The sequence below is a fragment of the Mesorhizobium sp. M8A.F.Ca.ET.161.01.1.1 genome (assembly GCF_004792105.1).
Taxonomy (GTDB): Bacteria; Pseudomonadota; Alphaproteobacteria; order Rhizobiales; family Rhizobiaceae; genus Mesorhizobium.
The window spans coordinates 1-56,837 of the sequence record NZ_SRTD01000023.1 but is presented as its reverse complement, the minus strand read 5'-3'; the positions used below and the strand labels follow the sequence as shown (position 1 = coordinate 56,837).

Genomic DNA, 56,837 nt, shown 5'->3' with positions numbered 1-56,837 from the left:
TGGGAGGTGCGGTAGTCGCCGTCAGGCCCAAGCCCGTCGACGCGCATAAGTTCTGTCAGCCGCCGCGCGGGTCCGCGCCCGGACAGAACGGCGATGAGATCAATGGTTTCCGCGATGAGGGCGCGCGGGACAGTGACGACGGCTTCCTGGATGAGTTGCTCGAGACGGAGCAATGCCCCGATGCCCGAGCCGGCGTGGATGGTGCCAATGCCGCCAGGATGTCCGGTGCCCCAGGCCTTCAGGAGGTCGAGGGCCTCTGCGCCGCGCACTTCGCCGATGGGAATGCGGTCCGGCCGCAAACGCAGCGAGGAGCGAACCAGGTCCGCGAGCGTGGCGACACCATCCTTGGTCCGCATGGCGACCAGATTCTGCGCGGCGCACTGCAACTCGCGTGTGTCCTCGATGATGACGACGCGATCGGCTCCCTTCGCGACCTCGGCGAGCAGGGCATTGGTGAGGGTCGTCTTGCCGGTGGATGTGCCGCCGGCGACAAGGATGTTTGCGCGAGCACTGACGGCGCTGCGAAGCGCGTCGGCCTGCTCGGCGGTCATGATGTCTGCAGTGACGTAATCTTCGAGCGTAAAGACCGCGACGGCGGGTTTGCGTATTGCGAAGGCCGGCGCGGCAACGACCGGCGGAAGAAGCCCTTCGAAGCGTTCGCCGGTATCCGGCAACTCGGCCGAAACGCGCGGCGAGCGCGCATGCACCTCCGCGCCGACATGATGGGCGACAAGGCGGACGATGCGCTCGCCATCGGCGGCCGACAGCACCTCTCCCGTATCGGCAAGACCTTCGGAGAGCCGGTCCACCCAGATGCGGCCATCCGGGTTCAGCATCACTTCGACGATGACGGCATCGTCCAGTAACCGGGTGATGGCGGTTCCGAGCGCTGTCCGGAGCATACGCGAGGTGCGCGCGCGTCCTTCCATATTGTGATGCGATGCCGCCATCGGTGTCCCCGGTTTTTCGGCAGGGACAACTCAGACGCCCCTGTCGGGGATGATTAAAAGAGCCGGATTCTGGATCGCTTCAACAAGTATGTTGAGCCGTAGTGGCGTGGCGTACAAATACAGGAGAACGGCGGCGCCGCTGGCGCCTGGCTTCGATGCGAGGACGCTCCGCGATCGATGCGCGAACTCGGAAGGCTGTTGGACCTGGCTTAACTGTGAACATCGTTGCCGGGCGTTCATACGCGATTGCGTATATCATTTTTTTATACGTGACCGCGTATATTCTAAAAATATACGTGACCGCGTATATTGACCGAATATACGCGAGCCCGTATGCTAACGCCTGGAGGCCGCCATGACCGATCAGATCGCCCGCAACGAAAAACAACTCGCAGCCATCCTGCGTCGTGCCCGCAAGCAGGCCGGCCTCACGCAAGGGGCGCTTGGCGATCAGATCCACTTGCGCCAGGGCACGGTATCGCGCCTTGAAGCCGGAGAGCCGGCTGTGCAGCTTCGTACAGTGATGGCGGCACTCTCCGCCCTCGGCCTTGAGCTCGTCATTCGCACGCGCAGCAAAGGCAGCTCCGCTGACGTCGAGGACCTGTTCTGATGGCGCGGCGATCGGCCCACACGCCACTGAATGTCTTGCTGAACGGGCGCCTGGTGGGCGTTTTGCGCAGAGCATCCACGGGCGCGATAGACTTCCAATACGCCCGCGAATGGCTGGACTGGCGCGGCACCTTCCCGGTCTCACTCTCGCTTCCTTTGCGGGAAGATCGCTATATCGGCGCGCCTGTGATCAACGTTTTCGACAACCTGCTTCCCGACAATGACGCCATCCGCAAGCGTGTTGCCGAACGCGTCGGCGCTGATGGCACGGACGCCTACAGCATGCTCGCCGCGGTCGGGCATGATTGCGTCGGCGCGCTACAGTTCCTGCCTGACGGCATCGATCCCGGCATTCCAGGCAGCATCAACGGCAAGCCAGTCTCCAACGAGGACATCGCCGGGATAATTAAAAACCTTGCCACTGCTCCTCTCGGTCTCGGCGAGGACGAGGATTTCCGCATCTCGATTGCGGGCGCCCAGGAAAAAACCGCGCTGCTGCGCAAGGATGGGGGCTGGTTCAAGCCGATCGGAACGGCTGCGACCACCCATATTCTGAAACCACAGATCGGCCAGTTGCCGAACGGTATCGACCTCTCCCATAGTGTTGAGAACGAGTATCTGTGCCTCAAGCTGCTCCAGGCCTTCGGCGTTCCCGCCGCTCAGGCAGAGATCGCTGATTTCGGGGGGCGCCCCACCCTGATCGTCGAGCGTTTCGACCGGCTGTGGGCTCGCGATGGCCGCCTTTTGCGCCTGCCGCAAGAGGACATCTGTCAGGCGCTGTCGGTGCCGCCCACACGCAAGTATCAATCCGAAGGCGGCCCCGGCATCCCTGAGATTGTCGCGCTTTTGAGGGGCAGTGACACGCCCGAGGAAGACATCACCGTCTTCATGCGCGCCAGCGTTTTGTTCTGGCTGATTGGCGCTACCGATGGCCACGCCAAGAATTTCAGTATCTTTCTGAGCCCTGGCGGGCGGTTCCGTATGACGCCCCTCTATGACGTACTGACGGCACAGCCCAGCTTTGATGCCGGACAGATCCCTCGAAGAAAATTCAAGTTGGCGATGTCGGTCGGCACGAGCCGGCATTATTCGGTCCATGAGATCATGCCCCGCCACTTCATGCAGACCGCCGACATTGCCGGCGTGGGTACACCTGTCATACGCGGAATTTTCGAGGACATTGCTGGAAACGTGGAGAAGCAGGCCGAGATCGTGATCTCCTCATTGCAGCCTGGCTTTCCCGAGCAGGTTGTCGAGTCAGTCAGATTGGCTATAGGCAAGCGCGCAAGTCTTCTCGCCGACGCAAATTGACCATGGTCTGCTGATCATCATCGTCATCGGCCCGCATCGCTATCGTCGCACTGCCAATCATCGCCATCACCATGGCGAAGATCGCCATCGGCCTTATCGTATTCCGCCCTCGTCGATCGGATTGATATCCTCCGAAATTTCCTGCCGTAGCTTCGGCCCCTTCGCCAGCCGCCGGCCCAGGGCGGTGACGAAGGCTTCGTAGCGTTCAGCCGCCTTGGCACGCGCCGCCTGTGCCGCTGGCTCCGGCAAGGCCGGTGTGGTCGCCAACCAGAAGCGGACGAACACGGCCAAGGTCTCAACCGCGATGCCTATATCGCGCTCCTGCCTGGCCAGACGCCGATCGACCTGATCCAGGCGCTTGGCGATCGCGGCCTCGCGACGCTCATCCGCATCGGGCGAGAGGAACGAAGCGATCGCGGCTTCGGCTATCATGGACTGGGATTGATCGCGTCGCGCCGCATAGTCCTGAAGCATCGTCATGACGGGCGGATCGAGATAGACGGAGATCTGCACTTTCTTCTTGCGGCCGGTCATGGCGGCTACAACTCCATGCCATCGTCGGGGTCCAGGGAAACCTGCCGCGCCACACCCTCTACAAGGCGGGCAAGGCGTCGATTGCCGACAGCGTCATCGTCGCCATCATCGATCTCGATCTCGATCTCGAACTCGTTCTCGATCGAGGCCGTCTTCTCGACTGGCGGCGCGCGATTGAGTTCGGGTTGTTGGCGCTGCTCTGATCCAGTCGGATCTTCATCGTCCTGTGGCGGCGAGCCTGGGGGAGCGGCGGCCTCGTGGCCGGCCAGGACCGGCAGCAGGCTCCAATCATCAAGTTGCCCCCCTTCTTGACGGACCAGTTCAGGTGGCGGCAGGACGCGCTCCTGGAAGCGAACATCCTCATAGTAGCGCGCCTTCTTCGCCCGGATCGGCGGCACACCCGCTACCATCACGATCTCGTCGCTTGGTGGAAGCTGCATGACCTCGCCAGGGGTGAGCAACTGACGAGCTGTCTCTTGCCGCGACACCATGAGATGTCCGAGCCAGGGCGACAGCCGGTGGCCGGCATAGTTCTTCATTGCCCGCATCTCGGTTGCCGTACCGAGCGCGTCGGACACACGTTTGGCAGTCCTTTCATCGTTTGAGGCAAAGCTCACGCGCACATGACAATTGTCGAGCATCGAATTGTTTGGCCCGTAAGCCTTTTCGATCTGGTTCAGCGACTGCGCGATCAGGAAGCTCTTTAGCCGATAGCCAGCCATGAAGGCCAAGGCGGACTCGAAGAAGTCGAGACGGCCGAGCGCTGGAAACTCATCCAGCATAAGCAGCAATCGGTGGCGGCTGGTCTTTGTGTGCAGGTCCTCGGTTAGCCGACGCCCGATCTGATTGAGGATAAGGCGAATGAGTGGTTTGGTCCGATTGATGTCGGACGGTGGCACGACCAGGTAGAGCGTCGCCGGCCGTTTGCCGCCGACGATGTCGGCGATCCGCCAGTCGCAGCGCCGCGTCACCTCGGCGACGACGGGATCGCGATAGAGGCCGAGGAAGGACATTGCGGTGGACAGCACGCCCGAGCGTTCGTTGTCGGATTTGTTGAGCAGTTCGCGCGCAGCACTGGCGATGACCGGGTGCGGGCCGGTTTCGCTGAGATGCGCGGTTTTCATCATTGCTGAAAGCGTCGACTCGATCGGCCGCCTTGGATCGGAGAGGAAGGCGGCAACGCCGGCCAGCGTCTTGTCCTTCTCGGCATAGAGGACGTGGAGGATCGCACCCACCAGCAGCGCGTGACTGGTCTTTTCCCAGTGATTGCGCTTTTCCAGGCTTCCTTCCGGGTCGACGAGAATGTCGGCGATGTTCTGGACGTCGCGAACCTCCCATTCGCCGCGACGGACTTCCAGCAGTGGATTGTACGCCGACGATCTTGAATTGGTCGGATCAAAGAGCAGCACGCGACCATGCAGAGCGCGAAAGCCGGCGGTGAGCTGCCAGTTCTCACCCTTGATGTCGTGGACGATCGCCGAGCCTGGCCAGGTTAGCAGCGAAGGCACCACCAGGCCGACCCCCTTGCCAGACCGGGTCGGAGCGAAGCACAGCACATGCTCGGGCCCGTCATGGCGCAGGTAGTGGCGATCGTGGCGCCCGAGCACGACACCTTCGGCGCCGAGCAACCCGGCAGCCTCCACCTCCCTCCTTTCGGCCCATCGCGCCGACCCATAGGTCTGGACGTTCTTGGCTTCGCGTGCACGCCACACAGACATGCCGATCGCAACAATGATCGACAGGAAGCCGCCGGACACCGCGATCAATCCGCCTTCCACGAAGATGTCCGGGGCGTAGGCGTCGTAAAAATACCACCACCAGAATAGCGCTGGCGGATAGTAGACGGGCAAGCCGGCGAGCTCAAACCAAGGCGGGCCTAACTGCGCCTGGAAGCCAAGGCGCCATGCCGTCCATTGCGTCGCCATCCAGATCGTCACCAGGACGATCAGGAAGATACTGAGTATCTGGCCCCAGAGTATCTTCGTCGCGGACATGGAGGTCCTCTCTCGTGTTGTCAGAGACCGAGCCCGCGTTTGCGAGCAAAGCTCCAGTCAATGCCGCCGTCACTGCGGGCGACACCGGAGACATGCCGGCCAAGATGGTTTTCGAGCGAGGGTGACCAAGGCACCAGCTGGAAGCCGAGGCCGTCGTCGAGCATGGCAAAGCGACCAGAGGCGAGCGCGAAGCGCTGGCGGTATATTCCGGCGACATGGTCGCCGCTGGCGGCACGGTTGAAGGGCCGCCCAGCCTCGGCCGCGAGCCTCTCACCAACCCGTTCGAGTTCGCGGCGCCGTAGCGTCTCGATCAGGTTGCTGGTGAAAACAACCCGCCCACCTATACGCTGCGCAAGGCCTTCGCTGATCAGATGATCGGCCCGCTGTTCCATAGCTTGACGAACCTCGGCACCGAAGCCACCGATGCTCAAGGCGGCAGGCGCGCGCGCGATGGCCTGCCGGTCGAGCCAGGTCGCTCCCGCTGCCGTGATCTGCTCATGCACACCAAGATCGGAGCGAACGGCGAGCGCGACACGACGCCGGCCGCCCGCATCTTCGAAGCGGCGCAATTCGACGACCGACCCTGGCGGGCCGTCGCCAGTTGCCTCGAGACCGCCCAGTCTGATGTGATGCGTGCGTCCGTCGACAGCGTCGACTACGGCATAGGCAGTGCCGGTCAGTTCGTCGTCGAGACCGCGATCAAGCAACCGCCCGACAATGGGCGTATCGAGGCTTTCGGCGGCCAAGACATAACTGCTCGAACCGCGCTCGATCCCTTGTTCGGTCAACGCGCGATGCATTCGCTTTATGATGTCGCCACGCTCGCCGAGCTCCCGCAGGGTAGGCTCGGCCCTATCGTCGATCACCCATTGGCCTGGAGCAACCTGATCGGCAAGACCGAGGGCTTCGAGCTTGCGCAGGCGACCGACCTTATGCACGTGATACTCGTCGGGCCGCCTATGGGCACTTGCGGCAAGATCGATGACGCCGGTGCGCGACATGTCACGGACCAGCTGACGGTCAAGCTGGGTCCAGCGTTCTGCTTCGATCTGCCGCTGCAGATTGCGGCGGACGTCGAGATCGGCGCGGGGCCCGAGTTCCTGGGTAACAAGATCGGCGGCTCGGGCTCGCATCCCTTCCTTGATGTAGTCGCGTGAGATGACGAGATCCTGCCCGTCATCTGTGCGTCCACGCAGGATGACGTGGATATGGGGGTTGTCGGTGTTCCAGTGGTCCGCCGCGACCCAATCGAGCTTCGTGCCGATATCTTTCTCCATCTGCCCCATGAGGTCGCGCGTGAAGGATCTGAGATCCGACATCTCCGGAGCGTCCTCTGGCGAGACGATGAAGCGGAAATGGTGTCGATCGCTCCCGCAGCGCTCGGCGAACACCTTGACGTCCGCATCGTCCGTTCCCGGGCCGAACATGCGGGCCTTTTGCCCTTCACGGGTGACACCCTCACGTTGCAGGTAGGAGAGGTGTGCGGTCAGCGGCACAGCACCCGCGGAGTGACGAACGACACGGGTTTTGATGACAGTGACGCGAGATCGGCTGGTCAGCAGGCGGTTGGCCCGGATGTTGGCGACCTGGCCCCGGCCGAAGCGCGATCGGTTACCGGGGCTGATTTGACCGGTGCGGGAGATGCTTCCGCCGGCTTTTTTCGCCGCCGCCAGTGCCTGTGCGATGAACGGCCGCAAAGCCTGATCGCGGTTGGAACGAATGCGCCCGGGTCGAAGGCGAAGCTCGTGCTCATCGGCCATGTTCCTATCCCGCAACGTGGAAAAGAAGATGCCGATACAATGTCTTGGGCGTGCGACGCACATTGCGCGGAATTGCTGCAATGTGCGCATGGCGCCTGAAAATCCTCAAAAACCAACCGACCGGCCGGCACACAATGTGCGGGCTTTTATCTAGCCATCCCTCGGTCGTGTTGCCTGCATCTCCCCCCTCCGTACGCCATGGCCCGCTGGAGCACGAAATGGTGCGAAGCGCGTTGATGACGCTCATGGAGCGGACCTTTCCCTCACTTGCGGTGCGAACAGACCGGTCGATGGCGGCGTAGCGTCGGCCAATCCTTCCGTCGGCATGGCCTTTGAAGGATCATCGCGGAAACGCCTCAACTGCATCGAACCATCCTCCGGCTTGCTTATTGCCTGCGCGGCGAAGAGCGAAGCGTACCTCCAGCCGTGCTGTGCTGGGGATGCCGGACTGAGAGCTTTCGGTGCACCGTCGTTGAGTATGGCGGATGCGACGACGGCGACGTAAGCGCTGGTCTCCCGAGGCAGCCGCCTGCCCTGCAGCGACGCCTCGTAGCGTCCCGGGCCGGCATTATAGGCAGCAATCCAGCCGGGCGATCCGTAGCGATCAACCAGCTCGCGGATATAGGCCGAGCCCGCGATGATATTGTCGTGCGGATCATAGGGATCGGGGCCAAGTCGATAACGCGCGCGCAGGTCGGACCAGGTATCGGGCACAATCTGCATCAGACCCATGGCACCCTTGCGCGATGTGGCCGGTTGTTCGCCGGCGCTCTCGGCGCCAAGGACGGCGCGGATCCAGCCCGGCGGAAGGCGGAAGCGGCGCGCCGCCTCCGCTATGTGGGTGTCGTAGAGACCGCGCGCCGTCGGCGTGCCTAATGGGCACTGCGCCGGTGCAGTCGCGGGAACGACGCATGTGAAGCAGAGCCCGGCAAGTACAAACACAGCTGAACGTCGTGTAGCGCGAGGCAACGCGGGCGTTCCCAACTGGCTCGTCGGCCGGCGGCGCGCCAACATCGCCTAGTCCTTCTCCACGCGGTCACGCAGACGCGACCACTGCAAAGACCAGGACTTTTTGTCGGCGCCGTTTTGGAACAGATAGGCGCGGATCGGCTGCGCGAAAGTCGGGTCGTCTATCTGCAGTGATACGAACTCTCCCGCCTTTTCGCTGGAGTGTTTCCAACCGGCGCCGATCGCGATGCAGTCTTCGCCGCCAGCTTGCACAAGGTAGTCGGGCGCATTGTCTGTCTCGTTCGCTTCGGCCGCGACGATCGCAATCTCGAGGTTGAGACTGAGCGTGCGGATTCGTCCCGAATACCCGGTCTGATGGCTTATGAACTCACCGATCTGTGGCATTTCCTGTCTCCTGTCTTTGATGTCTGCGGTGACGATCAGACGGCACGGAGGACGCCGCCGGTGGCGCGCTCACCGCGCTGTCGCACGCCATTGGAAGTGGCCGCCGCCCTGCTCGTCCGTCCACAGCGGAACGGCGCGGCCGATGATGTGATCTGTGGTAAGGAAGCCGAAGTAGCGTCCGTCGAAGCTGTCGCGGACGTGGCTGTTCATCAGGAAAACGGCGCCGGCGGGAATGCGCCGGCAGCCCTGCCAATCCGGCAGGTCGCGACCGTTGCGATCGTGTTTGAGCGCGGTACCGACGTCAGTGCCACTAACTGAAATGACCAGCTCTTTGCGGCACACGGTTTGGCCTGAAACCGCAAGGATGTGCTTGATGAGCGGCACGCGCTTTGGCAGATAGCCGCGGTCGGCAAGCAATGTTGCGAGCGGTTCGGGCGGCTCGACGGCAACGAGATCGTTCGCCGAAAACGGCACGCCGCCGTCGATCAGGTACAGGCCAATTGGCGTGCTGGCTGAAGCATTCCAGATGAACCTCGGCGACACCTCGGTGAACGCGGGACAGAGCATGGCCGTGATCGCCAGTGCCGTCGCGAGGACGATCGCGTGCCGCGTCATGGCTGGACCCGCCGCCGGAGCAAGTGGGCGCGGTGAATATCCAACGTATAGGCGCGTGGCTCCTGTCCCGCCGTCAATCGGTTGTGGACATGCCGCCAATGATCAGCCGAGACCGCTTCCGGATCGATGCCGAGTTGCTCGATCCGGTCGATCATCTGCAACACCCGCTCCACCTTGGGCCAGCCGTCAGACCTGAGCAGGATGTCGCCGCCGGGTCGCACGAAAGGCAGCGTCTGGTGTGCTTCGCCCTCAGCGACAACGCGCACGATATCGACGCGGGAAATGATCGTGCCGAAGTCGTTCGCGGCCCAGCGAACGAAGGCAAAGACAGTGCGTGGGCGAAACGAGACAACGCGCCGGTGGCGGTCGAGAATCTTCTCCTGGGCGACCGAACCGAAGCGGATCCAGTACTCGATCTTCTTTTCGACCCACGTCAATTCGACGTGGGTCAAGCCGTCATCGCCCATCGCGCCGATCACCGATCGGCCTGAACGGAAGTCAACGACAGTGCCCATTGCTTGTCTCCTGATTTCGCGGGGAAGCAACCGCGGTGATGGAGTTACTGAAGTGATGCCGGCGCGGTGGACCCGCTGCGCCTTCGCGCGGGGTCAGTTCAACGCCCATACCGTCCGGCCGGCGTTGGAGCCGCTGCTGGATGGCGCTTGGCCGGAAGGACTGAGCCGCGCGGGTCCGAAGTCGAGGTAACGGCGCCACGCTCTGCCCAAGCCTGGAGATCGTCCACGGCGTAGACGACACGGCCGCCGAGTTTGCGATAGCCAGGACCAGTGCCGTAGGTACGGTGTTTCTCGAGCGTGCGGGACGACAGGCTGAGGAACTCGGCAGCTTCCTTGGTGCGTAGAAAGCGCGGCGGCAAAACGGCTAGATCTGGTCGCATGTATCGAGCCTCCCAGGGGGTTTTGAGAACCGCTGATGCTCAGCGGCGGGCAGCGACCACTGTGGCGGAAATGGCTTCGCAGGGGATGAGGAAGATGGGGGGGTGCAATATTGCCACCCCGGAGCTAGGAGCGCTTCCGATGGCGCAGCAATTGCAGATAGCCGCCGGCGATCATCGCTGTTCCGCCCTTGGCGAGACCGATGACGGTGTTGCGAAGCGACGAGGTTTTCCAGGGATTGGAGACCACACGCCCCGCCCCATAGAAAGCGGTCGCGATTTCACGATAGCTGGCGCCGTTCGTGCGACCGTCGGCGGCCCGCATCATCAAGCGCAGGCGGCGCCTCTGCTGAACAGTCATTCGGGTATCGGGCGGCACGGGCCGACTGTTATGGCCGCGCCAGAAACGGACCAGAGCCTCGACCCGGCCTAAGGTCTCGGAATCCAGCGGTATCAAGGCCGCGCGGGAACAACTCGCGGCGCTACCCGGAAAGAGAAGGAGTTGCGTTGCGATCCCGCTGTCATGGATAGCGTGCGACCCCTGCGGACTGTCGTGGCGAGCACTGATCCCGGCGAGCGCCGTGGGAGGGTCGGATGACAGGAAATCGGGGGACGGCACGAGGGCCAGCACCGCGGGGTCGGCAAGAGGCGACCACAGAACGTCCTGCATCAACGCGGACAGGTCGGGACGGGCGGCGAAATCGCAACCCCCAACGTTTCTGCGCTTCCGTCGGAAAAGGTTGCGTCTCCGCTCCCGAACGGGCGAGCGCGGCGTAGAGGCGCTGATATGAATTCCAACGGCGCAGGCATTCCCAGGCCAATCCTTCGACTGGTAAGCTGTCGAAGAAGTCGTAGCTGGTGTTATCCCGCCAACGTGACGTATCCGGCTTCATCGTGCGTTCTCATCAGGCTGCAAGTGCGCCCGAATCGATTCCGGGTGATTGCGATTGGCGGAAGACCACGGATGGGCATCGGGTGATGCTTCTTCGGCATCACCGGGCGACAATGTTCGCTAGGTGTCGGTCTTGCGCAGGAGCTGACGGTAGCCAGTTCGTGTCATCCAGCGCGCCCGCGCCAGATGGCTGTCATGAACCTGTCGGGCCCGCCGCGGCTCCTCTTTCGGATCGATCCCGAAGAGGATCTTGGCTACCTCCCGCCAATCGGCGCCGTCGGCGTCGGCGTCAAACAAGCGCATGTAGAGCTTGATGTGGCGGCGATCATAGTCGGTGAGTTCTTCCCCCGTTGGCGCGGTGTCGTCAAAGGGCTCAATCATATTGTGTTCCCCACGGCGAGGCGAAAAAACAACTCTTACAGATGTCACGGTGGCCACGGAGGCCGCTTTGCGAGCATCACACGATGCTATCTCGGCATCGCCGCCTTGGGCCTCAGCAGCTTTCGTCAGGTGAGGTTCCGCCCGGATGGTCCGGGCGGAACTTCTGATCGGCGTCCCTATTCTGCGTTGCGGCGGCTCGGGCGGGACCAGATCAGGCTGTAGCCCTCACCGTCCTCGTCATTGAAGAGGTTGGCGAAGATCGGGGCGGTGAAGCTTGGATCGTCGAGCTTGAGCCCCAGATAGTCGCGGCCTTCGTTGGACTGCTTGGACCAGGCGGCGCCGATATCGGCGCGGCCGACAAAGACGCGGTGGCTGGGGGCGTTTTCGCCGTTGGCGCGGGTTTCGGGGACGATGCGGACGCCGCGGGCCTGGACGCTGAGGGTGACGATTTCTCCAGTGAACTCGTTGTTGCCGGACTTCTTGAAGGTGCCGATGGTAGCCATGGTAGTTCTCCTTGATCCTGTCTGCTTCGAGCCGCACCATTGCGGTCTCGATGGTGGTCGCAAGGCGGAAGGCGATCGCCGGCGCACCAGGGCCGAAGCGAAGCGGAGGACGGTACGGAAGCGACTTTGTTGTTGCGCGAGGAATGACGGCGCAGCCGGCAGGGGAAGAAAGTCGCGACGTGCCGTTGCGTCACAGGCGACCGAGGCGAAGCCGTTCTTCGGACCAGAAACACCAGTCGAAGAGACCGCTATCGGTGTGCTCGCCGCGACAGGACTTTATCCAGGAGAGTTGGCGGTCCTGGGCACCTACCCTATCCGGCCACAGACGTCACAGGTGGTCGAGGTCGTTTTGCCACGGCTTGAGCTTGTGCAGCACCAAACCTGTTCAACATGGCAAAGTCACGGGAGCGATTGATTTCGGCGACCTCCCAGACGTCGCGGGGCGGTCGCGGCTCTAACGACTATGCTAACTGGTGCCCGGCTTAGACATGCCGCTCGACGCCAACGCTCGTCTGCACTGAAACCGAGGCTTGGAGTTGATTGCCATCGCCCGAAAAACCGCGGCGAAATTGGAATGCCTCGCACGATGTTGCAGATGTGAGCACTCAAATCTAACGTTCTCACGCGAGTGCCTATTCATCTCGCCAGACCACGCGGCGCACGAATTTGATTCCAACCAAGCGCCGAAAGCGAACTTTGACCGCCTCCTCACCGACGAGGTGGAGCAATTCTGCGTCAATGCTTTCGCTCATGCGGCACTTCTGGCATGTCATCTTCCCTCGCAGCGCTTCGACCGGCACGTTGCCATAGATCTCTCTCAGCTCGGCGGGCTTGAAGTACCGCTTGATATTGCAGTGCCGACAGCGAATAAGCACAACCTGACCGGCGTTGTGAGCATGCATGAGGGTCCACGGCGCGCCTTTGTGCCATCGTTCGGGTTGCTCGGGCATATCGGGAAATGAGGAACATATTCCTCGCCAGTCAAGGGGCTCTTGACTCTTTGTTCTCATTTTGTTCACTGTTGGCCAAATAGGCACAGGAGGGGAGCTATGAAGCTCCGCTTGGAAATAAAAGGCGCCTCGCCGGCAGAACAGCAGCGCGGCATCAGCGCTGCGGACGCTTTTTTTGTCGCGACGGGAATTTCTGCCCAGCGGGCTGCCGATGGTATGTTTGCGCTGGAGGGTTGGGATGACGCCAGTTCCTGGAAAGCAGCGAGCCAACACCGCGGACGAGGACCGCGCAGCGAGCGTTTGGATGCAAACAAAGCCGAAATCGCCGCGTGCTGTGCCGACTGGCCAGCCGACGCCGTGCCGGAAAACTAGCTTTCCTTGAATTGGTAGATTGATGAGGGACGAACCAATCAGGCTTGCCGAAGGCGTGACGGTAGCGCCGCGGGATCGCGGGCATATCGAAAACCATGTTTGTGAGCACGCCGGCCAGGCAATGGCGCACCATTCGGGTTCGCCCGGCCGCGACAAACATCGCACTGGTTCTGCCTGGCCCACCGCGGCGATGGCGACCGGTACCTTTGAAGGAGAAAGACCATGCTAGATAAACCGCCGTACATGCCGACAGGCATTGGGATGGGCATATTGGTCGACGATGAAGCCAAGGTCGGTGTTCTGATATTTCATACGGCGCAAGGTACGTTCGACTTCGCCATCAATCTCCAGGCGGTGGACGTCCTAACCAAAGCGCTCAACAAGATCGAAATGCATCTCCATTCGGACAAGGCGCACTGAATGTCCGACCCCTCCCAGAAGAAGCCAAAGCTCATCGTTGTCGTCGCGTTCGACCGCGCCGAGGACGGAGAATTATTCACGGCCTATGGCCCGACTGACCAGCAGAGCGAGGATCGCGCTGTGAGAACGGCCAAGGCGCTAGCATGGCAACATGTAGGAGTCATCGCATGGAGCCGCGATGCAGACCCGGCGCTTGGCGATTATGGTCCACCTACGACACTATTCGTGAGCGGCGATGTTCCAGACATGGAGTAGACGCCACCACCGGACCGAGCATCACGAGCTTTCTGGACGCACGGTTTCCGCCGAGAGCGATCCCGCCGGAAGCGGCCGCAAAAGCTCCGCCTCCGGCTTCGTCAAATTAATCCAGGCCGCCCAATTCTCAGGCCGAAGCACCACGACCTGGCGATTGTGGTAAGGCGCGATATCCGGTCCGGGGTCGGTCGTCAGCATCGTGAACGTGGGCGGCTTATTGCGCCACAGCCCGGCAATGGCCATGAATCGCGAGCCGTTGAGCGTGAACCTATGCTTCGCCTTCGGATATTTCGTGCCAGTGAATTCGAAGAACGCTGACGCCGGAATCAGGCAGCGTTTGCTATTGCCGAATTGCCGCCCTTCAGAACGGAAATTGAACACAGGCCCGCCCTTTGGACCGCTCGGCGGAAATCCGAACGTCATCGAGGCCAATTCCATAGTGTCGCCTGCGGCGCGCACTACGGGTGCGGGATCATTGATGCGGATATCATCCGCCTGTGGCAAATCGAGGTCGGATTGACGTGTCGAGATTTTAAGCGCCAACGACGCCATCATCCGGCAATATTCAGCCCAAGCGACGTGTTGTTCATAATCATTGCACATGAAAGGCTCCGGACTGACGATCCTCACTCTAGGGCAAGCAGACCCGGGGTGAAAAGTGCCGGCACTCAACCGAAGGCGGCCCGTTCAACCAGGACGTCTGCGTCCCTCCCGGCGCTCTGGCCGTTAGCCCTGCGGCCAGTCGAATTCTACCCGGTGGGCTGTCGAGGCTCGCCGCCGCTGTCCTAGACTTCGTCTGTGCGAACTGCACCGGCCCTTCCGAGCAGTCGGTTCCTCGACAAGGTTGGCCGACCGACCGCTCACTTGACACTCTGCCTCGTCGTTGTCCTCTTCCTCACCTGCCCTCGCCCTTCCGGCGCGCGCAAGCTGCCAGCGTCCTCTTTTCAAACCAAACAAGGGCGTACAAAGCGGAAGGATCGAAATGCCCGCCAGTGGGACCGAGCCATTTCGGTGCTGGAGAAAGTTCGTGGCCCTGAGACCGGTTCAAAAGGGCGGCCGTAGGAGCATCAGTATAGCGCCGCCGCCAGGCGGGATGCGGGACCGACAGCCCCCGGCGAAGGGCGCCATATCGAGACTTATGTCACCCTGGCGAACTCTAACATCGTTCTTTGCGGTTGGCGGTGAGCCGCCATGGAGCGAGGCGGCATTGCTGCGAACAGCGATCCTGCAATATCAAAGTTGTTGAAAATATCGGCAGGCTGGACATGAGCAGAGAGCCGCAACCGCCACATTCCTAGCAAGTGGCATGGCTTCATCCCGCGTACGGGTCGATTTCACGGACGATCTCCGAGTCATCACCGTCGTATTCGGCAACTGGCATGACCGCGAGCGTGCCGTCGCCGGCGCGGAAGATGACGATGCTGACCATGAGGCTGGTGGCAAGGCTGAAGGCAAAGGCGTTGGCTTGTGCGAGAGACATCTTCCGGCTCCTGTTAGGAGGCGGGGATCGCTCCCCGCGTGACAGGCGCCCCATGTGTCCGGCCGAAGGCCGCAATCACCGTGGAGGCGAAGTCGAAACGGCGGCACGCTTTGCGTAGTCCGACCCTTTACGGGTTGATGGCATCAGGCCCTCGGCCCGGAGCAAGGAATCGCGCCATGAACGAGGAAAGCGATCCCCACTTCCAAACAGGAGCCGGCGAGACGAAATCCAAGCTCACGACCTTGCATTCGGGGCAGCCATACCGGGAAGGACCATCGCCGGACGTTGTCTAGGGCGACCGGTCGGAAAGGGACCGCTCCTTTGCCGTTGGCAGGAGGCGACGCCTCATGAGGCGCCCAATTTCATGACCGGGATGCCGAGCCCGCGCGCCTTGTCGACGAGGTTGTCCTGGATGCCCGTGCCTGGAAAATGGACGACACCGATTGGCATCGTGTCGAGGATGGCGTCATTGCGTCTGAAGGGGGCGGCCTTGGCGTGCCTTGTCCAGTCGGGTTTGAAGGCGATTTGTGGCACCTTGCGATTGTATGCCCATTTGGATGCGATCAACTCCGCACCGCGGGGCGATCCGCCATGGAGCAGAACCATATCCGGATGTTTGGCATGCACCTGGTCGAGTTTCGTCCAGATGAGGCGGTGGTCATTGAAATCGAGCCCGCCAGTAAGGGCGACCTTCGGGCCGGGAGGCAAGAGTGCCTGGCTGTCTGCGTGCTTCTTCGCGGCAAGAAAGTCACGACTGTCGATCATTGCCGCGGTGAGGTTCCGATGATTGACCCTGGAGCCCGAACGAGGCCGCCATATCGAAAGGGTATGGCGCTCGAAGTGTTCGGCGGCCTGGTCGCGCATCAGTTCAAATGCGCTACGGCGTTCGAGCAGCGTCTGACCTTGCGCGATCAGCCTTTCGAGTTCGACGGACTTGACCTCGGATCCATCTTGTTCCCGTTGCAGGCGCTGCTGAGCGAGTTCGTTGTCGTCGAGCTCGCGTTCGATCCGATGCGTTGCGCGGTGGAACAGGTTGACCGCGCCCCACAGGAGTTCCTCAAGGTCGGGTTCAAGCCGTGTGTCGGCCAGCGCTACCACCAGGGCGTCGAAGATGTCGGATATGCTGGCCGCGATAGCGTGGCCTTCGGGAAGCGGGCGTGGATCGGGTTCGTCGTCGAAGGGACGGTGACCGTAGAGCTGGAGTTCCTGGAGGACGTGGTCAGTCGGAGATGACGTATGCGATGGTTTGAAGGCGGTGTCATCGTGGTCGTCCATGGTGGTTTTCCTTCTCCGTAACGGCCGCGCCATCGCGGCCTTCATGGCGACGAAGGCGGCGGGCGGCCTGGACTTGCACCCGCAGCGCCAGCGCAGGGCCGCAACGGCAGTGGAGGATGGCGACAGCCTGGTTATTTTGTTTCGCGATGGAAAGGCCCGCTTCCTCACGCGGCTACCGCGTGGGGTGGAACGGGCCGCCGGAAAATAGCCGGAGCGCAGCCATTGTCAGTCCGGGCCGGTCGCGGCCCGATCGCCCTCTGGAAGGCCTTGGGGCGGTTTTTTGCGGGGAGGATCACCATGCACACATGGATCGCCCGACAGCGACCTGCCCGTCTCCTCCTCTTTCCGGTCACCCCGTCAGGGCCATGAAGCGGGCGACATCATGGGGGGCGATTTGAGGGCGCAAGATCGCTCTTAGGGCATCGAGACCAAGCAGCCGCAGGTCCTCGTTGAAGTCACCAAGTCGCGGCGTCAGCACCTTCGCCTCGATCCCCGCCGAGTTGGCGCGTATGACAAGGGTCGCCACGGCCCCATCTCCCGCCGGATCTTTGTCGCGGGCGATATAAAGTCGCCGCAGGGCGCAGGGGAACTGTATTGCTGACAGATGAGCCGCCGATAAGGCTGCGATCGCCGGCATTGTCGGCAGCGCCGAGCGTTGCGAGAGCATTGTCTCGATGCCTTCACCGGCCACCACCACATCGCAGCCGACACCGAAGCGGACCGCGTGCCCAAGTAGTTCGCCCATGGCCCGCCTGGGAGTATCTACCGGAGCGCGGCCGAGATGGGCCTCGCTGAAACCCTGGGGATCGAGCCAGGTACGGTGTGCGCCAGTAAGCTTGCCAGTGAGGTCGGTGACGGCTGCAATCATCGCCGGCCAGGTCTCGGTCGGGCCGTTATCGTCGGGACGGTAATAACAATGCGGATGAAACCGCAGACATCCGGTCTTGTGCAGAGCTGTTATGCCGCGTGCACGCAAATACGTCTCCACGAGCGTCCTAGAAATCGGTTGCGACATGGAAATCAGTCGCCGCGCGGCCTCCGCGGAACCGGAAGGTGCGAGGGTCTTGGTCCACATCGGTGCTGTCGGCTGCTGTTCGGAACGCGGCAAGCTTAGGAAGGTGCGGGCTTCCGCAGCGACATCGCGAAAGTCGATCAGACCGCAGCTCTCCCGGATAACATCCAGCAAGTCGCCGTGCTCTCCCGTGGCAGCGTCGGTCCATTTGCCGGCCGGGCCTTTGGGAGAGTCGTTCAGCCGCACGTACATCGAACGCCCTGGCGTGTTTTGGGCGTCGCCGATCTGCCAATAGTTGCCCTGGCGTCGGCCGTTTGAGAGATAGTGGCGACATACCGCCTCTGCCTGCTGCCCGAGACGGCGCGCAAGATCATGCTGGTTTTGCGGCACGGTGCGCCTCCAAGGGAAAGGCCCGCCGTCGCCGGCGGGCCAGATGAGGAATTTCCGCCGCTCATTCAGCCGCGATCGTGTGAAGTGCTTTGTCGGCTTCGTCATTTTGGGCGAAGCGGTCGGCTTCGCCCATGGACGTTTCGCCGTCGTTCTCCGCCGTCGGTTCGACCACGGGTTCCGACGCTTGCGTTTCCTCGACTTCTGCTTCCCGGTGCCCCGGCGTGCGCAGCGGTTCGGGGAGCCAGCCGGCGTCGGCGATCAGCATTTCCGCCTCACTTGCCATGTCGCCCTTCTTCAGATGCATCAACCGGTCAGCAGCCTGCTGTCCTTTCGCTTCGGTGACCGCCTGGAGAATGCGGGCCTTCGTGACGCGGCCTAGGAAGTTGTCCACAGCCGGCCGCCAGCCGGCCGCCGCCATGTCGAGCTCGACGGCCTGCGCCAGCCGGTCGGCATGGGCGAGCGCACGTGGCCGCCGGTTCCACGCTTCATGCACGGCGTTCACCGACAGACTGACGATGTGAGCGAACAGCGCGGTCTGGCGATCGCGATCCCAGTCCCGAAGCGCGTCCCACAGGTCCGCCGCTTCCTTCGGCAAAGCCTTGGCCCAGTCGTCGTGTCGGACGCGGATCGCCTGACCACAGATGCTGTCGTTCAACCCTTGAGCTTGGGCGCCGAAGCTAATGCTCTTCAGATCCAGTTCCAGGCAGCTTTCTGATCCGTATTGGTAGAAGATCTTCAGCGCGAGCGCGTGCAACGCTGCGAGGAAGGCGATGTCAGGCCGTTCGCCTAGCGCCTGGCGCAAGCCAAGCGTGCGATGTGCCGTCAGCTCCGTCATGAGCCGGTCCGAGATAGGCGAAAGCCCTTCATTATCTTCGGGCTCGGCCAGCGGCTCGCTATCCATCCTGACGCCGTCGTCATCATGAATCGCCCCAGCCGTGAGATGCTCGTTTCCGCCTTCGGCCGTCTGTGTATCGACCGGTAGTTCGTCTTCAGAACGCACATGGCCGCGCTCGACGCGCAGACATCCGTCAGGAGCGATGCTGATAAAGGCGCCGGCGCGGGCAATATCGGCTGGGTCGAAGGCGATTGGTCGGGCCTCGAAGGATTCGAGGCCAGTCTCCAATTCAGCGAGACGTTGATCGATCTCGTCCGGAAGGTCCTCCACGCTGTCATATTGCTCGGACAGACGATCGAACTCCGCCTGCAAGGCCTCGCGCGTCGTCACCTCCTCGGCCGAAAGCGGCATCGGCTCGCCGCGAAGTTGGCGGAGCCCGAAGGTGTGGCCGTAGGCGAAGTCGGGCGCGACCTCGATCCACTTCCAGCCTTCGACGAGAACCGCCTCCGCCTCACGTTCCAGCTTTTCCGCGACCAGCCGATCTACCAGCAGGACGTCCTGCAGCCAGCCGCCATCATCCCCCTGGAACAGGTCGCGCATAACTATGCCTCCGGCATCGCCGTACGCTTCGATGCCGATGAACTGCACCCGCTTGTCTGACGTACGCACCGCGCCCTCGGTCAGCATACGGCGGATGGCATAGGGCTGCTTGTCATAGGAAGCCTTCATGCGCTCGAACACCTGCTGCTGGCGTTCGTGGTCGCCGGAGACGGTGAACGCCATGAGTTGATCGAGTGTCAGGCCGTCCTCCGCGTAGGTTTCAAGCAGCGACGGCGACACCGAGGCCAGCTTCAAGCGCTGCTTGACGACACTGACCGAGACGAAGAAGGCAGCAGCGATTTCCTCCTCCGACTGGCCCTTCTCTCGCAGGGCGAGAAAGGCGCGGAACTGATCGAGGGGGTGCAAGGGTGCTCGCTGGACGTTTTCCGCCAGAGAGTCCTCTTCGGCAATGCCTTCCTCGCGCACGACGCAGGGGACCGGCGCTGTCTTGGCGAGCCGCTTTTGCCTCACTAGCAGCTCCAATGCACGATAACGCCGGCCGCCGGCCGGAATCTCGAACATGCCGGTTTCGACACCGGCTTCGTCTTTGACCGGTCGCACGCTGAGGCCTTGCAGCAGTCCACGGCGGACAATGTCCTCGGCGAGTTCCTCGATCGATATGCCAGCCTTCACGCGCCGGACATTCGCCTGGCTGAGCAAGAGCTTGTTGAAAGGAATGTCGCGCGAGGGCGACAGGGTGATCTTTTTGGCATTGGTAGCCATCAGGATGTACTCCGCGACGGGCGGCCCAAAGCCACTCTCTCGGCCTCCAACCCGTCACGAAGCGCAGCGCCGCCCTCTGACTCTTGAGGCGGCGCCGCGGAACGACGAAGAAGTAGAAGGACGCGAAGCAACGAAGCTGGAGACTGCGTTCGCATCTCCGGCACCCGAAACTCACGCCGCTCGGTCGAGCAGTTTCTTCGCCCGCGCCTCCAGATCGAGCCGAGCATCCTGATGAGCCTTGTCGCGCGCTACCGCCGTGATGCCCTGCACGAAGTCGAACACGCTTTCAGGCTTACGCCCCTCCTCGGCCAGCACCGTCTCAATGATCTTCGCCGCCTCGGCTTTGGAGAAGCCGCGCTTGCGCAGGAAGTCGCAGCGGTCCTCATCGGTGCGGGCGACGATCCGCTCCCGCGCCGCCTTGATGCCGTTGACGAAGGGCACTGACGAGGAGTTGGCGAAGCGTGCCAGCGCCGGTGCGGCCTCGTGCGCGAAACGCGATGCAGCGTATTTCGAATGGCGGATGGTAATCTCCTCGAAACCTTCAACACCCCAGAGATTGCGGTTCTGGCAGACGGCGCGGAGGTAGAAGCTCGCTATGCCGAGCGTCTTGGCGCCGACCTCCGAGTTCCAACAGTAGAAGCCGCGGAAATAGAGATCGGGCGAGCCATCCGGGAGCCGCCCAGCCTCGATCGGGTTGAGGTCGTCGACCAGAAAAAGGAAGACGTCGCGGTCGGAGGCATAGAGCGTCGTAGTGTCCTTCGTGACGTCGACGTGAGGATGGTAGACGCCGGTGGACCATTCAAGTACGCCGGGCACTTTCCACCGGGTGTCGCCGGTGCCGTTGCCGGCGATACGCTGCACGGCGGCGACGAGTTCATGGTCGAAGATGCGGCCGTAGTCCGGGCCGGTGAGCGCGCGCAGCTCGATGCGACCATCCTCGGTCTCGAGCGTCTTCACCTGCTCGGCGCGGTGGGACGCCAGGCCGTACTGCAAATTAATCCCGGCGAGCGGTGCTGGAAGCTGGCGCAGATAGGCCGTCGGGGCGCCAACGAGGCTCGCGAGTTGGCCAAAGCTCCAATGGGTCGGGATAATGGGCGTGTCCTTGCCTGGCAGCACCAGCGATAGGCGTTCGGCATCGTCTCGGCTTGCCTCCACCCGAATAGCCGCGCTGTCCACCGTCCTCGTCCGGCTGCGCTCGGTCCGGATCTGCACCGCGGCAAATAGCTCCGACAAAGACAGGTAGCGCTCATCGGCCGGCCGCGAAAACCATTCCGAGGATACGCGGCCAATCCGCTCGCCGCGGCTCACATCCACCTTATATCCGCCCGAACGATCCCGGGTGGCGTCCAAAACTTGTGTCATGGGTCGTCTCCATGACGGGCGCCGGGAGCCACTCTCCCAGCTATCAGCCCGTCACGGAAGCTCATCCAAACTCTCACTCTCTTGTCTCAGGATGTCGGGCCGCAATATTCGCGCTCCTTCGAGAGTCCCTTGTCGCCGACCCAACTTTTTTGCTGCGACGCAGCCGATATATTCACATTCGAGCGAATACTCATCCGATCTGAAATTGACGATGGTTATTGTATGCACCGCCGATTTCTACGCCAGGGTGTCCCAATCACCGCAGAATAGATTTGATGTCATTCACACATCGCCCTTGGATCCGTACATTCCGACCGGATGATCGCCTAAGTAAGCTCTATGCGATGACGATCAGCTTGTTTTCCAATGTCTCCCCGAAAGGCAAGCAATGAGCATTACAGAGCAGTTGGACGACCGTACGCCCCTACGAATTAACATAGCTGCCGAAATCGCCTTTCCGGACGGCTCTATGGGTGCGGCAGGTCTACGAAAAGAACGAGATGCTGGCCGTCTTCAGACAGAGTTGATTGCTGGCAAGGAATACGTCACTTTGGCAGCGATCGCAGAAATGAGAGAACTATGCCGCGGACGTCGAAAGGGGCGCGCCTTGTGTGGCGCGCCGAAAGCAGAAGGGTGGACGGAAAGCTCCGCAACGCAGCCGGCTGGTTCATCCGCGACGGCGCAACCTTCCTCAGCGCTTGCGGCGGCACTGGCGAACGCGAACGCGCTGAAAAGCGGCTCGCCAGTCACATTACCGAAAAATACCGACCGGCCCGCGAGCGCGGTCGTGATTCCGCCACGGTCTCGATAGCAGACGCCGTAAGCGTATACCTTACCGACGTCGCGCCCTCGCACGCCAAGCCGAAGGAAACCGCCGAACGGCTGATCGTTGTTCTAACGTGGTTCGGCGACAAAAAAATCGGCGACATCGATGGCAAGATGTGTCGCGATTACGCCAAGGCACACGGCAAGGGCGCTGCCGCCAGGCGTCAGTTGGAGGATTTGAGAGCGGCGCTGAACCATTATCATCGCGAAGGCTACATAACTTCTGCGCCGGCAATTGTGCTGCCCGCGAAGGCAGCACCGCGCGACCGCTGGCTGACCCGCGACGAGGCAGCCGCCCTGCTTCGCGCCGCGTGGCGCATGCGCCAGTCATGGAAGGGTAGGCCAAGCGATCGTCGCACCGCACGCCACGTCGCGCGCTTCATCCTGGTCGCTCTCTACACCGGCACGCGCTCGGCCGCGATCTGCGGCGCGGCCGTCCGGCGGACGGAAGGTGCGGGACATGTCGACACCGAACGCGGCGTTTTCTACCGCCGTGCCAGCGGTCGCCGCGAGACCAAGAAGCGTCAACCGCCCGTCAGGCTGCCTGATCGCCTCCTGGCACATGTGCGCCGATGGGCGAGCACACCGCTGGAGATCAAGACCAAGGGCCGCGGAAAAAGCGCCAGCATTGGCCGCATGATCGCCCATGACTACGTGGTCGAGTGGAACGGCAAACCGGTGCAGTCGATCAAGAAGGCCTTCCGCTCGGTGGTCGAGGCAGCCGGACTTGGCTGGTATGAGGAGGTTGCGACACCGCACGGCAGCGCCCGGCGCGTCTTCCGCACAGACATCACCCCGCACGTTTTCCGCCACACGGCCGCGACCTGGCTGATGCAGCGCGGTTCCGATCCCTGGGCAGCGGCCGGATACCTCGGTATGAGCGTTCAAGTGCTCATTCAGACTTATGGCCATCATCACCCCGATTTTCAGGCCCAGGCCGCTGAGGCAATCGTCTCCAAGTCACGGATGCGAAACCTGCCCAAAACGACAGTCAGCACGCGCGCGGCACAGAAGGAAAACATTTCCAGCTACCCCACAGTTACCCCACAGATATACCGGAAATAAACGTGAACATTGGCCTTCAGACGACACCAGAAATGGCGGAAATCCGGGCTTTTGCTGCCTAACCCGCCCGTTCGGGACGAGGGGGTCGCAGGTTCAAATCCTGCCACTCCGACCAGAAAAACAATGTATTAGCGCATCCCGACTTTGGCGCAATCGGCGATTCACCTGATAGGCCTGCGTCCAGGCTGATGCCTTTTCCCTCAGCGCGGGGAACGGACACGAAATCCCTTTCCTCGCATGACGCATGAGCAACGAGGTTCCTGCATCGTGCCGGTCAATCTGCGGGGAGTGTTCGCGGCGTCGCTGCCACGGATCACACTCCGACAGGGCATGGCGCGCGGCGCCTAACGGAGGCCGAAGAAGCTCAATATCGCAATGACGATGACCACCGCTCCAACGAGCCAAATGATATTGTTCATAGTCTCTCTCCTGTTGCCTGGTGAGCCCGCGCCTCTGGCGGAGGACACGGGCCGATCAGCCTTTGCCGACTGATCTTCAGCAGACCTCAATTGTGATGCCTGCCGCGGAGATAGAACAGTTAGACCCTCCTAATGTTCCGCAGCCTGAGTGAAACCGTAGAGAACGCGATGCCGCGACTAGCCGTGGCATGAGGATGGCTAGGGGGCGGTGGCTAAATGTTGCGGTTTTTTGCATTCCTGGCCAGCGACGCCATAGCCGCCCTTCGACCTGCCGCACGTCCCCGCCTGTCCCAGGGAAACCCGGAACCAAAGGGGTCAGCGGCAGTTGTATCCAACGAAGGGCTAATCAAGGCAATGGAGAAATTGCAGTGAAAACAATGATCATGTGCGCTTTGGCGTTTTCGATGGGATTGCCCGCTTTGGCTTCGGCCGCCGAGGCGGACGTTGTCGTCACGACCCATCATCGACATCACAACCACGTCAGGATCATCAACGAGGAAGGTCAGCGGCTTCATCACCGTCACCACGGAACGATTGCGTTCTACGACCATGGTCGCCGGCATCATTATCGGCAGGATCGGGATGCCGTTGTCGTCACCGGCTCCATCTCCACCCACCGTCACCACCACCCGGTGGTGATCGAAAACGGCGGTTACTGATTACCGACTGGTGGCCCGGCTCTCGATCAAGCCTGGCCACCAGATGACTTTCCCGGGCACGCTATGCGCGGCTGAAAATCCAGGCGCAGTGGACCGTGCCAGTCCTGAATACCTCATCACCGCTGGTAAGTTATGGAAGCTCGGCTCGGGTCAGGCAATTTTCCCGACGCTGGCCAGTCCAGCCAGGGTTTGTGCCAAATCCAGGGTTCGCTCGCCACTTGGAAGAGCGAGCGAACCCTGTCAGCGCAGGAAGGGACTGGACTGCGCCGATGTGCGAGGAGGTTAGCCGAGGACTATTGCAGCCACCATGAAAGTGATGGCCATCGCGAAGATCGGTGCGAGCAACCAACGCGCCTGGTCAACACTCTTCTTCCTCCCACAATCTGCTAGCGGACAAACGGCGGCAAACAGCGGCCGTACCGGGCTCCGCGCCCGGCAAGACCATTGCGTCCTGGTGCAAGACTTAAGTCCCGCGCCTTACCAGACCGAAGCCCTAACCGGGAACGTTTGCCCGCGCTCCAAGTTCGGTTGATTGGGCGCGAGGACCATCAAAAAACGAGACGGAATAAATGACCAGCACAATCTCGAATCGTGAAGACGCAAGATCCGATATCTTGCAGCTGCGCGTGGCAGACCTCCGGAGCAGGATGCGCAACGCGCGGATCACCGAGGGCGAAATCAAGACCTTCCAAAAGGTCGCGGCGGTAATGGAGGACGGTCAAGGCCGGATCGATGGCGACGACTTGATCGCCGCATCCTTCGTTACCGACGCGCTGACGGACACGACACGTCCTGAATGACCATGCCAACAATCAGCAGGCTTTTTGAATCCCATCCCGAAGCGACCCGGATCGCCGGCGACCTTTTGGCGGCCGGGGTTCCGCGCGTACAGATCGCCATTATCGGGCCTTACCACGACGAAATCGGTGTCCTGAAGTCTCCGGCAGTCATGCTTGGCGCTGCCGCCGGGCTGTTGGCGTGCCTGGGCGCTTTTGCTGCTTACGGCATCAATCCTTTCGCAACCGGGCTGTCGGCGATGGCCCTGACAGGCACGTTCTGCGGCTGCGCCCTCGGCGGCTTGCTCGGACCCTTGGTCGCGACCGCCAGAAGGCCGGAGCGCCGCAGTGTCGGCGAAGGGATCGTGCTGGTGACAGCCCATGTCGATGACAACGCGGCCGACATTGCCCAAATGGTGCTCGGCGGCGGTTGTGTCCCCATGGCCGGATTGGCCGCCGAAGCAGCGTAAGAATTTTCGACGACAGTGAGACGGGCCGGTAACCAGCGCAGAGCCGGCCGGCCGGTCAAACTTTGACGAAATGGGCATCCGCGCTAGTTTGACCGACGAATATGAGGGGGGCCGGCACACGGCGAACCGGACGCGAATATGAATTTGATCTCAACAACAGGGTCAGCACCGGTTCTTCTGGCTGCCATGCTCCTGGTTGGCGGATGCGGGACGATCGGCGGAAGGGCCGATCCGGCCAAATACGAGAGCATGAGCTGCACGGAGCTTAACAGCGCCGTGGGAAGCAACGCGAGCGACATCTCGCAAACCGCGATCACCCGCGGCAAGGTCGCCAACACCAGCGTGCCGCGCTGGCTGCTTGGCGGGTCGCGCGTGAAGACGGCGGTCGCCAATCGTGAAACGGCCAGGATCGACCGGTTGAAGCAACAGCAGGATGCCGCTGTCGCGGTGCGCGCGCGCAAGTGCGACGGCTCGGCCGACTGAGCGAACGGGCCTCACCTGCAGCGGCTTATCACGCGCTCAACCGGAACCGCGTGACGTCGATCGCGGCGTTCATCAGCGTCTGCGTATAAGGCGCTTGCGGGTTGCTGAAGATCGCCTCGGTCGGTCCCTCCTCGACGATCTTGCCCTGCTTCATGACGATGATGTAGTCGGCCATGGCGCGCACCACCGCGAGATCGTGGCTGATGAACAGGTAGGAGAGTTCGTGGTCGGCCTGAAGTTTGCGCAGCAATTCCACGATCTGTTTCTGCACCGAGCGGTCGAGCGCCGAGGTCGGCTCGTCCAGCACGACCATCTTGGGCTTCAGGATCATGGCGCGGGCAATGGCGATGCGTTGCCGTTGTCCGCCGGAAAATTCGTGCGGGTAGCGGTTGCGGGCGTTGGGATCGAGGCCGACTTCGCGCAGCGCCTCGACCGCGCGCTGGTCGCGCTGCTTTCCCGAAAGGTTCGGTTCATGCACCAGCAGCCCTTCGGTGATGACCTGGCCGACGGTCATGCGTGGCGACAGCGAGCCGAAGGGATCCTGGAAGACGAGCTGCATCTGGCGCCGCAGCGGCCGCATCTGCTGCCGGTCGGCCGTGGAAATGTCGCGATCGCCGAACCGGATGAGCCCATCGCTCGGCAACAGCCGCAGCAAGGCGCGGCCGAGCGTCGATTTGCCCGATCCGGATTCGCCGACGATGCCGATGGTCTGGTTGCGTTGCAACCGGATCGAGATGTGATCGACAGCCCGCAGCATCAGGGGTTCGCCGGCCAGGAACCCGCCGCCGATCCTGAATGTGACTTCGACGTTCCTGCCTTCGAGCACCACGGGCGCGTTGGCGGGCGGAGGTGCCTTGGTCCCCGTCGGCTCGGCCGCCAGCAGCATCTTGGTGTAGGCATGCTGCGGGTTGGCGAAGATCGCTTCCGCCGCGCCTTCCTCGACGACCTCTCCCTGGCGCATGACATAGACCCGGTCGGCGAAGCGCCGCACGATGCCGAGGTCGTGGGTGATGAAGACGATCGCCATGCCGAGCTTGCGCTGCAGCTCGGCCAGAAGCATCAGGATCTGTGCCTGGATGGTCACGTCGAGGGCCGTCGTCGGTTCGTCGGCGATCAGGATGTCGGGGTCGTTGGCGAGCGCCATGGCGATCATCACGCGCTGGCGCTGGCCGCCGGACATCTCGTGCGGATAGGATTTCATCCGCCGTTCCGGATCGGGAATATGGACGAGCCGCAGCAGCTTGAGCGCCTCTTCACGCGCTTCGGCGGCGCTCAGGCCGCGATGCCTGCGGATCGGCTCCATCAGCTGGTTGCCGATCGAATAAAGCGGATCTAGCGAGGTCATCGGTTCCTGGAAGATCATGCTGATCTTGCGGCCGCGGACCTTGTTCAGCTCGGACTTGCTCAATGTGAGCAAATTGCGGCCGCGATAATCGACATGGCCCGACGCTTCGCCGTTGGAGGCCAGCAGGCTCATCGCCGCCATCATCGTCTGGCTCTTGCCGGAGCCGGATTCGCCCACGACTGCGACGGTTTCGCCGGCATTGACATGGATGTTGATGCCCTTGACCGCTTCGACGGCACCGTCGAGCGTGCGGAAGCGCACGCGCAGGTCCTTGACGCTGAGGATCGTTTCGGGAGTGGCCATGTCAGCGATCCCCATTTTATCTATCCCCATTTTTTACCGATCCCAATCTTTATCGATCTCTTGGGTCGAGCGCGTCGCGCAGGCCGTCGCCGACGAAATTCAGGGCGAACAGCGTCGAGACGAGGAAGAAGGCGGGAAACAGGAGCAGCCAGTTGGCGGTGCCGATGTTCTTGGCGCCGACGGAGATCAGCACGCCCCAGCTGGTCATCGGCTCCTGGATGCCGAGGCCGAGGAACGACAGGAAGCTCTCCAGGATGATGACCTGCGGCACCAGCAGGGTCATGTAGATCACCACGGGGCCAAGCAGGTTGGGGATGACATGGCGCAGCAGGATGCCGCGCTGGCCGATGCCCATGGCTTCCGCCGCCTGGACATATTCCTGCCGGCGGATCGACAGCGCCTGCCCGCGCACGATGCGCGCCATGTCGAGCCACAGCACGGCACCGACCGCCAGGAACATCAGCACGAAGTTGCGGCCGAAGAACACCACCAGCATGATGACGAAGAAGATGAACGGCAAGGAATAGAGCACGTCGACGATGCGCATCATCACCTCGTCGACCTTGCCGCCGGAAAAGCCGGCGGCGGCGCCATAGATCACACCGATCACCACCGCAACGATGCCGGCGAGCAGGCCGATGGCAAGCGAGATGCGCCCGGCCATCAGCGTGCGCGACAACAGATCACGGCCAGTGTTGTCGGTTCCGAACAGGAAATACTGCTGCTTGACCGATGCGCTCATCGTCACTTCGAGGCCGTCGGGGGACTTGCTCTCTATCTTGGTGTCGTCGAAGGCATCGGAACGGTCGAGGTAGCGGATGTTGCGGTCGTCGATCGGCTTGGTCGACTTGACCGTGACGAAGACCTGGCTCCCTTCCTGGTGCCACTCCTTGATGTCGACCCGCATGCGTTTGATCGCTTCGGCAAGCGCCGTCTCGATCATATCGGGTTTCGGGTAGGCCGACAGGCTTGGCGGCATGCGCACATAGTCGGCGTAGATGGTCGTGTATTGATGCGGCACGAACCAGGGGCCAAAGACGCTGACGACACCGATCAGAATGAGGTAGTAGAGGCTGAACATGGCGGCGCGATTGGCCTTGAGGCGCGCCCAGGCATCGCCCCAAAGCGAGCGACCAACGATGGCGGGAGCCGTGGCCGTGATGTCAGTCATAGCGCACCCTCGGGTCGACGACCGCGTACATGACGTCGACGATCAGGTTGAAGACGATGGTGAAAATGGCGATCACCACCACCGTTCCCATCACCAGTGTGTAATCGCGGTTGAGCGCGGCATCGACGAAATAGCGGCCTACTCCGGGAATGGAGAAGATCGTCTCGACGATGACCGAGCCGGTCAGCAGTGCCGCCGCAGCCGGACCGGTGAAGGAGACGATCGGCAGGATGGCGCCGCGCAGCGCGTGCTTGACCACCACCGACCAGTCGGAGAGGCCGAGCGCGCGCGCCGTTCGGATATGATGGGATCGCAGCGATTCGATCATCGAGCCGCGCATCAGGCGCGCAACGATGGCGATCTGCGGCAAGGCAAGTGTCAGCACCGGGCCGACCTTGTTGATGAAGGCGCCGTCGCCCCAGCCACCGATCGGCAACAGCCTCCAGGTCAGCCCGAAAAGGAGCTGGATCACCGGCGCGATGACGAAGGTGGGGATGGTGCTGCCGGCGGTCGCCAGGGCGATCACCGTATAGTCGCCAAGCTTGTTCTGGTTAAGCGCGGCAATGGTGCCGAGCACGCTGCCGAGCAACAGCGCCAGGATCAGCGCCGAGGCACCGAGCTGGACGGAAATGGGCAGGCCCTTGGCAAACAGTTCGGTGACGGTGAAATCCGGCATGTTGTAGCTCGGGCCGAAATTGCCGCGCAGCAGATTGCCGAGATAGTGGACATATTGCAGCCAGAGCGGATCGTTGAGGCCGAACTGGGCTTCAAGATTGGCCTTGATCTCGGGGCTCAGACCCCGCTCCTGGTTGAACGGACCGCCTGGCGCGACGCGCATCAGGAAGAACGCCATCGTCACGATGACGAACAGCGTCGGGATGGCGGTCAAAAGCCGCCGGAATACGTATCGCAGCATCGGTGCCCCGCTTGATCCAGAGCACGCCCGTCCACTCGGACGATTGCGCTCCAGCCTTCAAATCTTCGCACCGAACTTTCCGAAAATCGATTCCGCTTCCCGAGCCGATGCGATGGCAAACCAGCGCCGCCGCGCATTCGGTTGCGCGGCGGCTTGGCCAGGGATCAGTCCTTGCTGACGAAGCGCGACGGATGCACGTCCATCACATTGTCGACGAAGCCATGCAGCTTCGAGGAAACGATATCGTGGTAGCTGTAGTAGAGAAGCGGGATCTGGCCGACATCGTCGATGAGGATGCGCTCGGCCGCGGAGAGATCCTTCATGCGCTCTTCGGGCTTGCCGCCGGCGGCCGCGGCCTTGTCCATTGCCGCTTCGTATTGCGGGCTGTTGTAGTTCGAATAGTTGTTGCCGCTGGCCTTGCGCGTGATGCCGAGGAAGGTTTCCGGATCCTTGTAGTCGGCGATCCAGGCGGCACGCGCCACGTCATAGTCGCCCTTCTGCTCGAGGAAGGAGTAGTGGGTCTTGGTGTCGGTGTTGAGCAGCGTGACGTCGACGCCTAGCGGCTTCAGCTGTTCCTGGATCGCCACTGCCGTGTTCTTATGGTTTTCCGAGGTGTTGTAGCGGATCTCCATCTTCAGCGGATGCTCGGGCGTGTAGCCAAGCTTCTCGAGGATTTTCTTGGCGGCGTCCTCGCGGTCGATCTGCGGCATGTCGGCGTATTTGGCCATTGCGGGCGTGTAGCCCTCGATGCCGGGAGGCACCATCGAATAGCCGGGCAGCATCGAGTTCTGCCAGACCTTTTCGGCGATGAAGTCACGGTCGATCGCCATCGAGATGGCGTTGCGCAGCTCCGGATTGTTCCACGGCGCCTTGTCGGTCTTGATCGCATAGTAGTAGGTGCCGAGATACGGTCCGACATGGATCTGGTCGCCGAACTTGGTCTTGAGGTCGGCCAGCTGTTCGGTCGGCAGATCGTCATAGCTGTCGAGTTCGCCGGCCTCGAAGCGCTTCATCGCCGACGAACGATCTTCGGTCGGGATGTAGTTGACTACGTCGAACTTGACGGTCGCGGCGTCCCAGAATTTCGGATTCTTGACCAGTTTCATGTGGTCGTTGGGAACCCATTCGGCGAGCGTATAGGCGCCGTTCGAAACCAGTTTGCCGGGCTTGATCCAGTCGGCGCCGAGCTTTTCAATCGAGGCCTTGCTCACCGGATAGGTCGCCTGATGGGTCAGCATCTCCAGGAAGTACGGCGTCGGCGCCTTCAAGGACACTTCCAGGGTGTTGGCGTCGATCGCCTTGACGCCCATGTCTTCCGGCTTGCCCTTCTTGGTGTTGACGTCCTCCGCGCCCTTCACCGGATACAGCATCGAGGCGTATTCCGCGCCGGTCGCCGGATCCTCCAGCCGGTGGAAGGCATAGACGAAGTCGTCCGCCGTCACCGGGCTGCCATCCGACCACATGCCGTCCTTGCGCAGCTTGAAGGTATAGACCGTGCCGTCATCCGATACCGTCCAGCTTTCGGCGGCGCCCGGAATGAGGTTGGCCTTCTCATCCTGCATGACCAGTCCCTGGAACAGGTCACGCAGCACGTTGGCTTCATAGACCGTCGAGGTCTTGTGTGGGTCGACCGATTCGGATTCAGCGGCGGTGCCCCTGTTATAGACGGTCTCGGCGAAGGCTGGCGTCAAGAACGTACCGGCAGCCAAGGTCATGGTCGTGGCGAACACCGTCGCCTTCAGCATGTTTTTCAGCATGAAGTTCTCCCTGTCGGCGCTGCCATCGGCGCGCCTTTACGTGTTGACGCCCCGGAACCGATGTCTGGCTCCTTTGAGCGCGCCGCCGGTTCCCTCCGGCGGCTGGTGGCAGGAGACTAGACAGGAGGTCAGATCTTTTCAACCGAGTACTGATTGACCCTAAGTCAAGCCTCATGATTGCAGAAGAAATGACTAAATTAGAGAGTCTTCTTCAATCGAGCACATCCTTTGGTTGCGTCCAGAGTTTTCGCTTTCTGCATGCGAACTTGGGCATGGTGGAGCCATGGTTCACAACCTCATTTCCAAGGTCCGAAGGCGCCAGTTCCGAACAGACAATTCGGGAACTTCAGCGGTCGAGTTCGCCCTGCTGTCGCCGCTCTTCATGCTTCTCTTGCTCGGGATGGTTGCGTACGGCATCTATTTTGGCGCCGCCAATTCGATCCAGCAAATTGCAGCCGACGCCGCCCGGACGGCTATCGCCGGGGTGAACCAGACCGAGCGCCAGACGCTCGTGGCCAGCTACCTCGCCAACAACGCCGGCGGTTACCCCTTTGTGGACGCCAGCAAACTGACCTATCAGGCCAATGACAGTGTGGCCGACGGAAGCCAGTTCGTGGTGTCCATCTCGTACGATGCCCACAACCTGCCGATCTGGAATCTGTTCCCGGGCATAGCCATGCCAGGGACGACCATCCAGCGTCAGTCAACGATCAGGGTCGGGGGTATCTGAATGCAACTGCGGGCGGGCAAGGGCATCGGCCGGCTTGCATGGTCGATGATGGGGGACAGGAAGGCGAACTTCGCCGTCATGACCGCATTGAGCGCGCCGGTCGCGCTGGCCCTGGCCGCGGTGGCGATAGACGAGGCCTCCATCTACACCGAGCGCCGGGAAGCCCAGGCGATAGTCGACCTGGCAGCGATCACCGCCGCCTCGAACATCAACAACGTCAACACAGCGGTCGTCACCACGCTCACCGACAACGGCATGCCGGGTGTCGTTGTTCAAGCTTCGGGCCAGACCATCCCGGCGGCCACCGGGAAGACGGTGGTGACGGTTACGCAAGGCCGATATGCCTCATCGACCGCCAATGTCAGCCAGCGCTTCCAGGCGGGCGTGACGCCTTACAATGCCGTCCGGGTGACTTTGGCTAAGATCCCCAAACGCTACTTCGCAAGCTCGCTGATCCCCACTCCCGTCATCGGCACCCAAGCCACCGCCAGCATGACGCCGCAGGCGACATTCTCGGTAGGGTCGAGATTGCTCAGCGTCAATGGCGGCATCCTCAACGCACTTTTGAGCGGACTTCTCGGCGGCAACATCTCGCTCAGCGTCATGGATTACAACGGACTGATCTCGGCCGACGTAAGCGTGCTTTCCTTCGTCAGTGCGCTCGGCACACAACTGAACATCACGGCCGGCACCTATTCCGACGTTCTGGCCTCGAAGGCGACCGTCGGCCAGATCGCTACTGCCATGGCCAATGTTCCTGGCCTCGGCAATACCGCAAAGGTCGCCTTGCAGACCATCGCCTCCAAGTCGACCAGCACCGTCAAGATCCCACTCAGCAGTCTTGTCGACCTTGGTTCCGTCGGCAGCCTGGGCCTCGGGCAACAGCCGTCCGGCCTTGGCGTAGACGCAAGCGCCATGGGAATGCTGACAGCGGCCGCCGTACTCGCCAACGGCACCAACCAGGCCGCGATCGATCTCGGCGCCACCATCCCGGGGCTGCTCTCCACCAAGCTCAGCATCGCCATTGGGGAGCCGATGCAATCCTCGCCCTGGCTGGCCATCGATGGCATCGGCACCGTCGTGCGGACCGCCCAGACGCGCATCAAGCTGACGGCCTCCGTCGGTGTCGGCACGCCGAGCCTGGCCGGCGGCATCAGCCTGCTTGCCGTCAATCTGCCGCTCAATGTGGAAGTCGCCTATGCCGAGGCCAAGCTGACCGACATAAGCTGTCCGACAGGGCCGTCCAGCATCAATGTCTCCATCGCCGCGCACCCCGGCATTGCGCGTTTGAACCTGGCCAACAGCAACAACCCGTCCGGCTTCGCCGATTTCAGCCAGCCGCAGACCTTCACCGACGCCGAGATCGCCGATGTGAGTCTGAAGCTCCTGCTGATCAACATCCCGCTGATTCAGGTGATGGGTTCGGCCGCGACCGCGATCACCAACAACAGCCCGCAGACCTTGACCTTCAACGCAACCGACATCGCCAACAAGACGATCAAGACCGTTTCGACGCGAAACATCTCGCAGTCGCTCACCACGTCGCTGGTCAACAACCTGTCGCTTTCGGTCAATGCGCTTGGTTTGGGCATCGATCTGACCGCCCTGCTTGGAACGGTCAAACCGGCAGTGGTGGCCCTGCTCAACACCGTAACGGCGCCCGTCGACGATTTGCTCTACAATGTGCTTTCAGCCCTGGGCGTCGGTGTCGGCCAGGCCGACGTGCGCGTCACCGGTGCGACCTGCGGACGGGCAGTGCTCGTTCAGTAGGACCGCTTGGCCGCAACCGAAGCGCCGATCAGCCGAGCCGACCGAGGAAGCAACCGAGAGCCGGCAGCGAGAGCGCGTTTTCCTCGACAGCCGTGGTACCGCCCAGGACAGCCGCGACGGTTCCGATATCAGGCAGCAAGGGCCACGTCGCCGGCTCCCCGGCGAAATTGAAGACACAGAGCAGCCTCTCCCCGTCTCCTTCGCGGATGAAGGCGAGCATGTCTCCCTCGGCGTCGAGAAAACGGATCGAACCACCGACCAGTGCCGGGTGCTGTCTGCGCAAGGCAAGCGTGGAGCGGTAGACCGACAGCACCGATTGCTCCTCGCCGTTCTGCACATCCGCCGCACGGGAGCGATGGCTTGCCGGCACGGGCAGCCATGGTTTTGCGGTGGAAAAGCCCGCATTGTCGGCCCTGACCTCCCAGACCATCGGCGTGCGGCAGCCGTCCCTGCCCTTCACGCCGGGCCAGAAACGGATGCCGACGGGATCGCGCAAATCCTCATAGGCAAGCTCCGCTTCCTCAAGGCCGAGTTCTTCGCCCTGATAGAGGCAGATCGAGCCGCGCAGGCAGGCGAGCAGCATGATCGAGAATTTGGCCACCAGATCGGGATCGCCATCCGGCCGCGTCCAGCGGCTGACATGGCGCACGACGTCATGGTTGGAGAAGGCCCAGCAGACCCAGCCGTCGGCAACCGCATGCTCAAACGCCTCGACGCAGCCACGCACATGCGCCGCCGAAAATTGCGAGCCGAGCAAATCGAACGTGTAGCTCATCTGAAGCTTGTCGCCGCCGGAGGTGTAGGCTGCGAGCGTCTGCAGCGAGCGGCCTTCATCGCCGATCTCGCCGACGGCGGCGCGGTCGCCATATTCGTCGAGCAACGCGCGGAAGCGCCTGAGGAACGCCAGGTTTTCGGGCTGCGTCTTGTCGAACAGATGCTCCTGATAGAGGTAGGTGTTGGTTTCTGTGTTGGTGCCGGCAACGCTCGAAGCCAAGGGCGGATTGCTGCGCAGCCAGCGGTCGTGGACATAGTAATTGACCGTGTCGAGCCGGAAGCCGTCGACACCGCGCTCCAGCCAGAACCGCACCGTGTCCAGCAACGCGTCCTGGACTTCCGGATTGTGGAAATTGAGATCCGGCTGCGAGGCGAGGAAATTGTGCATGTAATATTGGCGACGGGTCGCGTCCCACTCCCAGGATGGCCCCCCGAAGACCGACAGCCAATTGTTGGGCGCGCCGCCGTCGGGCCTGGCGTCGGCCCAGACGTACCAGTCGGCCTTGGCGGTGTCGCGGCTGGCGCGACTTTCGATGAACCATTCATGCTTGTCGGATGAATGCGACAGCACCTGGTCGATGATGATTTTCAGGCCGAGCCGATGCGCTTCGGCGACCAGCGCGTCGAAATCCGCCAACGTGCCGAACATCGGGTCGACGTCGCAGTAGTCCGATACGTCATAGCCCATGTCGGCCATGGGCGACTTGAAGAAGGGCGACAGCCAAACAGCGTCGACGCCGAGGGAGGCGATATGGGCGAGCCTTGCCGTAATACCTTTGAGATCGCCGCTGCCATCGCCGGTCGTGTCCTGGAAAGAGCGCGGATAGATCTGATAGATGACGCAGCCTCGCCACCACTCGGCTCCCTGCCTGGCATTGTCGTCGGCCATTACGAACCCTTCCCGGCGCCACCGTTTCCGGTCCGGCCCTCGATCATGAAATTGACGCTGCGGCCCGGCAGCGGGCGCAGGAGGTCGATCGCCTGTGTCTCGATTGCCGGGCGCCACTGGAAGCCATCGCGCGCCGGCAAGGTGAAGACGCATTGGCGGCGGTCACCATTGATCATGACGGCAAGCCTGCCATCCTCGCCGCCAAGCAGCATGACAAGGCGATGCCGGCTGGAGTCGTTCCAGTCGGTCTCTGCGAGCGGCTCACCCGTCTCGGTCAGCCAGGCGACGTCGGGAACGCCTGAAGCCTCGACCGGTTCTCCGGCCAGGAAACGTGTGTCCGACAGTGCCGGCACCGCCTGGCGAAGCGCTGCAAGCGCCGATGCGTAACGCTCCAGCGCCTGATCGCGGCCTGTCCAGTCAAGCCAGGTAATGGCGTTGTCCTGCGCATAGGCGTTGTTGTTGCCTTGCTGCGTTCTGCCGAATTCGTCGCCTGCCGTCAGCATGATGGTGCCGCGCGAGGCGAACAGCGTGGCGAGCAGTGCGCGTTGGTCGTCGAAGCGCGCCTTGATGATCGCTGCCTCGTTCGTGTCTCCCTCGACGCCATTGTTCCAGGACAGGTTGTCGTTATGGCCGTCGCGGTTCTGCTCGCCATTGTCGGCGTTGTGTTTGCGCTCGTAGGCGACGATGTCGGCCAGCGTCATGCCGTCATGGGCGGCGATGAAGTTCACGCTGCGGCTTGCCGGCTCCCCTGCCCTGTTGAACACGTCGGACGAACCGGCAAGGCGCGTGGCGAGAGTGCCGACCATGCCGGCATCGCCGCGCCAGAAGCGTCTGACATCGTCGCGGTAGCGATCGTTCCACTCGAGGAACGGTGGCCGAAAATTGCCCAGTTGATAGCCGTTTGCCCCGATATCCCAAGGCTCGGCGATCAGCACGCGGTCGCAAAGCACCGGATCATGAGCAATGGCCCGGAGCAGCGGCGCTTCTGGATCGAACAGACCATCGAACCGGCCCAGCACCGGAGCCAGATCGAACCGGAAGCCGTCGACGCCAGCCTGGCGCACGAAATGACGGAGCGTGTCGAGCACCATTTCGCGCACCACCGGATGGTCGCAAGCGATGGTGTTGCCGGTGCCGGTGTCATTGACCAGCCCTCCATCCGGCCGGTGCCGATAGTAGGCCTGGTTGTCGAGGCCGCGCAGCGAGAGCGTCGGCCCCAGCCTGTCGCTTTCGCCAGTATGGTTGAAGACGAGGTCGAGAATGGTGCCGATACCAACCCGGCGCAGCGCTGTGACCGTGTCCTGTAATTCCGTCAGGCCGCCGGGCGCGAGGCGAGGGTCGAGCGCCATGAAGGTGACGGGATTGTAGCCCCAGGCGTTGCTCAAGCCCAGCGGCGGCAGATGCCGCTCGTCGATCGACGCCGTCACCGGCATCAATTCGACGGCGGAGACGCCGAGCTTTTGCAGATGCTCGATGATGGCCGGATGGGCAAGTGCGGCGATCGTGCCGCGCTGTTCTTGCGGCACATCCGGGTGGAGCTTGGTGAAGGCGCGGACATTCAGTTCGTAGATCAGGCCGCCCGGACGAAAAAGCGGCGGCAGGATCGGTGGGGCCGCGGGCAAGGCCTTGGCCACGGTCTTGGGCATCAGCGACGCGGTGTCGGCACCCTCATTGCGCCGCGCGGCGAGCCGCCAGTGATAGGCATAGGGCCGGTCGACTTCGGCGGCATAAGGATCGGTCAGCAGCTTGTCGGGGTCGAACCACAGCCCACGCTCGGGTGCATAGTCGCCATCGGCACGAAAGCCGTAGCGGCTGCCGGCGGCGAGACCCGCGACGAGCAGGGCGTAAAAACCCTCGCCTTCGGGCTGGAGTTCAAGCCGCTCGATTTCGTGGTCGCCGGTTTCATCGAAGATCGACACCCAGAGCCGCCGCGCCGACGACGACCAGGCGGCGAAGCGGATGCCTTCGCTGGTGATGGCGGCGCCGAGATTGTTCACGCGAGCGCCTTCCCTTCTCCCCTTGTGGGAGAAGGTGGATCGGCGCGCACCGCCGAGACGGATGAGGGGTGTTGGAAGGAATGAGGCATCGGTGTCCCGGGCGCCGGTTTGCGCCAAGCTGGAGCACCCCTCATCCGTCGCCTTCGGCGACACCTTCTCCCACAAGGGGAGAAGGGGGAGTCGCGCCTCCCCACCCTCAAGTAATCACGCTCGGTTTGTCGCGGCCGGTGTGGCTCTTGATCCCGGCAATGTCGTCGGCGGCGGCGATGAGATCGGCGAGCGCCTCCTGCGTGTCGAGATCGTGCCTCGACTTGTCCGGCTCGTAGCGCTCGATATAGACGCGCAGGGTCGCGCCCGAGGTGCCGGTCCCGGAGAGGCGGAAGACGACGCGTGAGCCGCCTTCGAACAGCACCCTTATGCCCTGGTGCTCGCTGGTCGAGCCGTCGACCGGGTCGTGATAGGCAAAATCGTCGGCATTGGCGATCTTCAGGCCGCGCACGCTGGTGCCGGGCAGCGAGCCGAGCTTGGCCCTGAGTTCGTCGACCAGCGCATTGGCGCGGTCGCTCTCCACCTCTTCATAGTCATGCCGCGAATAGTAATTGCGCCCATAGGCCGCCCAGTGCTCGGTGACGATCTGCTTGCAGCTTTCGCCGCGCGCGGCGAGGATGTTGAGCCACAGGAGCACCGCCCACAGACCGTCCTTTTCGCGGACATGGTTGGAGCCGGTGCCGGCACTTTCCTCACCGCAGATCGTCGCCATGCCGGCGTCGAGCAGATTGCCGAAGAACTTCCAGCCGGTCGGCGTCTCGTAAATGCCGATGCCGAGCTTGTGAGCGACGCGGTCGGCGGCACCGCTGGTCGGCATCGAGCGGGCGATGCCCTTCAGCCCGTCCTTGTAGCCGGGCGCCAGGCGGGCATTGGCGGCAAGCATGGCGACCGAATCCGACGGGGTGACGAAAATGCCCTTGCCGATGATCAAATTGCGGTCGCCGTCGCCGTCGGAGGCGGCGCCGAAATCCGGCGCGTCCGGCCCCATCATCTCGTCATAGAGGTGCTTGGCATGGACAAGGTTGGGATCGGGGTGATGGCCGCCGAAATCGGGCAGCGGCTTGAAATTGCGGCAGGTGCCGTTCGGTGCGCCGAGCCGGTGTTCGAGGATTTCCTTGGCGTAGGGTCCGGTCACCGCATGCATGGCGTCGAAGCGCATGCGAAAGCCCGACTTGAACAGTTTGCGCAACGCGTCGAAATCGAACAGGCTCTCCATCAGTTCGGCATAGTCGGTGACCGGATCGATGATCTCTACGGTCATGCCGCCGGCCTTGACGGTGCCGACCGTATCGATGTCGATTGGATCGATGTCGGCGATCTTGAAGCTCGAAATCGCCTTGGTCTTGGCAAAGATGGCGTCGGTCAGCTTTTCCGGCGCCGGGCCGCCATTGCCGGCATTGTACTTGATGCCAAAATCCTCATGCGGGCCGCCGGGATTATGGCTGGCCGACAGGATGATGCCGCCGAAGGTCTTGTATTTGCGGATGACATGCGAGGCCGCGGGCGTCGACAATATGCCGCCCTGCCCTACCATCACCTTGCCGAAGCCGTTGGCGGCGGCCATGGCAATGGCCTTCTGGATGACCTCGCGGTTGTAGAAGCGGCCATCGCCGCCGATGACCAGGGTCTTGCCGGCAAATCCGTCGAGCGCGTCGAAGATCGACTGGATGAAGTTCTCGGCATAGTGCTCCTGCTGGAACACTGGCACCTTCTTGCGCAGTCCCGACGTGCCGGGCTTCTGATCGGAATAGGGCTTGGTGGGGACGGTGCGTATCATGCTTCAGGCAACCCTTTTCGAAAGCAGCAGGCGATAGAGTTCGACGTATTTTTCGGCGCTTCGATCCCACGACACATCGGTCTTCATGCCCTGGCGCTGGATGGTCTCGAAGGTTGCGGAACTGGCGTGGGCGTCGGCCAAGCGGCGGATGGCGTGCAGCAGCGCGCCGCCATTGTTGGGGGCAAACTGGAAGCCGGTCGCCACGCCGGCTGCAATCGCCGCTTCGTTGGCGTCGATGATGGTGTCGGCGAGGCCGCCGGTGCGCGCGACGACCGGCACGCAGCCATAGCGCAGGCCGTAAAGCTGCGTCAGCCCGCAAGGTTCGAAGCGCGAAGGGATGACGATGGCGTCGCAGCCGCCCTGCATGATGTGCGACAGCCCCTCGTCATAGCCGACGACCACACCGATGCGGCCACGGTGGCGTGCGGCGGCCGCCAGCAGCGCGCCTTCGAGGCCGGCGTCGCCCGAGCCGAGGATAGCCAGCCTGGCGCCTGTCGCAACGATGCCGTCGATCACCGTCGCCAATATGTCCATGCCCTTCTGCCAGGTCAGCCGGCTGACGACACAGACAATCGGGCTGCCGTCGCGGTCGAGACCGAAACGGTCCTCGACGGCCGCCCTGTTGGGCGCGCGGGCCTTCAACGTTTCGGCCGTATAGGTCGACACCAGATGTCTATCGGTTGCTGGATCCCAGATGGCGGTGTCGATGCCGTTGACGATGCCATGGAGATCGCTTGAACGCATGTTGATGAGACCATCGAGGCCCATGCCGAATTCCGGTGAACGGATCTCCTGCGCATAGGTCGGGCTCACCGTGGTGATTGCCCAGGCCGCCTGCAGACCCGACTTGAGGAAGCCGACGCCGCCATAATATTCGACGCCGTCAAGCGCCATCGCCGCGGCCGGCAGACCGAGTTCGCCGAAGATGCCGGCGCCGAACTGACCCTGGAAGGCGAGATTGTGGACGGTCATCATTGATGGCGTGCCAACCGCCTTGCCGTAACGCATATAAGCCAGCGTCATCGCCGACTGCCAGTCATGGGCATGCACGATGTCAGGCAGGTAGCCCGAAATGGCGCCGCCGGCGATATCGGCGCCGGCCTGGCTCAGCGCCGCGAAGCGCCGCCAATTGTCCGGCCAATCCGCGCCCGAGGCGTTGCCATAGGGGCCGCCGGGGCGGTCGAACAGATGCGGCGCGTCGAGCACGAACAAATCGAGCCCGGCGACCTCGACGGCATGGATCGCGGCCTTGCCGCCTTGCAACAAGGGGTATTGGTAGACGGCCTTCTTTTTCTTGAAGGCGCCCATCACCACCGGAAAACCCGGAATGAGCGTGCGCATGGTCACGCCCTTGGCCGCGAGCGCGATCGGCAGCGCCCCGGTTACGTCGGCAAGCCCGCCGGTCTTGATCAGCGGGAAGATTTCGGGCGTGACCGACAGAACATGCATGCGCCTACAATCCGATCCGGCCTAAAGCTTCAGCTTGTCGATCATGTCCTGGGTGACCAGGCAGATGCCCTTTTCCGAAACCCGAAAACGCTTGGCGTCGAGCGCGGGATCCTCGCCGACCACCAGCCCTTCCGGTATCCTTACACCGTGGTCGATCACGACGCGCTTCAACTTTGCGTTCCGGCCGACATGAACGTCGGGCAGCATGACGACTTCTTCGAGTGCCGAATAGGAATTGATGCGCGCGCCGGTGAAGATCAGGCTCTTCTTCAGCGAAGCGCCCGAGACGATGCAATCGCCCGACACCAGTGACGACACGGCAGAACCGCGCCTGCCATCCTCGTCGTGGACGAATTTTGCCGGCGGCTTCAGCTCGGCATAAGTCCAGATCGGCCAGTCGCGGTCGTAGAGGTCGAGTTCCGGCGTCACGTCGGTCAAGTCGATGTTGGCTTCCCAATAGGCATCGACCGTGCCGACATCGCGCCAGTAGGCCTCGTTCTCGGCGGTCGAACGCACGCAGGACTTGGTGAAGCGGTGCGCGATCGCCTTACCGTGCGTGACGATATAGGGGATGATGTCCTTGCCGAAGTCGCGGCTGGAGCCCGGCTCGGCGGCATCGCGGCGCAGCTGTTCCATCAGGAACTTGGTCTTGAAGACGTAGATGCCCATCGAGGCCAAGGCGAATTCCGGGTTACCCGGAATGCCGGGCGGATCAACGGGCTTTTCGACGAAGGCGATGATGTTGTCCTTGGCATCGACATGCATGACGCCGAAGCCTGTCGCTTCCATGCGCGGCACTTCGAGGCAGCCGACCGTGACATCGGCGCCGGCATCGACATGCTGGCGCAGCATCAGCTCGTAATCCATCTTGTAGATGTGGTCGCCGGCCAGGATCACCATGTATTCCGGGCCATAAGCCTCGATGATGTCGATGTTCTGGTAGACGGCGTCAGCCGTGCCTTCATACCATTGCGTTTCCGACACGCGCTGGCTCGCCGGCAGGATGTCGAAGCTCTCGTTTCGTTCGGGCCGCAGGAAGTTCCAGCCGCGTTGCAGGTGGCGGATCAGCGAATGCGCCTTGTACTGGGTGGCGACGCCGAGGCGGCGGATGCCAGAGTTCAGTGCATTGGAGAGCGCGAAATCGATGATGCGCGTCTTGCCGCCGAAATAGACCGCCGGCTTGGCGCGCCGATCGGTCAGCTCCTTGAGGCGGCTGCCGCGTCCGCCGGCCAGCACATAGGCCATGGCGTCGCGGGCCAGCGGCTGGGTTCTTTTCAAGTCTGCCATTTATACCCTCCCAAGTTACTCGTCTTTATGCGTTGACCAGCCTTAACGAGTTCAGTCGTCGGCGAGTTCAAGCATGATCGTCGACAGCGGCGGCAGAAGCATCGTTGCCGAGATGCTCTTGCCCTCCGCCCTCGCCTCGACCACGCCGCCATTGCCCATGCCGGAGCCGCCATATTCGGAAGCATCGGTGTTGATGATCTCGCGCCACTTGCCGGCCTTCGGCAGAGGTACACGATAATTGTCGCGCGGCACCGGCGTGAAATTGGAGATGACGGCGACCGGATTGCCGCCAGGAGCGTTGCGCACCCAGGCGAAAACCGAATTCTGGCTGTCGTCGACGATCAGCCAGGAAAACCCTTCGGGCTCGCAGTCGCGGCCATGCAGGGCCGGACGTGAACGGTAGAGATAGTTGAGATCGCGCACCGTCTGCCAGACGCCGCGATGCGGCCGGAAATCGAGCAGGTTCCAATCAAGCGCGCGCGCCTCGCTCCATTCGCGGCGCTGCGCGAATTCCTGGCCCATGAACAGCAGCTTCTTGCCGGGATAACCCCACATGAAGCCGTAATAGGCACGCAAGGTCGCGAATTTCTGCCAGTCGTCACCGGCCATCTTGCCCAGCAGCGTGCCTTTGCCGTGCACGACCTCGTCATGCGAGAGCGGCAGCACGAAATTCTCCGAGAAGGCGTAGGTCAGACCGAAGGTCAGCTCGTTGTGATGGTGCTTGCGGAAAATCGGCTCCTTGGAAAAATACTCCAGCGTGTCGTGCATGAAGCCCATGTTCCACTTGAAGCCGAAGCCCAGCCCGCCTTCATGAACGGGCGCCGAGACCTTTGGCCATGAAGTCGATTCCTCGGCGATAGTCATGACACCGGGATGGTGCCCGTAGAGCTCCTTGTTCATCTTCTGCAGGAAGCTGACCGCCTCGAGGTTTTCGCGCCCACCCTTTTCGTTGGGAATCCATTCGCCCTGCTTGCGCGAATAGTCGAGGTAGAGCATCGAGGCCACCGCGTCGACGCGAAGACCGTCGACATGGTATTTTTCGGCCCAGAACAAGGCGTTGTTGACGAGGAACGACACCACCTCGCGGCGGCCGAAATTGTAGATCGCGGTGTTCCAGTCCGGGTGGAAGCCCTTGCGCGGGTCGGCATGCTCGTAGAGCGCGGTGCCGTCGAAATGGACCAGACCGTGCTCGTCGACAGGAAAATGCGCCGGCACCCAGTCTAGGATTACGCCGATGCCGGCACGATGGGCGCCATCGACAAAGCGAGCAAAGCCGTCCGGATCGCCGAAGCGGGCCGATGGCGCGTAGAGGCCGGTGGTCTGATAACCCCAGGACGGGTCATAGGGATGCTCGGAGATCGGCAGGAATTCGATGTGGGTGAACCCGGCCTCGACCACATAAGGGATCAGCCGGTCGGCCAGCTCATCCCAGGACAGGAAGGTGCCGTCGTCGCGAAGCTGCCAGGAACCGGCATGGACTTCGTAGATCGAGATGGCTTCGCGCCGGGGGTCGGCGTTGCGCCAGAAATTGCGATGCGCCTCGTCGCCCCATGGATGCGCCGGGGGCACCGCGGTCACCGAGGCCGTTGCCGGGCGCAGCTCCGACTTGAAGGCGAATGGATCGGCTTTCAGCGGCAATCTCACGCCGTCGGGACCTATGATTTCATATTTATAGGGCCGGCCGGCGCCGATATCGGGAATGAACAGCTCCCAGATGCCGGTGTCGCGACGGTCGCGCATCGTATGCCGGCGCCCGTCCCAGTCATTGAAATCGCCGACCACCGAGACGCGCCTGGCATTTGGGGCCCATACCGCGAAATGCACGCCGGTGGCGCCTTCGTGCTCAATGACATGGGCGCCGAGCTTGTCGAACAACCTGAGATGCGAGCCCTCGGCGATATAGTAATCGTCCATCGGTCCGAGCACCGGACCGAACGAATAGGGATCGGTCAGCCACCAGTCGCCGCCGGCATTGCGCGCGTGGTAGCGGAGCGGCTGGCGCTTCCTGATCGACAGCTTGCCCTCGAAGAAACCGGCTTCGTCGCGCCTGGTCAATTCGCCTGCCTCGATGCCGGTCAGCGTGTAGGCGGTGACGGACTGCGCATGCGGAACGAAGCAGCGCGCGAACAGGCTCTTGCCGGCCTCCTGAACACCGAGAACCGCAAAAGGATCACCGTGCGTACCGGCGACAATCGCCTCGACATCGCTGGCTGACGCCAGTCCGTCCGGCCCGCTTGTCGCAGCGGTCGCGCGCGGCTTCCTCATCAGGCGGTCGCCCTCCCCGGGCACCAAATGTTTGTTTTTGCGGCCATCGTTCGTGGCCTCATGCAATCATATCAGACGGGCACGTTCCAGATTTCTTTGGCGTATTGGCGGATCGTGCGATCGGAAGAGAACCAGCCGACGCGCGCGACGTTGCGGATGGCGCGGGCGTACCAGTCCGGGCTGTTGCGCCAGACGGCATCGACGTCGCGCTGGCAGGCGGCATAGGCGTCGAAATCCGCCGCGACCATGAACCAGTCACTGTCGTAGAGGCCGTTGATCAGATCGCGGTAGCGATTGGGATCATCGGGGGAGAAGACGCCCGAAGAAACGGCCGCGACCGCCTGCGCCAGTTCGGGGGACGCCTCGATGACGCCGCGGGGATTGTAGCCATTGTTGCGCCGCTCGGCGACTTCTTCGGTGGTGAGGCCAAAGATGAAGATGTTGTCGTCGCCGACATGCTCCTTGATCTCGACATTGGCGCCGTCGAGCGTGCCGATGGTCAGTGCGCCGTTCAGCGCGAACTTCATGTTGCCGGTTCCCGACGCTTCCATGCCGGCGGTCGAGATCTGCTCCGAGAGATCGGCGGCCGGCATCAGCACCTCGGCCAGGCTGACATTGTAGTTCGGTACGAACACGACCTTGAGCAGGCCGCGCACCGAAGGGTCACTGTTGATCACCCTGGCGACGTCGTTGGCCAGTTTGATGATCAGCTTGGCGTTGTGGTAGCTGGGCGCGGCCTTGCCGCCGAAGAATTTCACGCGTGGCATCCAGTCGCGCTCGGGATGCGAGCGGATCTGGTCATAGAGCGCGATCGCTTCGAGGATGTTGAGGAGCTGACGCTTGTATTCGTGGATACGCTTGACCTGAATGTCGAAGAGCGCCGAAGGGTCGAGCTTGATGCCGAGGCGGTCGGCGACCAAGTTGGCTAGCCTCACCTTGTTCTGGCGCTTCACGGCGGCGAATTTTTCGCGGAAGGCGGTGTCGTCGGCGAGCGGATCGAGCCCCTTGATCGCCTCGATGTCATCCATGAAGCGATCGCCGATCGCCTCGCGGGCGAGCGCGGTAAGGCCCGGATTGCACTGGATGAGCCAGCGCCGCGGCGTGATGCCATTGGTCTTGTTGTTGATGCGGTCGGGATAGAGCCGGTGCAGGTCGGCGAACACCGTCTCCTTCATCAGTTCGGTATGCAGCGCCGACACGCCGTTGATCGAATGCGAACCGACAAAGGCCAGATTGCCCATGCGCACCCGGCGGTCGCCATTCTCCTGGATCAGCGAGATACGGCTGATCTGCTCATCGGAGAATTGATCAGTGGCGCGCGCCTCCAGCAGCACCTGCGCGTTGATGGCGTAGACGATCTGCATATGACGCGGCAAAAGCCGCTCGAACAGCGGCACCGGCCAGCTTTCCAGCGCCTCGGGCAGCAGCGTGTGGTTGGTGTAGCCGAAGGTACGCTTGGTGATATCCCAGGCGAGATCGAAATCCATGCCGTGGACGTCCATCAGAAGCCGCATCAACTCCGGCACGGCGATCGCCGGATGGGTGTCGTTGAGGTGGATCGCCGCCTTGTCGGGAAGCGACTTCAGGTCGCCATATTGGCTCAGATGCCGCTGGACGATGTCCTGCAGCGAGGCGGTGGAGAAGAAATATTCCTGCCTGAGTCTGAGTTCCTGTCCGGCCATGTGGGAATCGGCGGGATAGAGCACGCGCGACAGCGCATCGGCCTTGTTGCTTTCGGCCAGCGCCCCGATGTGGTCGCCGGCGTTGAACTTGTCGAGCAGGATCGGATCGATCGGCATGCCGGACCAAAGGCGCAACGTGTTGACGCGCTTGGCGCGCCAGCCGGCCACGGGCGTGTCATAGGCAACCGCCAGAACATGCTCCCTCGGTTTCCAGACATGGCGTTCGAGCCGGCCGTCCCTGGAGGTGATCGATTCGACCGAACCGCCGAAGCCGACTTCGAAGGAGCGCTCGCGCCGCTCGAACTCCCAGGGGTTGCCGTGGTCCAGCCAGGTCTCGGGCAGTTCGACCTGCCAACCGTCATGGATTTCCTGGCGGAACATGCCGTTGGCATAGCGGATGCCGTAGCCATGCGCGGGAATGTCGACGGTCGCCATGCTTTCCATGAAGCACGCGGCGAGCCGGCCAAGGCCGCCATTGCCAAGGGCAGCGTCCGGCTCGAGCGCGGCGATCAGGTCGAGATCGACGCCGAGCGAGGACAGCGCCTCACGCATGTTCTCCATCAGGCCGAGATTGGAAAAGGCGTCGCGCATCAGACGTCCGATCAGGAACTCGAGCGACAGGTAATAGACGCGCTTTTCCTGCTGGTCGTAGGCTTCCTTGGTCGCCTGCATCCAGTGGTCGACGACGCGGTCGCGCACGACCTTGATCGAGGCGGTCAGCCAGTCGTACTGGGTCGCGACGGTTGTGTCCTTGCCGACCCGGTATTTGAGCGACATCAAGACTTCTTCGGCGAGCGTCTTGGGATCTGGATTGTCGAGAGTGGGGGCTTCGATCGTCATGGCGGATGTCATATCGCCTCTCGTTCGGTTTGGCCTGATCATACCGGCTTTCACCGTTTCTCCCAGCCCATCCTAGTGCATTGCAGCATGTTTTCAATCGATTTAGAGAAAACCCCCGCCTCCTTACCCAGCGGCAATCAGGCAGTTCAGGCCGCCAATGCCGTCTCCGGGGGTGCTTTTGCACCGGTCATGAAGGCAACGGCATCAGACATCGTATATTGCTTGGGGTCGATGACACACAGGCGACGGCCAAGACGGTGGATGTGGATGCGGTCGGCCACTTCGAAGACGTGCGGCATGTTGTGCGAGATGAGCACGATCGGCAGGCCGCGCTTCTTCACGTCGAGGATCAGTTCGAGCACGCGGCGGCTCTCCTTGACGCCGAGCGCCGCCGTCGGCTCGTCCATGATGACCATCTTCGAGCCGAAGGCGGCGGCGCGGGCCACCGCCACGCCCTGGCGTTGGCCGCCCGACAGCGTCTCCACCGCCTGGCTGATGTTCTGGATGGTCATCAGGCCGAGTTCGGTAAGCTTGTCGCGGGCGCGCTTTTCCATTGCCGGACGGTCCAGCATGCGAAGCCACTGGCCGACGAAGCCGGGTTTGCGGATCTCGCGGCCGAGGAACATGTTGTCGGCGATCGACAGCGCCGGCGACAGCGCGAGGTTCTGGTAGACGGTTTCGATGCCGGCTTCGCGCGCTTCCATCGGCGACTTGAAGGAGACGGGTTTGCCTTCAAGCCGGATTTCGCCCTCGTCCGGCACGGCCGCGCCGGAAATCGCCTTGATGAGCGACGACTTGCCGGCGCCGTTGTCGCCGATGACGGCAAGGATTTCGCCGGGGTATAGGTCGAAATCGGCATTGTCGAGAGCGGTGACGCGGCCATAGCGCTTGACCAGGCCGCGCGCGGTGAGGATGGGTTCCTGGGTCATGCCGAAACCTTTCTGATCCATTGGTCGATGGCGACGGCGCCGATGATCAGCACGCCGGTGAGGAGCACTTTCCATTGCGGATCGGCGCCCAGCATGTTGAGGCCCATCGAGACGACGCCGACGATCATCGCGCCGAACAAGGTGCCGAGGATGGAGCCGCGGCCGCCGAAGAGAGAAATACCACCGATCACCGTCGCGGTGATGGCCTGCAGATTGTAGTCGGTGACGGCGGCTGATGGCGAGATCGAGCCGTTGCGGCCGATGGAGACCCAGGCCGCGAAAGCGGCGATCAGCCCGGCAAGGGTGTAGACCGTCACCAGCACCTTCTTGGTCTGGATGCCAGACAGCTTCGCCGCCTCCTGGTCGTCGCCGACGGCGTAGACATGACGGCCCCATGCGGTGTGGTTGAGCACGTACCAAAGGACCATCACGAGCACGACCGTGGCAATGACACCGAGCGTCAGCACCGCCGTGCCGACCTTGAAGCTCAGGGCGAACAGATGCAGCAGCGGCGCTTGAGTGTCGACGTCGGTGTCGCGGATCGTCTCATTGGCCGAATAGATGAAGTTCGTGGCCATGACGATGTTCCAGGTGCCAAGCGTCACGATGAAGGGCGGCAACTTCATATAGGCGACCAGCAGTCCGTTCAGCAGCCCGCAAGCCGCACCGGCGGCAAGCCCGATCGCCACGGCGAGCACGCTCGGCATGCCGTAGCTGACCGCGCAATTGCCCATGATCACGGCAGAAATCACCATGATCACCCCGATCGACAGGTCAATGCCGGCGGTCAGGATGACCAGAGTCTGAGCGGCCCCGAGAATGCCGACGATGGCGATCTGCTGCAGGATCAGCGTCAGCGTGTAGGACGAGAAGAACCGCCCGCCGATCGCGATGCCGAAGATGATGATCGACAGAAGCAGCACGATCAGCGGCACCGCCGCCGGCGTTGAATGCAGAAAATGCTGGATGCGCTTGACGGCTGATTTGTGCTCGTCGAAAGCGGCCACGCTTGTGTCGCTGGCCGAGAGAACCTTCTCGAATTCCTGAGCTTGAGCCATGTTTCCTCCCCGTAGGGCTTCAGCCACGCGCTGACGCCGTCCACGCCTTCCGGTCTGTCGCCGGGATTGTTCGCGTTTACAGTGATGTATCGTCCACCCGATGCGGCCGGGGATCAAGTCCCCCCGGCCGATCGGTTCTGTTACCGGTCAGGCCAGCATCAGCCCCAGCACTTGGCGAGGCCTTCCTTGGTGTCGATGGACTTGACGCCCTTGGCCGGCTTGTCGGTGACGAGGTTGACGCCGGTGTCGAAGAAGTTCTTGCCCTCGGTCGGCTTCGGCTTGGTACCATCCTTGGCGAAAGCGGCGATCGCCTCGATGCCGAGCGCGGCCATCTGCAGCGGATATTGCTGCGAGGTGGCGCCGATGACGCCTTCGGTGACCGACTTCACGCCGGGGCAGCCGCCGTCGACAGAGACGATGAGCACCTGGCTTTCGAGGCCGACGGCCTTGAGCGCCTGGTAGGCGCCGACTGCGGCCGGCTCGTTGATGGTGTGAATGACGGTGATGGTGTTGTCCTTCTGCAGAAGGTTTTCCATCGCCTTGCGGCCGCCCTCTTCATTGCCGTTCGTCACATCGTGGCCGACGATACGCGGATCGTTCTCATCGCCGATCTTGTTGGGATCCTTCACGTCGATGCCGTAGCCCATCATGAATCCCTGATCGCGCAGAACGTCCACGGTCGGCTGCGAGGGGGTCAGGTCGAGGAAGCCGATCTTGGCGTCCTTGGCCTTGTCGCCCAGCGTCGCGGCGGCCCAGGCGCCGATCAGCTTGCCGGCCTCCAGATTGTCGGTGGCGAAGGTCGCGTCGGCGGCGTCGATCGGATCGAGCGGCGTGTCGAGCGCAATCACCAGCAGGCCCGCATCGCGCGCCTTCTTCACCGTCGGCACGATGCCCTTGGTGTCGGACGCGGTGATCAAAATGCCCTTGGCGCCGTCGGCGATGCAGCTTTCGATCGCCGCCACCTGGCTCTCGCTGTCACCGTCGATCTTGCCCGCATAGGTCTTGAGATCGACGCCGAGTTCCTTGGCCTTGGCGGTAGCGCCCTCCTTCATCTTGACGAAGAACGGATTGGTGTCGGTCTTGGTGATCAGGCAGGCGCCGACGCCGGCGGCGGATGCGGACGAAGCGAACGCCATCAGACCCAGCGCGGCCGCCGCAAAAACGGTGGACTTCAACAATTTTGTATTGGTCACGATTTTCCTCCCAGTGGAACATTTCGAATGCCGGCCAACCGGCACCCGCACGGCATCCAGGCGACTTTTCCCAGCGCGGATGCCAGATCAAAAAACACCAGACCAAGGCATCTGTCAATAATTAAATCACTCTTATTTATTATTGACAGCCTTGCGTCCTTCACTCATTCTGACCCAAAAGCATTGCCGGGGAAACGACGGGAGGAACAGGGTGGAGACCGCCACTGCGAGGCATGGTTCGCCCGAAGCGAATGAGAGCCTTATTCACCGCGGCACCAACCAGAGCGGCATGCGCGATCACAATGAGCGCCTGGTGCTTTCGCTGGTGCGTCAGCACGGCAGTCTGGCGAAGTCCGACATCGCCCGCATGACCGGACTTTCGGCGCAGACGGTCTCGGTCATCATGCGCGAACTGGAGGAAGAAAGCCTGCTCGTCCGTCAGGCGCCGTTGCGCGGCAAGATCGGCCAGCCTTCGATCCCCATGGCGCTCAACCCCGAAGGCGCCTTCTTCATCGGCCTCAAGATCGGCCGCCGCAGCGCCGAACTCGTGCTGATCGATTTCCTCGGCAACGTGCGCGCAATGCTGCAGCACTCCTACCGCTACCCTGCCCCACGCGAAACGGTCGAGTTCGTCACGTCAGGCATGAAGACGATGCGCGGCGCGCTGACACCGGCGCAGGACAAACGCATTGCCGGACTCGGCATCGCCATGCCGTTCGAGCTGTGGAACTGGGCCGACACCGCCGGCGCGCCGCGCGAGGTCATGGACGAATGGCGCCATCGCGATATCAGGACCGACATCCAGACGCAGTGCGATTTTCCGGTCTATCTGCAGAACGACGCCACCTCGGCCTGCGGCGCCGAACTGGTCTTCGGCCAGACGGGCGCGGCGCGGGACTTCGTCTATTTCTACATCGGCGCCTTTGCCGGTGGCGGCATTGTGCTCAACGGCCGGCTGTTCGGCGGACCGACTGGCAATGCCGGCGCGCTCGGCTCCATGCCCGTGCCTGGGCCGGGTGGAAAACCGACCCAGCTGATCGACGTGGCCTCGATCGCCATGCTCGAAAAAACACTCAATGCGCGTGGCGTCGAGGCCTCGTATCTGTGGACCTCACCCGAGGATTGGGGAGAGATCGGCGCCGAACTCGACGAGTGGATCGCCAGCGCCTCGCAGGCACTCGCTTACGCCATCGTCGCAGCGTCCTCGGTCATCGATTTCGAGGCCGCGGTGATCGACGGCTGGATGCCGAAGGCCGTGCGCCAGAGGCTGGTCGAGGCGGTCGTGACGGCAATCGGCGCCATCGACGGCGAAGGGCTGAAACTTCCGGCGGTCCGCGAGGGAAGCGTGGGCATCCATGCACGGGCGCTCGGCGGCGCCAGCTTGCCGCTTTCCGAACGCTTCCTGATCGGTTCGACGACGATCGCCAGGAGCGCCTGAATGCTGATCGGGATTCCGGCGCTGCTTGGTCCGGAGCTTCTGGCAACGTTGCGCGCGATGGGGCATGGTGACGAGATTGCCCTGGTCGACGGGAACTATCCGGCGCTGGAGCAGGCAAGACGCCTCGTCCGGACCGACGGCCATGCCCTCATTCCCGTACTCGACGCGATACTGACGCTGCTTCCGGTCGACGATGCGGTTCCAGAGGCGCTGTTTCGAGCCTCGGTGAAAGGCGATCCGTCGCTTGCCGACCCTGTCCATCGTGAAATGGAGGCGATCTGCGCCAAACGCGCACCAGGCCGCAAGGTGGTTGCGCTGGCCGGCGCCGACTTCTATGCACGGGTCAAATCGGCGCATGCCATCGTCGCGACAAGCGAGCCGCGGCTTTACGCCAACATCATCATCCGCAAAGGCGTGATCTATCCGCCGGAGACCAGGAAGCCATGATCCTCTGCTGTGGCGAAGCCCTCATCGACATGCTGCCGCGCACCACCACGCAGGGTGAGCCGGCCTTCGCTCCCTATGTCGGCGGCGCTGTTTTCAACACGGCGATCGCACTCGGCCGGCTCGGCGCGCCGGCCGGCTTCTTCTCCGGCCTGTCGTCGGACCTGTTTGGCGGGCAATTCAGGGAGGCGCTCGGAGCGAGCAAGGTCAGTTCGACCTACGCGCACACATCGCCCCGGCCGACGACACTGGCCTTCGTGCGGCTGAACAACGGCCAGGCGACCTACACCTTCTATGACGAGAACACGGCCGGGCGCATGCTGACCATCGAGGACCTGCCGCAACTCGGCGGCGAGATCGAGGCGATGCTGTTCGGCGCCATCAGCCTGATCTCGGAGCCGGCTGGCTCGGCCTATGAGGAATTCATGCGGCGCGAGCACGAGTCCCGCGTGATGATGCTCGATCCCAACATCCGGCCGAACTTCATCCCCGACAAGGCCAAGCACCTCAGGCGCATCCGGGAGATGATGGCGATGGCCGACATCGTCAAACTTTCGGACGAAGACCTCAACTGGTTCGGTGAAGCCGGTTCGCACGAGGATGTCGTGCGCAATTGGCTCGACCGTGGCCCGAAACTGATCGTCGTCACGCATGGCAGCGAAGGCGCCGTTGGCTATAGCAAGCAGCACCGTGTCACCGTCATGCCGGAGACAGTGAAGGTGGTGGACACCGTCGGCGCCGGAGACACGTTCAATGCCGGCATCCTTGCCTCCCTGCATGAGCAAGGCCTGCTGACGAAGGCGGCGATTTCCAGCCTGTCGGAAGACGCCATCCGCAAAGCGTTGGCGCTCGGCGCCAAGGCGGCGGCGGTGACGGTATCACGGGCCGGCGCCAATCCCCCATGGCGGCACGAGATCGGCTGATCGGCCGTCCAGCGCGATCACTTTATGTTTCCATGCGCCGGAAAACCGCGATAGACATGGCCTGAATTGCGCCGCCAAGGCCGGATTCCCGGCTTTTTAGGCCAATGCGCCGGCAAAACACGGTAACGGGCTGCGACACTTGCGCCATATGCCCGGCCCGCAGCCGGCTTTTTCAGCCGCGCCAAGTCTGGTACCAGCGGGCCGGTTAGTGGCAGGTATTGAGGCCGACATGCAGTTCATCGATCTTGGCGCGCAGCGCGAACGAATCCGCGACCGGCTGAAAGCCGCGATCGACCACGTCGTCGAAGATGGCCGCTACATCCTAGGCCCCCAGGTCGCCGAATTCGAGAAGAAGCTCGCCGCCTATGTCGGCGTCAAGCATGTGGTTGCCTGCGCCAACGGCACCGACGCATTGCTTTTGCCGCTGTTCGCCGCCGGCATCGGCCCAGGTGACGCGGTGTTCGTGCCGAGCTTTACCTTCGCCGCCACGGCGGAAGTGGTGGCGCTGGCCAAGGCCGAGCCGGTTTTCGTCGATGTCGATCCGAAGACCTACAACATCGACATCGCCAGCCTCGAGGCGGCGATCGCGGCCATCAAGAAGGAAGGCCGACTGAAGCCGAAGGCGATCATCCCCGTCGACCTGTTCGGTCTTGCCGCCGACTATGAGGCGATCATGGCCATCGCCAATCGCGAAGGCCTATTGGTGATCGAGGATGCCGCCCAGTCCATGGGCGGCTCGCTCGAAGGCAGGATGTGCGGGGGGTTCGGCCATGTCGGCTCGACCAGCTTCTATCCGGCCAAGCCGCTCGGCTGCTATGGCGACGGCGGCGCGATGTTCACCAATGATGATGCTCTGGCCGACGCGCTGCGTTCCTTCGCCTTCCACGGCAAGGGCGAGACGCAGTACGACAACATCCGCGTCGGCATCAATTCACGGCTCGACACGCTTCAGGCGGCGATCCTGATCGAGAAGCTCGCCATCCTCGAGGAAGAAATGGTGGCGCGGCAAGTGGTAGCCCAGCGTTACGCGGAAGGCCTCGGCGACATCGTCACCGCAGCCCGCAACCTGGATGGCAGCCGCTCGGCGTGGGCGCAATACGCGATCGAGACGCCGAAACGCGATGGCCTTAAGGCGCATCTGAGCGAAAAGGGCATCCCGTCCGTCATCTACTACGTCAAGCCGCTGCATGAGCAGATCGCCTATCGCGACTACCCGCGCACGCCGACCGGTCTTGCCGTTTCGGAGGACCTGCCGAAACGCATCCTGTGCCTGCCGATGCACCCCTATCTCAGCGAGTCCGACCAGAACCGGATCATCGAAACGATCCGCAACTATATCGGCTCGAACTCGGCGCAGGCCGCGGCCGAATAGGCGCCGGATACCAGAGGCGACACCTCGCCGGCATAGGCGGTCGTGCGCTTCGCGCCGCTATTTTGAGAAGGTCGCTGCGCGTCTTGTGATCCGGTCATCCGTTCCCGGCCGGGCCACGGAACGGCACTGCAATATGCAGATGCCCGCTGTGAAGACCAAAGTGCCCAGCACCCATGACAACCAGATCCGATGGTCGACCGACAGTTCGACAACAGCTATGATCAGATAGCTGCTGGCTATGAAATGGCAGGGGCCGCTCAAACGGCCGATCATTCTTATGATCGCGCCCAGGAGCACCCCGTACACAATGATGCCCAGCGCTCCCAACTCGTACCACAAATCGAATACGATATTGTGCGCGCTCGGAAGATCCGCCTGCGCGTAATATGTGGGATTCACCACGACCCCGACCGCGTTTCTCATCGTATTGGCGCCATGGCCGAGAACCGGCTGCTCCGCAATGTGGGGCGAGATCATCTGCCAAAGATCAAGCCGCGCGGCGAACGTTCCCGGATAGAAAGCCAGCCAGCCCGTTGTTTTGAGGTAGGCAAACAGCGGCGAGACGACGAAAGGGGCAATCAGGGCAAGAGACAAATAGGCGGCGAAGAATCCGACCAAGGCGTGCTGGCGGTATTTGGCGGGCATGACAAACATCGCCGCCACGAAGACAATCGCCAGATTGACGCCGGTCGATTGGCCGTAGAGCAATGTCAGCACGGCAAAGAGAGCCGCAAGCCCCTTCCAGACCAGCCTCGGCTGCGCAAGAAATATGACGGCAAAAAAAGCTCCGTAGACCGTGATCTTGTGGAGGGTGAAAACATTTTCCACAAATCTCGGATCTTCGGTCAAAAACGCAAAATACAGTTCCCAACCCATCACCGACACCAGGCCAATCAACATGCCGAATAACGAGACCCGTGCCAGCCGGTCGCGTTGAGCGTCCGGAAGCGCCAGAATGCACTCAAACAGCAAGATGGCGGCGACCGAGTAGCCAAACACGTCCTTCGCCGCCATGAGAGAGCGGCTCGCGTCGACCGACCACAGGGCGCTCGACAGGACAAAGCCGGACAAGAGAGCCAGAGTGACGGCCAGGCCTATCGTTGCCCTGCCAAAGCGTGCCCCCTTGGTCAAAAGGGTAAGAGCACCCATGAGTGCCGCGACAAATGCCAGGGCCGTGGGAGACATTTCGACGAAGACGAAAAGGGCGGGAGAGAGGGCGTAGAGGCCCAGCAACATCCTGAGGCCTAGTTCATCTCGACTGCTGGTCCATACCGGAAATCCGCCCAAAATGACGGCATGGCATTTCTGAAAAAAGGACATTCAACTACCGACTCAGGGAACGTCCATACAGGATAGGCCATCTACGGGAGGTTTCCACCTCAACGTTCGATGCGCCTTCCGGTTGCAGCGCTGCCGCTGGCAATGAAATGCGGATTGGCAAAGTCCTCGTCATCGGCCTGGTTGCGCTTGCCATAGGCCAAGGGCTTGCCGTCCAGCGTGCGCGTCGTGCCGCCGGCGGCGCGCAGCACCGCGTCACCCGCCGCGGTGTCCCATTCCATGGTGCGACCGAAGCGCGGATAGACATCCGCCTCGCCATTGGCGAGGAGGCAGAATTTCAGCGACGAACCGACCGAGACGATCTCGGCGGCGCCAAGGTCGCGAATATAGGCTTCGGTTTCCGGCGTGTTGTGCGAGCGGCTGGCGACCACTGCCAGCGGCGACGCGGCCGTTCTCACCGAAATCGGCCGACGGGCGATAATCTGGTAATCGCCGTCGATGTCGAGGACTTCCGCCCTGCCCGGCAGACCGGAAAAGAAGCGGCCACCGCAAGGGGCGAAGACGACGCCAACTTCCGGCACGCCATGGCGGACAAGCGCGATATTGACGGTGAAGTCGGTGCGCCGGTTGACGAATTCCTTGGTGCCGTCAAGCGGATCAACAAGGAAGAAAGCCTCGCCAAGTTCGCCCGGCATGACACCGGCAGCCGCTTCTTCCTCGGCCACGCAGGGAATGTCGGGGAATTCCGTACGCAGGCCGGCAAGAATGATCTTCTCGCTCTCGCGGTCCGCCTCGGTCACCGGCGAGGAGTCCGATTTGCGGTCGACCGCGCAGCCGGCATGGAACACGCGCATGACCTCGCGCCCGGCCGCCAGGGCCAGCCGCTCGAAGATTTCGAGCATCGGCCTGTCGTCAGATGCCGCCGCCATTGTCATATTGCTCTTCGGCAATGTCACGCTCGTCCAGCCAGTGTTCCAGGGTATCTACCATCTCTTCGGCCGACTTGCCGAGCGTCTTGAGATGGATCTCCGGTTTCT

At 62.5% G+C, this 56,837-nt stretch carries 53 protein-coding genes (1 of these 53 running past the window's edge); 18 read left to right on the top strand and 35 right to left on the bottom strand.

Annotated features, from left to right (window positions below; translation table 11 throughout):
• Positions 1-950: the 5' portion of a P-type conjugative transfer ATPase TrbB gene (trbB, locus tag EN804_RS31640; RefSeq protein WP_135867609.1), read on the bottom strand. 34 nt of this gene lie to the left of the window's left edge; the window shows 950 of its 984 coding nt (coding positions 1-950); it begins with the start codon at positions 948-950; its stop codon lies beyond the left edge, outside the window.
• Positions 951-1,305: 355 nt separating this feature from the next.
• Here trbB and EN804_RS31635 point away from each other — a divergent pair, with 355 nt between their 5' ends.
• Positions 1,306-1,560 (top strand): helix-turn-helix domain-containing protein, encoded by a 255-nt coding sequence (locus tag EN804_RS31635; protein ID WP_127277171.1) that lies wholly within the window; start codon positions 1,306-1,308, stop codon positions 1,558-1,560.
• Positions 1,560-2,870: a type II toxin-antitoxin system HipA family toxin gene (locus tag EN804_RS31630; protein WP_135922049.1), complete on the top strand. Its 1,311-nt coding sequence runs from the start codon at positions 1,560-1,562 to the stop codon at positions 2,868-2,870. The genes EN804_RS31635 and EN804_RS31630 overlap by 1 nt, the downstream gene beginning before the upstream one ends.
• 93 nt (positions 2,871-2,963) lie before the next feature.
• On the opposite strand, the gene EN804_RS31625 is transcribed toward EN804_RS31630, so the two are convergent.
• From EN804_RS31625 to EN804_RS31570, 12 genes are all read right to left on the bottom strand, one after another.
• Positions 2,964-3,404, bottom strand: coding sequence for a CopG family transcriptional regulator (locus EN804_RS31625; RefSeq protein WP_127277166.1), 441 nt, complete (start codon positions 3,402-3,404; stop codon positions 2,964-2,966).
• Positions 3,405-3,409: 5 nt separating this feature from the next.
• Positions 3,410-5,398, bottom strand: a complete 1,989-nt coding sequence (locus tag EN804_RS31620) for a conjugal transfer protein TraG (RefSeq protein ID WP_135922048.1) — start codon at positions 5,396-5,398, stop codon at positions 3,410-3,412.
• A 20-nt stretch (positions 5,399-5,418) separates the two neighbouring features.
• On the bottom strand, positions 5,419-7,158 hold the full coding sequence (locus EN804_RS31615) for a VirD2 family relaxase/mobilization nuclease (protein WP_135922047.1): 1,740 nt from the start codon (positions 7,156-7,158) through the stop codon (positions 5,419-5,421).
• A gap of 243 nt (positions 7,159-7,401) precedes the next feature.
• A complete protein-coding gene (locus tag EN804_RS31610) occupies positions 7,402-8,172 on the bottom strand; it encodes a lytic transglycosylase domain-containing protein (RefSeq protein WP_127277160.1) in 771 nt (256 codons plus the stop codon).
• 3 nt (positions 8,173-8,175) lie between these two features.
• Entirely contained in the window at positions 8,176-8,511 is a 336-nt protein-coding gene (locus tag EN804_RS31605) for a DUF736 domain-containing protein (RefSeq protein WP_127277158.1), read from the bottom strand.
• 69 nt (positions 8,512-8,580) lie between these two features.
• Positions 8,581-9,126: a S26 family signal peptidase gene (locus tag EN804_RS31600; protein ID WP_127277156.1), complete on the bottom strand. Its 546-nt coding sequence runs from the start codon at positions 9,124-9,126 to the stop codon at positions 8,581-8,583.
• A complete protein-coding gene (locus EN804_RS31595) occupies positions 9,123-9,593 on the bottom strand; it encodes a DUF2840 domain-containing protein (protein WP_245458500.1) in 471 nt (156 codons plus the stop codon). The genes EN804_RS31600 and EN804_RS31595 overlap by 4 nt, the downstream gene beginning before the upstream one ends.
• A 146-nt stretch (positions 9,594-9,739) precedes the next feature.
• A complete protein-coding gene (locus EN804_RS31590) occupies positions 9,740-10,021 on the bottom strand; it encodes a helix-turn-helix domain-containing protein (protein WP_127277152.1) in 282 nt (93 codons plus the stop codon).
• A 124-nt stretch (positions 10,022-10,145) separates the two neighbouring features.
• Entirely contained in the window at positions 10,146-10,637 is a 492-nt protein-coding gene (locus EN804_RS31585; RefSeq protein WP_348629805.1) for a DUF2285 domain-containing protein, read from the bottom strand.
• Positions 10,540-10,911: a DUF6499 domain-containing protein gene (locus EN804_RS38285; protein ID WP_245464304.1), complete on the bottom strand. Its 372-nt coding sequence runs from the start codon at positions 10,909-10,911 to the stop codon at positions 10,540-10,542. Before EN804_RS38285 ends, EN804_RS31585 begins: the two co-directional genes overlap by 98 nt.
• 119 nt (positions 10,912-11,030) lie before the next feature.
• Positions 11,031-11,291 carry a DUF2285 domain-containing protein gene (locus EN804_RS31575; RefSeq protein ID WP_135922046.1) on the bottom strand — a complete coding sequence of 87 codons (261 nt, stop codon included), beginning with the start codon at positions 11,289-11,291 and terminating at the stop codon, positions 11,031-11,033.
• 176 nt (positions 11,292-11,467) lie between these two features.
• Positions 11,468-11,794, bottom strand: a complete 327-nt coding sequence (locus EN804_RS31570) for a DUF736 domain-containing protein (protein ID WP_127277146.1) — start codon at positions 11,792-11,794, stop codon at positions 11,468-11,470.
• Positions 11,795-12,324: 530 nt separating this feature from the next.
• On the opposite strand from EN804_RS31570, the gene EN804_RS31560 reads away from it, so the two are divergent.
• The 4 genes from EN804_RS31560 (at position 12,325) to EN804_RS31545 (ending at position 13,791) form a co-directional block, all read left to right on the top strand.
• On the top strand, positions 12,325-12,756 hold the full coding sequence (locus EN804_RS31560) for a hypothetical protein (RefSeq protein ID WP_127277142.1): 432 nt from the start codon (positions 12,325-12,327) through the stop codon (positions 12,754-12,756).
• A gap of 87 nt (positions 12,757-12,843) precedes the next feature.
• Positions 12,844-13,116 carry a hypothetical protein gene (locus EN804_RS31555; protein ID WP_127277140.1) on the top strand — a complete coding sequence of 91 codons (273 nt, stop codon included), beginning with the start codon at positions 12,844-12,846 and terminating at the stop codon, positions 13,114-13,116.
• 222 nt (positions 13,117-13,338) lie between these two features.
• Complete coding sequence (locus EN804_RS31550) at positions 13,339-13,536, top strand: hypothetical protein (protein ID WP_135922044.1); 198 nt, start codon at positions 13,339-13,341, stop codon at positions 13,534-13,536.
• The gene (locus EN804_RS31545) at positions 13,537-13,791 is read left to right on the top strand and encodes a hypothetical protein (protein WP_127277136.1); all 255 of its coding nucleotides are present in this window, start codon (positions 13,537-13,539) and stop codon (positions 13,789-13,791) included. It abuts the gene before it with no gap.
• A 21-nt stretch (positions 13,792-13,812) separates the two neighbouring features.
• Here the strand turns inward: EN804_RS31545 and EN804_RS31540 are convergent, their stop codons facing one another.
• The 3 genes from EN804_RS31540 to EN804_RS31535 all read right to left on the bottom strand — a co-directional run bounded on the left by EN804_RS31540 (position 13,813) and on the right by EN804_RS31535 (position 16,546).
• The gene (locus EN804_RS31540; protein ID WP_135922043.1) at positions 13,813-14,394 is read right to left on the bottom strand and encodes an SOS response-associated peptidase; all 582 of its coding nucleotides are present in this window, start codon (positions 14,392-14,394) and stop codon (positions 13,813-13,815) included.
• A 709-nt stretch (positions 14,395-15,103) separates the two neighbouring features.
• A complete protein-coding gene (locus EN804_RS37435; RefSeq protein WP_181167519.1) occupies positions 15,104-15,271 on the bottom strand; it encodes a hypothetical protein in 168 nt (55 codons plus the stop codon).
• Between the two features lie 345 nt (positions 15,272-15,616).
• Entirely contained in the window at positions 15,617-16,546 is a 930-nt protein-coding gene (locus tag EN804_RS31535) for a DUF2493 domain-containing protein (RefSeq protein WP_135922042.1), read from the bottom strand.
• Here EN804_RS31535 and EN804_RS31530 point away from each other — a divergent pair.
• Positions 16,545-16,754 carry a hypothetical protein gene (locus EN804_RS31530; RefSeq protein WP_135867599.1) on the top strand — a complete coding sequence of 70 codons (210 nt, stop codon included), beginning with the start codon at positions 16,545-16,547 and terminating at the stop codon, positions 16,752-16,754. The two genes, EN804_RS31535 and EN804_RS31530, sit on opposite strands and share 2 nt — an antisense overlap.
• A gap of 141 nt (positions 16,755-16,895) precedes the next feature.
• Here EN804_RS31530 and EN804_RS31525 read toward each other — a convergent pair whose 3' ends face one another.
• The 3 genes from EN804_RS31525 to EN804_RS31515 form a co-directional block, all read right to left on the bottom strand.
• Complete coding sequence (locus EN804_RS31525) at positions 16,896-17,948, bottom strand: toprim domain-containing protein (RefSeq protein WP_245464389.1); 1,053 nt, start codon at positions 17,946-17,948, stop codon at positions 16,896-16,898.
• Between the two features lie 61 nt (positions 17,949-18,009).
• Positions 18,010-20,106: a ParB/RepB/Spo0J family partition protein gene (locus EN804_RS31520; protein ID WP_127278662.1), complete on the bottom strand. Its 2,097-nt coding sequence runs from the start codon at positions 20,104-20,106 to the stop codon at positions 18,010-18,012.
• 171 nt (positions 20,107-20,277) lie between these two features.
• A complete protein-coding gene (locus EN804_RS31515) occupies positions 20,278-21,468 on the bottom strand; it encodes a DUF932 domain-containing protein (protein ID WP_135867596.1) in 1,191 nt (396 codons plus the stop codon).
• A 609-nt stretch (positions 21,469-22,077) separates the two neighbouring features.
• On the opposite strand from EN804_RS31515, the gene EN804_RS31510 reads away from it, so the two are divergent.
• The 5 genes from EN804_RS31510 (at position 22,078) to EN804_RS31490 (ending at position 26,165) form a co-directional block, all read left to right on the top strand.
• Positions 22,078-23,358 (top strand): tyrosine-type recombinase/integrase, encoded by a 1,281-nt coding sequence (locus tag EN804_RS31510; RefSeq protein ID WP_246693511.1) that lies wholly within the window; start codon positions 22,078-22,080, stop codon positions 23,356-23,358.
• Between the two features lie 787 nt (positions 23,359-24,145).
• Positions 24,146-24,436, top strand: a complete 291-nt coding sequence (locus tag EN804_RS31505; protein ID WP_135922040.1) for a hypothetical protein — start codon at positions 24,146-24,148, stop codon at positions 24,434-24,436.
• 569 nt (positions 24,437-25,005) lie between these two features.
• Positions 25,006-25,236, top strand: a complete 231-nt coding sequence (locus EN804_RS31500) for a hypothetical protein (protein WP_135859898.1) — start codon at positions 25,006-25,008, stop codon at positions 25,234-25,236.
• The gene (locus EN804_RS31495) at positions 25,233-25,682 is read left to right on the top strand and encodes a hypothetical protein (protein ID WP_246693510.1); all 450 of its coding nucleotides are present in this window, start codon (positions 25,233-25,235) and stop codon (positions 25,680-25,682) included. The genes EN804_RS31500 and EN804_RS31495 overlap by 4 nt, the downstream gene beginning before the upstream one ends.
• A 138-nt stretch (positions 25,683-25,820) precedes the next feature.
• On the top strand, positions 25,821-26,165 hold the full coding sequence (locus tag EN804_RS31490) for a hypothetical protein (RefSeq protein WP_135922039.1): 345 nt from the start codon (positions 25,821-25,823) through the stop codon (positions 26,163-26,165).
• A 28-nt stretch (positions 26,166-26,193) separates the two neighbouring features.
• On the opposite strand, the gene EN804_RS31485 is transcribed toward EN804_RS31490, so the two are convergent.
• The 4 genes from EN804_RS31485 to EN804_RS31470 all read right to left on the bottom strand — a co-directional run bounded on the left by EN804_RS31485 (position 26,194) and on the right by EN804_RS31470 (position 31,657).
• Positions 26,194-27,813, bottom strand: a complete 1,620-nt coding sequence (locus tag EN804_RS31485; protein WP_127871312.1) for an ABC transporter ATP-binding protein — start codon at positions 27,811-27,813, stop codon at positions 26,194-26,196.
• Positions 27,814-27,862: 49 nt separating this feature from the next.
• Positions 27,863-28,984, bottom strand: coding sequence for an ABC transporter permease subunit (locus tag EN804_RS31480; RefSeq protein ID WP_135922038.1), 1,122 nt, complete (start codon positions 28,982-28,984; stop codon positions 27,863-27,865).
• Positions 28,977-29,900 (bottom strand): ABC transporter permease subunit, encoded by a 924-nt coding sequence (locus EN804_RS31475; RefSeq protein ID WP_127279557.1) that lies wholly within the window; start codon positions 29,898-29,900, stop codon positions 28,977-28,979. Before EN804_RS31475 ends, EN804_RS31480 begins: the two co-directional genes overlap by 8 nt.
• Positions 29,901-30,064: 164 nt before the next feature.
• The gene (locus EN804_RS31470) at positions 30,065-31,657 is read right to left on the bottom strand and encodes a peptide ABC transporter substrate-binding protein (RefSeq protein ID WP_127871310.1); all 1,593 of its coding nucleotides are present in this window, start codon (positions 31,655-31,657) and stop codon (positions 30,065-30,067) included.
• Between the two features lie 283 nt (positions 31,658-31,940).
• Between EN804_RS31470 and EN804_RS31465 the strand changes: the two genes are divergently transcribed.
• On the top strand, positions 31,941-32,387 hold the full coding sequence (locus EN804_RS31465; RefSeq protein ID WP_135922037.1) for a TadE/TadG family type IV pilus assembly protein: 447 nt from the start codon (positions 31,941-31,943) through the stop codon (positions 32,385-32,387).
• Complete coding sequence (locus tag EN804_RS31460) at positions 32,388-34,157, top strand: pilus assembly protein TadG-related protein (protein ID WP_135922036.1); 1,770 nt, start codon at positions 32,388-32,390, stop codon at positions 34,155-34,157.
• 28 nt (positions 34,158-34,185) lie between these two features.
• On the opposite strand, the gene EN804_RS31455 is transcribed toward EN804_RS31460, so the two are convergent.
• The 10 genes from EN804_RS31455 to EN804_RS31410 all read right to left on the bottom strand — a co-directional run bounded on the left by EN804_RS31455 (position 34,186) and on the right by EN804_RS31410 (position 50,327).
• Positions 34,186-35,820, bottom strand: a complete 1,635-nt coding sequence (locus EN804_RS31455) for an alpha-glucosidase family protein (protein WP_135922035.1) — start codon at positions 35,818-35,820, stop codon at positions 34,186-34,188.
• Entirely contained in the window at positions 35,820-37,817 is a 1,998-nt protein-coding gene (gene glgX, locus EN804_RS31450; protein ID WP_135922034.1) for a glycogen debranching protein GlgX, read from the bottom strand. Before glgX ends, EN804_RS31455 begins: the two co-directional genes overlap by 1 nt.
• 196 nt (positions 37,818-38,013) lie before the next feature.
• On the bottom strand, positions 38,014-39,642 hold the full coding sequence (locus EN804_RS31445; protein WP_135922033.1) for an alpha-D-glucose phosphate-specific phosphoglucomutase: 1,629 nt from the start codon (positions 39,640-39,642) through the stop codon (positions 38,014-38,016).
• 3 nt (positions 39,643-39,645) lie between these two features.
• Positions 39,646-41,091 (bottom strand): glycogen synthase GlgA, encoded by a 1,446-nt coding sequence (gene glgA / locus EN804_RS31440; protein ID WP_135922032.1) that lies wholly within the window; start codon positions 41,089-41,091, stop codon positions 39,646-39,648.
• Positions 41,092-41,112: 21 nt separating this feature from the next.
• Positions 41,113-42,378: a glucose-1-phosphate adenylyltransferase gene (gene glgC, locus EN804_RS31435; protein WP_127276091.1), complete on the bottom strand. Its 1,266-nt coding sequence runs from the start codon at positions 42,376-42,378 to the stop codon at positions 41,113-41,115.
• A gap of 51 nt (positions 42,379-42,429) precedes the next feature.
• Complete coding sequence (gene glgB, locus EN804_RS31430) at positions 42,430-44,643, bottom strand: 1,4-alpha-glucan branching protein GlgB (RefSeq protein ID WP_127276092.1); 2,214 nt, start codon at positions 44,641-44,643, stop codon at positions 42,430-42,432.
• 71 nt (positions 44,644-44,714) lie between these two features.
• Entirely contained in the window at positions 44,715-47,177 is a 2,463-nt protein-coding gene (locus tag EN804_RS31425; protein ID WP_135922031.1) for a glycogen/starch/alpha-glucan phosphorylase, read from the bottom strand.
• A gap of 134 nt (positions 47,178-47,311) precedes the next feature.
• A complete protein-coding gene (locus EN804_RS31420) occupies positions 47,312-48,094 on the bottom strand; it encodes an ATP-binding cassette domain-containing protein (protein ID WP_127276094.1) in 783 nt (260 codons plus the stop codon).
• A complete protein-coding gene (locus tag EN804_RS31415) occupies positions 48,091-49,152 on the bottom strand; it encodes an ABC transporter permease (RefSeq protein ID WP_127276095.1) in 1,062 nt (353 codons plus the stop codon). The genes EN804_RS31420 and EN804_RS31415 overlap by 4 nt, the downstream gene beginning before the upstream one ends.
• 158 nt (positions 49,153-49,310) lie before the next feature.
• Positions 49,311-50,327 (bottom strand): sugar ABC transporter substrate-binding protein, encoded by a 1,017-nt coding sequence (locus tag EN804_RS31410; RefSeq protein ID WP_189524605.1) that lies wholly within the window; start codon positions 50,325-50,327, stop codon positions 49,311-49,313.
• 229 nt (positions 50,328-50,556) lie between these two features.
• On the opposite strand from EN804_RS31410, the gene EN804_RS31405 reads away from it, so the two are divergent.
• The 4 genes from EN804_RS31405 (at position 50,557) to EN804_RS31390 (ending at position 54,522) form a co-directional block, all read left to right on the top strand.
• Positions 50,557-51,783: an ROK family transcriptional regulator gene (locus EN804_RS31405; RefSeq protein ID WP_135922029.1), complete on the top strand. Its 1,227-nt coding sequence runs from the start codon at positions 50,557-50,559 to the stop codon at positions 51,781-51,783.
• Positions 51,784-52,230, top strand: a complete 447-nt coding sequence (locus EN804_RS31400) for an RbsD/FucU domain-containing protein (RefSeq protein WP_135884235.1) — start codon at positions 51,784-51,786, stop codon at positions 52,228-52,230.
• Complete coding sequence (locus EN804_RS31395) at positions 52,227-53,150, top strand: carbohydrate kinase (protein WP_135922028.1); 924 nt, start codon at positions 52,227-52,229, stop codon at positions 53,148-53,150. The genes EN804_RS31400 and EN804_RS31395 overlap by 4 nt, the downstream gene beginning before the upstream one ends.
• Before the next feature lie 229 nt (positions 53,151-53,379).
• On the top strand, positions 53,380-54,522 hold the full coding sequence (locus EN804_RS31390) for a DegT/DnrJ/EryC1/StrS aminotransferase family protein (protein ID WP_135884247.1): 1,143 nt from the start codon (positions 53,380-53,382) through the stop codon (positions 54,520-54,522).
• Positions 54,523-54,579: 57 nt separating this feature from the next.
• Here EN804_RS31390 and EN804_RS31385 read toward each other — a convergent pair whose 3' ends face one another.
• Both EN804_RS31385 and cysQ read right to left on the bottom strand, forming a co-directional pair.
• Positions 54,580-55,842 carry an O-antigen ligase family protein gene (locus tag EN804_RS31385; RefSeq protein ID WP_135884231.1) on the bottom strand — a complete coding sequence of 421 codons (1,263 nt, stop codon included), beginning with the start codon at positions 55,840-55,842 and terminating at the stop codon, positions 54,580-54,582.
• Between the two features lie 59 nt (positions 55,843-55,901).
• Positions 55,902-56,702: a 3'(2'),5'-bisphosphate nucleotidase CysQ gene (cysQ, locus tag EN804_RS31380; RefSeq protein WP_167531229.1), complete on the bottom strand. Its 801-nt coding sequence runs from the start codon at positions 56,700-56,702 to the stop codon at positions 55,902-55,904.
• Positions 56,703-56,837: the final 135 nt, after the last annotated feature.

Excerpts from the sequence above, each read along its gene's own strand:
- EN804_RS31575 (WP_135922046.1), bottom strand. The coding sequence starts at position 11,291 with ATGATTGAGCCCTTTGACGACACCGCGCCAACGGGGGAAGAACTCACC.
- EN804_RS31520 (WP_127278662.1), bottom strand. The coding sequence starts at position 20,106 with ATGGCTACCAATGCCAAAAAGATCACCCTGTCGCCCTCGCGCGACATT.
- EN804_RS31535 (WP_135922042.1), bottom strand. The coding sequence starts at position 16,546 with ATGGACGACCACGATGACACCGCCTTCAAACCATCGCATACGTCATCT.
- EN804_RS31390 (WP_135884247.1), top strand. The coding sequence starts at position 53,380 with ATGCAGTTCATCGATCTTGGCGCGCAGCGCGAACGAATCCGCGACCGG.
- EN804_RS31445 (WP_135922033.1), bottom strand. The coding sequence starts at position 39,642 with ATGATACGCACCGTCCCCACCAAGCCCTATTCCGATCAGAAGCCCGGC.
- EN804_RS31495 (WP_246693510.1), top strand. The coding sequence starts at position 25,233 with ATGACCATGCCAACAATCAGCAGGCTTTTTGAATCCCATCCCGAAGCG.
- EN804_RS31465 (WP_135922037.1), top strand. The coding sequence starts at position 31,941 with ATGGTTCACAACCTCATTTCCAAGGTCCGAAGGCGCCAGTTCCGAACA.
- EN804_RS31420 (WP_127276094.1), bottom strand. The coding sequence starts at position 48,094 with ATGACCCAGGAACCCATCCTCACCGCGCGCGGCCTGGTCAAGCGCTAT.
- cysQ (WP_167531229.1), bottom strand. The coding sequence starts at position 56,702 with ATGCTCGAAATCTTCGAGCGGCTGGCCCTGGCGGCCGGGCGCGAGGTC.
- EN804_RS31425 (WP_135922031.1), bottom strand. The coding sequence starts at position 47,177 with ATGACATCCGCCATGACGATCGAAGCCCCCACTCTCGACAATCCAGAT.
- EN804_RS31545 (WP_127277136.1), top strand. The coding sequence starts at position 13,537 with ATGTCCGACCCCTCCCAGAAGAAGCCAAAGCTCATCGTTGTCGTCGCG.
- EN804_RS31470 (WP_127871310.1), bottom strand. The coding sequence starts at position 31,657 with ATGCTGAAAAACATGCTGAAGGCGACGGTGTTCGCCACGACCATGACC.
- EN804_RS31550 (WP_135922044.1), top strand. The coding sequence starts at position 13,339 with ATGCTAGATAAACCGCCGTACATGCCGACAGGCATTGGGATGGGCATA.
- EN804_RS31500 (WP_135859898.1), top strand. The coding sequence starts at position 25,006 with ATGACCAGCACAATCTCGAATCGTGAAGACGCAAGATCCGATATCTTG.
- EN804_RS31595 (WP_245458500.1), bottom strand. The coding sequence starts at position 9,593 with ATGGGCGATGACGGCTTGACCCACGTCGAATTGACGTGGGTCGAAAAG.
- EN804_RS31540 (WP_135922043.1), bottom strand. The coding sequence starts at position 14,394 with ATGTGCAATGATTATGAACAACACGTCGCTTGGGCTGAATATTGCCGG.
- EN804_RS31400 (WP_135884235.1), top strand. The coding sequence starts at position 51,784 with ATGCTGATCGGGATTCCGGCGCTGCTTGGTCCGGAGCTTCTGGCAACG.
- EN804_RS31395 (WP_135922028.1), top strand. The coding sequence starts at position 52,227 with ATGATCCTCTGCTGTGGCGAAGCCCTCATCGACATGCTGCCGCGCACC.
- EN804_RS31480 (WP_135922038.1), bottom strand. The coding sequence starts at position 28,984 with ATGACTGACATCACGGCCACGGCTCCCGCCATCGTTGGTCGCTCGCTT.
- EN804_RS31455 (WP_135922035.1), bottom strand. The coding sequence starts at position 35,820 with ATGGCCGACGACAATGCCAGGCAGGGAGCCGAGTGGTGGCGAGGCTGC.
- EN804_RS31600 (WP_127277156.1), bottom strand. The coding sequence starts at position 9,126 with ATGACGCGGCACGCGATCGTCCTCGCGACGGCACTGGCGATCACGGCC.
- EN804_RS31605 (WP_127277158.1), bottom strand. The coding sequence starts at position 8,511 with ATGCCACAGATCGGTGAGTTCATAAGCCATCAGACCGGGTATTCGGGA.
- EN804_RS31570 (WP_127277146.1), bottom strand. The coding sequence starts at position 11,794 with ATGGCTACCATCGGCACCTTCAAGAAGTCCGGCAACAACGAGTTCACT.
- EN804_RS31415 (WP_127276095.1), bottom strand. The coding sequence starts at position 49,152 with ATGGCTCAAGCTCAGGAATTCGAGAAGGTTCTCTCGGCCAGCGACACA.
- EN804_RS31625 (WP_127277166.1), bottom strand. The coding sequence starts at position 3,404 with ATGACCGGCCGCAAGAAGAAAGTGCAGATCTCCGTCTATCTCGATCCG.
- EN804_RS31485 (WP_127871312.1), bottom strand. The coding sequence starts at position 27,813 with ATGGCCACTCCCGAAACGATCCTCAGCGTCAAGGACCTGCGCGTGCGC.
- EN804_RS31620 (WP_135922048.1), bottom strand. The coding sequence starts at position 5,398 with ATGTCCGCGACGAAGATACTCTGGGGCCAGATACTCAGTATCTTCCTG.
- EN804_RS31630 (WP_135922049.1), top strand. The coding sequence starts at position 1,560 with ATGGCGCGGCGATCGGCCCACACGCCACTGAATGTCTTGCTGAACGGG.
- EN804_RS31610 (WP_127277160.1), bottom strand. The coding sequence starts at position 8,172 with ATGTTGGCGCGCCGCCGGCCGACGAGCCAGTTGGGAACGCCCGCGTTG.
- glgA (WP_135922032.1), bottom strand. The coding sequence starts at position 41,091 with ATGCATGTTCTGTCGGTCACGCCCGAAATCTTCCCGCTGATCAAGACC.
- EN804_RS31490 (WP_135922039.1), top strand. The coding sequence starts at position 25,821 with ATGAATTTGATCTCAACAACAGGGTCAGCACCGGTTCTTCTGGCTGCC.
- EN804_RS31515 (WP_135867596.1), bottom strand. The coding sequence starts at position 21,468 with ATGACACAAGTTTTGGACGCCACCCGGGATCGTTCGGGCGGATATAAG.
- EN804_RS31385 (WP_135884231.1), bottom strand. The coding sequence starts at position 55,842 with ATGTCCTTTTTTCAGAAATGCCATGCCGTCATTTTGGGCGGATTTCCG.
- glgC (WP_127276091.1), bottom strand. The coding sequence starts at position 42,378 with ATGGCAGACTTGAAAAGAACCCAGCCGCTGGCCCGCGACGCCATGGCC.
- EN804_RS31635 (WP_127277171.1), top strand. The coding sequence starts at position 1,306 with ATGACCGATCAGATCGCCCGCAACGAAAAACAACTCGCAGCCATCCTG.
- glgB (WP_127276092.1), bottom strand. The coding sequence starts at position 44,643 with ATGAGGAAGCCGCGCGCGACCGCTGCGACAAGCGGGCCGGACGGACTG.
- EN804_RS31460 (WP_135922036.1), top strand. The coding sequence starts at position 32,388 with ATGCAACTGCGGGCGGGCAAGGGCATCGGCCGGCTTGCATGGTCGATG.
- EN804_RS31590 (WP_127277152.1), bottom strand. The coding sequence starts at position 10,021 with ATGCGACCAGATCTAGCCGTTTTGCCGCCGCGCTTTCTACGCACCAAG.
- EN804_RS31475 (WP_127279557.1), bottom strand. The coding sequence starts at position 29,900 with ATGCTGCGATACGTATTCCGGCGGCTTTTGACCGCCATCCCGACGCTG.
- EN804_RS38285 (WP_245464304.1), bottom strand. The coding sequence starts at position 10,911 with ATGAAGCCGGATACGTCACGTTGGCGGGATAACACCAGCTACGACTTC.
- EN804_RS37435 (WP_181167519.1), bottom strand. The coding sequence starts at position 15,271 with ATGTCTCTCGCACAAGCCAACGCCTTTGCCTTCAGCCTTGCCACCAGC.
- EN804_RS31530 (WP_135867599.1), top strand. The coding sequence starts at position 16,545 with ATGGTGGTTTTCCTTCTCCGTAACGGCCGCGCCATCGCGGCCTTCATG.
- EN804_RS31555 (WP_127277140.1), top strand. The coding sequence starts at position 12,844 with ATGAAGCTCCGCTTGGAAATAAAAGGCGCCTCGCCGGCAGAACAGCAG.
- EN804_RS31615 (WP_135922047.1), bottom strand. The coding sequence starts at position 7,158 with ATGGCCGATGAGCACGAGCTTCGCCTTCGACCCGGGCGCATTCGTTCC.